A 55,928-nucleotide genomic window follows, 5' to 3' on the forward strand; every position below is an offset into this window, starting at 1 on the left:
GAGCGGAGAGCGTGGGATTCGAACCCACGAGACCGGTCACCCGGCCTAGCGGTTTTCAAGAACACTGCGAATCACACCGCTGTGTAGCCGCTCGCCTGGGCTTACGCTTCCAACTGCCGCACAGCGATAGAAGACCATCCCGCAAATATCCCGCGCAGCCTGCATCGATCGCCCTAGCTAGTCGTCCTCGCCGAAGCCGTACTGGATGTTCTCCTGCTTGCAGGACGGGCAGACGATGTAGGCGTGTGAGTTGCTGCCATCTTCATAAGGGAGGTAGATCGTTCCACCCGAGAGCGCCGACTGACACCACCGACAGGTGCGACCGCCGCCGCTCTTGCCACGGTTCGGCGGGTCAACGACCATGCCGCCTTCATCGAAGTAGACCCGCCACCCAAGTGCAACTGTCGTTGTGGCATTCGTAACGGCCCGAAAGCTCTCCTGAGGCGGCCCACAAGTCTTCCCACAGTCGGGACACGACCGCCCCGAGTCGCCGTCGATGCTGCTCAGCAACTTGCCGAAGAAGCCCATAGTTGCCCCCTAGACGCCGCTCGTGCGGCGGTTGTCGTCCTTGTATAGGGTCTTGCCAGTTGGAGACCTACGCACCTGACCTGCATAAATATGATATGCGGGTGTAGGCACACGCACATTGGCTTCCCCGTGCCCGTTCCTCTAGGTCAAAGGCGAGTTTCCGCACCGCGTTTGCCTACCAACTACGGAAGCCAGGGTTACCGACGCCGACGTCCGCTATCACCTGTACCGGCGGTAGATCGCAATCGTGATTTAGGTTCCGCTCTCGAATCTGGTCAGGTCGGCGAGGAGAGTTGCTCGTACGGCAGGCGGCACAAGAGGCAGACCAATGGTGTAGCGGGTCGCAATGACCTTCTTCATCAGCGGCTTCCCCTTCTCGATGCTGCGCAGCGCGGCCAGCACCTCGTTAAGCCGGGTGCGCCTCAGCGCGTGAAAGCTTGGACCGACCTCGAACCAGTTGAGCTCGGCCGGTCTGAGCTGAGCCACGGACAAAGCCGACCCGGGGAGCATCTCCCAAGAGGCATTCACTACTTCATCGAGTGCGGGCTTAACCGGGGCGTTCCGGTAGATTGCAGCCGACATCGCCTGGAGCGTCCGCTGGTAGATCCCGCCCTCATAGTCGGTGCGCTTGGCCACCTCCTTGGGTAGCCAAACGATGTTCGGAATGAAGCTGTAGAGGCCCGGGATCCTGCTCGCGAGGTCAGCATGGTGAACAATTCTCCAGATGTGGGCAGCTACGAAGCCCCCTCGCAGCCGCTTGCCGTGCGCCGGCCCACCAGGCGACCGGACAGTGAGGGGGCGAATCAGCCCCTTGATCATCGTGTTGTCGTCGAGGAAATGCCCGGTTCGGCCGGGACTCGACCAGATATCGGGCTTATCGCGCTTGTTGCCGCGGCAGCCAAGATCCCGAAGCGCCCAAGGAAGCATGATCGGCCACTCGTAGTAAGCCTCCCGGGGCAACCAGACGCCCACCTTCTCTAGCAGCGGCTGTGCTGGGGCGGAATGAAGATCGTGGCCAGGAAAGTGTACGCGGAGCGTCTGTTCGAGCAGGTCTTCGCCGTGAATGACACTTACAGGCATGCCCTCGGATCCCGTCTAGAGTGGTGTGGCTCGCAAGAGCGTACTGGTATTGCTGAACCATGCTCGGCAAATCCGACGCTTTCGGGACTCTTGTAGCCCAAAGCACAGCCAAGGTCCCACTGCAGCGCTGCTGCACAGCAGGGAAGTACAGCCACGGCGCCGCGCTCACCTACCAAACTGAGGTCGATCACACATCTGGGCAGGACCCACTTCCGGTCCTAGAAAAGGCTGTCCTGTGAAAGGGCAGACGCGGGTACGGGCCGGTGCTGTACGGATGCGGCGACAGCTTGCCGCACACGCCGCTCGATTTCGCTTATGGGCTCGGAATTATCGACGAGCCTCTGCGCCCAAGCCCTTCCTGGATGGAGGGTGTCCCAGGAAGACCGGGCTTGGTTGTACCGGCCGCCGCCAGGATCATTGTTGCCGAAGCCGTCGAGGACACGGTTCCAGATCGGGGTGTAGCGCTGGAGCAGTCCGTACTCGCCTAGAGGAATCCAGATGTCCTTTACCCTTAAGTAACGAACACGGAAGTCGTGAACGTTCAGCGTGGTGAGCGCCGCCTCTATTGAGCGTGAGTGTTTCTTGATCCTGCTGAACAGGGTCTTGTCCGTGGACTCCTGAAGCCGGCCGTGCCTGCTGCCACTCGCGGCGGCCTTCCCGACGTAGATGGGGATCGCGTAAGGACCAACGCCGAGGTCTGACGGAGCACTGTCCTCGCGAGCCAGCTCTGCCAATGGCGCGTAAAGCTCGAAGTCGCCGACGTAGTAGAGCGCATACAAACCCGCACCAGGGAACTGTCTCGGCGGAAGAACCTGGACAGGTTCCCGTTCCAGCGCGTCCGCCACTCCGCGGGCGAGATTCTTCTCGTCCAATGGATTGTACGGCTCGTAGTCCTCGAAGAGGCTAGTCATGCCCGGAGGCTACGCGATCACCGGGGCATTTTGGGGCATCCGCTAGGCCGAGACAGCCGCGCGCAGGCCCGGCTCACGCCAGCGCCTTCCCGGTCGGCCGCCCGTCGCGCAGGTAACGGGCCAGCGGCGCGCCGACTTCGGCTGGCAGGGGAGCCTCGTCAACGCGGTTTCCCTTGCCCGGCCCCCGGCGCCAGGCGATGTCGTCTAGTGGCTCGTCACGCAACTCGCCGGGTAACTGGTCCAGTTTCTTTGAGCTGGCAGCGAAGTTCGGCTTGGGATGGGCGCGGGCGTTGCGCCAGCGGACGTAGGCGCATGTCGCCGCGCGTTCTGCTCATCGTGGGTGCGGTGGTCGGTGCCGTTCAGGGCGTAGTACCGCAACGCGGCGAACTCCTGATTCGACGGGTAAGGACGGCGCATTGCTGCGCCGTCCTCCCCTGAGAACCGGCCGTACCCGACGTGCCGCCAACCGGCTCAAGCAAGCCCCGAGGGCTCGCGGGCGGGCAGAAGAAGTGCCAGGTTCACGCCTCCGCCGAGTCGGCGGCAGTGCGCGTGTATGAGCTGTGGTGCGGCGTGGTCGTTCGGCGTGCAGAGTCCCCCCCGCAGTGGTGATCGCGTCTTTGCGGATCGCCTTACACGTAGCTGCGAGCCATTGTTCCCACTCGTGTGGGCTTTGCGGCTCGTGGTCGGCGTGTAGCAGTCCCCGGCCGCGCTGCTGGCGTACAAGACGCCGGGCGGTGTCCATCGGGATGTGGAGCGGCGTCGCCGCTCGGTCCAGTAGCCGGTCAGGGCCGGGTCGTCGGGGGACGCCCGTCCTGCCAACCATCCGGTGCCGGTCGATCATGAGCGCGGGGCTGATCGCTCCGCCTTTAGGGACACCCTGGCTGGTCGAAGTGAACCGGTCATCCTCGATCACGCCTGCCTTCAGCTACTACCGGACCAGTCCCCGGGCGGGGAAGGTGCCCCAGCGAGGCGAGTATGTGATCACAGCTGAGCCGGTCGAATGCCGCCTCCAGATCGGCGTCGAGCACCCACAGCCGTTTTCGAACCGGGCTTCCCACTCAGGTTCCAGCGCGTACACGATGGCTCGCCGCAGGTGACTGGCTCGCTTTCGCCATGCCCTTGCTGAGTGCCTGGCCAGGGCTAAGGGCGTATCGCCCCTGCCCTTCGGGGGTGCACTTCGGCGCGGCATCGCTTCGGTGAGGCGGCCCGCAGGCCTTCTGGCGCCGGTTGTCGATGTCTTCCATAACACCTTGCGGTGGAACCTATCAGGGACATTAATCCTCGTCAATGAATTGGACACGCGGCACAGCAAGGCGGTTCTTTGCCTAAATGCGCACAATACGGCAAGCCGCTTGACGGGTTATTGAAGGAGGCCCTACTTTTTGGAAGGCTCCACTGAGGCTTGATCGCGGCGCTTGGCTGCTAGGTCGACTCCGCGAGAAAGACCCCCCATGCTCGGAGAAACTAATGTCTGATGACGAACGTGTAGAGCGATGCGTAGAAGTACTTTTCGAGGACGTTGAACGAATCGGTCCTCTCACAAGAGCGCACGTGGTGGGAGTCGCTAGCAAGCGTCAACTTGACCCCGATGAGGTTGTGAGGGTCCTAGAGATCCTCAGCCGACAGGGGGCAATGGCTGTTGCCCCCGACGAGACTTCAGTGGTCAGTTCGGATGACCACGGGTGGACCGTACCCTCGAGCGGCGCCTATTTCGTGTCCGCGATGCCTGACCGCATGGAAAACCACGTGGTTCTCACCGCGATGGACGAGGTCGGTCTGGCTCGGCGCATACAGATGGGTCTCAACGCGGAGGAGGCGATCGCCAAGGGCGATGCTAGTGAGGCACTTCTGGAGCTGGCGGACGACGGGAAAAGGGCGAAGCAGACATTAGTCGCTCACAATATCCGACTCGCCATGAGCGTGGTAAAGCACTACGTTTCCCCGGCCACGAACCGATCTTTCGTCGGAGATATGTCGTTCGAAGACCTCCTTCAAGAAGCAAGCATCGGGCTCAACCGGGCGGCGGAGAAGTTCGACCCAAGGCTTGGATACAAATTCTCCACGTATGCGGTCTGGTGGATCAGGCAATCCGTTACTCGTGCGATCGCGAACACAAGTACAACTATTCGACTTCCAGTCTACATTTGGGACGAGTGGCGGCAGGTCGACAAGTACGCGCGCGACTTTGAGAACAGAAATGGTCGGCCCCCTACCTTGCCGGAACTGGCAGAAGGAGTAGGGAAGGATCCAGGTCATGTGCGAGCCCTGCTCGATTGGACTGCGCCAATCGTTCGGTTAGATACTCCGGTAGATGGCAGCGACGGCGAGTCGAGTACACTCGGTGAATTTCTCCTCCGGTCCAACGGAATACCAGTGGACGAAACGATCGCGAACGACATGCTTCTCAACGAGGTGCGCGACCATATCAACAAGATCGCAGCGGATTACGATCCACGATTTCTGGCGATTCTCGATGGCAGATTTGGGCGCGACAAGTCAGAGCAGATGACATTGGATGAGATCGGTAAGCAATTCGGTGTGACCCGAGAGCGAATAAGGCAGCTAGAAAAGAAGATCGTCGAACTTCTTCGCAAGGACCCGATACTGATGAGACTGGCACACGACTATCTGGAGGCCGCCAATGGATCTGCCTGAGGCATGCGAACGATTCGTGGCCTGGCTGGACAACGAGGTCGTCGCCGCCGGCCGCGGCGACAATGTCATGACCTTGGACGCGAATCCCGCGAGTATCTTCTGGTTGGGCCGCCTCGCGCCGGAGGTTGATGCCGCCAACGCGGTACGGCGCGAGCGCCGCCTGGACCCATGTGCCGTCGGGGTACGCGTACGCCCGAAAGAGGAAGGATCATGGTCATTCCACGTGCGGATCGGCGCGGTCGCATGGAGCAAGCTAGACGCCGAGAAGTGGCATAAGACCAATCCGGTAGAGGTAGTCGTCCGCGTAGATTTTCCAAGCTCTGATCCGGGCCCCTTCGGTGAAACGGTGATCGCTGAAGCCTTCGAACAGGCGGGCGCAGCGGGTCTAAGCGCCCAAGTGCGGGTCACGGACGAATCGTGGAGAGGTGCGCCTGAGCTTGTGATCGAGCTCGTCAACACCACACCGGAAAGTGTGCGGCAACGAGGCGAACGTCATCTCTACGAGGTAGAGCTCGAGATACTCGGATTGGAGACAAAACCATTCGTGTTGGAGTCCCTACCTGACAGCTTTCGCTATGACCGTCGCATGCCGGCAATCGGAATCAATTGTGGCGTATCTCAGCGCGCTAACGGCCACCTACGAATCACCGATACCATAGTTGTCGATCGTCTTCGTCCGGAATACACTTTCGATGGGACTTCACCGGAAAACCTCGATCTGAAGTTCGCCAGCCTCGGAACCGACCCCGTGCCCCACGTCGCCGACTTGGTGCGGGCATATCAAGCATGGGGAGAGCTGCACTGGTCAGATGATCACCTGGAGCACCGGTACCGCTCTGAGGGCTGGAAGCCGGAGATGTTGGAGCAGGCCCGCCGAGCAGCTAGCGAGTACCAAGAAGAGGTAAGGCGCCTGCACCGCGGGCTGCAAGCGCTCGAGAAGGACGTCCAGCTGCGCAGGGCCTTCGCGCTCATGAACACCGCTATGGCACGCGCCTCTCATGGCCGTTACGACCGTTGGCGCCCATTCCAACTGGGATTCGTCGTCTCGATCCTTCCGAGCTTCGTCGACGACGGATTGGATTGGCACTTCGTGGAGACCGTGTGGTTCGCCACCGGAGGAGGCAAGACCGAGACCTACCTCGGCCTACTCGTTCTAGCGGCCTTCTACGATCGTCTTCGGGGCAAGCTCGCTGGCATCACGGCCTGGAGTCGCTTCCCCCTGCGCATGCTCTCGCTTCAGCAGACTCAACGATTCGCCGATGCCCTAGCGGCGGCTGAGCTGGTTCGCCGAGACGCGAAGGTTCCCGGAGATCCCATCGCCCTTGGCTACTTCGTCGGCGCCCGATCAACGCCGAATGACATACCGAAGGAACCCACAGACTTCAATCCGATCGATGTCGATGACGACTCCATGCCCGCCAGATACCAGGTCCTGACGACCTGTCCGTTTTGCGGCTCCGAGGATGTGTACACCAAGTTTCACCGTGGCAACTGGACACTCCGCCACCTGTGCCGGAACGAAGAATGCCCCAGCCAAGGCCAGCCGCTACCGATCTACGTGGTGGACAAGGAGATTTATAGATTCCTGCCCACTGTAGTGATCGGCACGCTAGACAAAGCATCGCTTATAGCGATGCAGGCCAGTATGCGCGGTTTCGTGCACGGCCCCGCAGGCCTCTGTACGCGTCCAGGCCACGGATACACCTACGCGAAGCGAGGCAGCCAACCGACAGGCTGCCTAGTTCCTGACTGCCAGGCTCCAGTGGAGACCATTAGCGAGTCGGATCGCGCCCGTTTCGCCCCATCCTTCCGGCTTCAGGACGAGCTGCATCTCCTGCGTGATTCGCTCGGCGCCGTAGATTCCCACTACGAGTCACTTCTCGACTCTCTGCAGGAGCAGATGACCGGAGCCCGTCCTAAGATCATCGCATCCTCGGCTACGTTAACCGGATACGAGCGCCAGGTCGACGTCCTGTATGAGCGCGAAGGCCGGGTCTTTCCGGTGCCCGGACCATCCGCCGGTGAATCCTTTTGGAGCCGGGAGACAGACAAACTCCTCCGCAGATATGTCGCGGTCTGGCCGCGGGGGGTAACACTCGAATGGGTTTCCGACCGAACGACTACGATCGTGCAGCAATCAGTGAGGCGCCTATTGACGGAGGGACATCACGTCTGCCAGGCAGCGGGAATCGACCCCAAGTTCGCGGATCAGCTACTCAACCTCTACGGGACTAACGTCGTATACGGCAACACAGTTCGCGACGTCGAGGCCGCAAGACGCTCGATGGGGACGCAGGTCCCGGTCAGCCCCCTCAACGTCGTCTCCTTGACTGGGCAGGCTGAGTTCGACGAGGTACGAGAGGCGCTGAGCCGCCTACAACGGCCCGAGGAAAAGTTCGAAGATCGAATCCACACGGTAACAGCGTCCTCAATGATGTCTCACGGCGTAGACGTCGACCGCCTCAACATCATGACAGTGCTGGGTGTTCCGTTGACCACCGCCGAATTCATTCAGGCGACCGCCCGCGTAGGGCGAACACATCCTGGGTTGGTCTATGTCATCCACAAAATTGGCAGGGAACGCGATGCGACAGTGTTCTCGCACTTCGGCCCATTCGTCCGGCAAGGCGACCGCTTCGTCGAGCCAATCCCCGTCACGCGATCAAGCCGCAGGGTCCTTGAATTGACCACGCCGGCCGCGATCGAGGCCAGGCGACTGTTCGTCCACGAACCGAAGTCCCCCGGGCAGAGACTCACCACTGTCGACCTTCTCAGGAAATACATTAATATGACCGGAGTCGGATCAGAGGAAGAAGCTGGCGAGTGCGCCGCCGCGCTTGGGATCTCAGTATCCAATCATCTCGCCTTCAAGGACATCGTTAAGCAACTCGCTGCGTACTTCGCGCGTCTCCAGGACACCGGATTTGGTGCCAGATTCCCAAACGAGCTGTTCGAGCGCGATAGAAGACCGATGCTCTCTCTACGTGACGTTGAAGCGCAGGTACCTGTGAGCGATGACTAGGTCTGGAGAAATAGAATGAGAGACCAGCGGAGCGGCTCCCAGATTCTCTACGGATTGCTGCCAGAACAGACCGCTGACCTGAAAGGCGGCATCTGGAAGACCGTTGAATGGAAGAACCCGATCACCATCGACGTCGAGGATTCACTCGTTCGCCGGCGTCTTATAGACGAGATGCAAGGCTGGGTGAATGGAGGACTTGATCCCAGTGCCGTCAATGCGCTGTTGGCGGGCGATCACATCGAAGTCGTCAGTGTAAACCGGAATCAAGGCGTGAAGGTCGAACGTTTCCCGGAGATCTGGGTCTGCCGCCTCTGCAGACGTGTGGAGACTGGCAAGCCAAAGAAGTGTAGGGGCGGCCATGACAGATGGGAGCAGCTCCATTTTGTCGGCTACCATGAATGTGGTCGACTAGAGACTCCGTTCGTCCCACGCTGCAGAGAACACAACGATGTCAGGATGCGGCACCAGTCCAGCATGGACGCGTCTCGGATCATATTCGACTGCCCAGTATGCGAGAAGGTCATCCAGCGGGGTCTGGGTAATCGCACATGCCCATGTGGGAGAGCCTATTCAGAGCACAAGAACGCGAAGCTGCTGACCTTTAACGTGCACCGCGCTGCGGTCGTCTACTCTCCACAGACCTTCATGCTGATAAATCCGCCAAGCCGCGAGAAAATGCGGAGAATTACGGAGTCCGGTGGCCCTCGTCGCGCGCTGACATGGGCGCTGGGAGGTTTCGTTGGTTCTCCCGAAATGCTGCGACCAACAGAATCGTCAATCGTCGATGATCTAGAGGCGAAGGGCATTCCACGGGAACTAGCCGAAAAGATGGCGGCGCTCGCTAGCTCGGAAGGTCACCTAGCGCCCGAAGAAGATATCGGGGAGTTGGCTCAGGCGTCGGGTCCCATGATAGAGGCGGCTCAGCGCGAAGCTGTGGATATCGCTCTCGCGACGAGTGACTCACACACACGAATTTCTGACCTAATAACTCCAGAGACACCAGAGAAGACGCGTCTCTTGTTCAGCGGCGACTATCCTGTGGCGGTTCAGAGAGCCGGTCTCGCGGCGGTTGATCTGGTGGATAGGTTCCCCGTCCTCAAGGCCGTTTATGGGTTCACGCGAGGCGGTATGGTCCCAGGTTCGGCGCGGCTCAGTCGGTTCCACGGAAAGGGCGGAGGCTATCGAGTCTATGCGGATTTGCAGCAGGCCGAGGCTCTCATGTTTCGCCTCGATCCGACGGAGGTCTACGAATGGTTGCGATACCGCGGGCATGCCTTGCCGACGGTTCACAACGAGCGAGAAACACGTGCGACGATCGCGGCGCGTGCGGGCATTCCGAGCCGGTTCGATGAGCCCACAGATAAGGCTTCGATTGGGCAAGACCTGCTCACGCTCACCCACTCATACGCTCACCGGGTCGTTAGGCAGCTCGCGGTTTTCGCCGGAGTGGACCGTGAAGGGCTCGGCGAGTACCTGGTGCCGAGGCACTGTACGTTCTTCGTGTTCGCGGCGACACGCGGGGACTTCGTACTAGGCGGCCTGCAAGCGGTATTCGAAAATGATCTTCATAGCTTCCTGTCAGCGGTGGTGACGGCGGAGTCCCGGTGCCCTCTGGACCCGGCTTGTAGCCGAAATAACGGTGCCTGTCATGCGTGTATGCATCTAGGTGAGCCAGTCTGTGACCATTTCAATCGCTATCTCGATCGTAAGGTCCTCTTCGGCCCAGATGGATTCCTCGCCGCTCAGCGCCTCAGAAGCGCGAGCTGAGGAAATGCACAGCTATGCCTAGCCTCGATCTTTCGCGCGCCCAGCAGGATAGGAGGTGACGCCGTGACATAGTGGCGGATCCTTATGTTCGTAAGCTTGTCGTCGCCTGCCGGTGGAAGTTCTTTGATCCAGATCATCGCGGCGCGGAGGTGGAGGCCGGCGAGGTAGCTCGCAGGGGCCTTGTCGGAGCGGGTGGTGATGCCTAGCCAGGCCTTCCGCTTGTTGATCAGGCGCTCGACGGTGTTCCGCTCCTTGTAGAGGCCGGCGTCGTGGCTGACGGGCCGGCCGCCCTTGGTGCCTTTCTTCTTCCGGTTGGCGGCCTGGTCCCTCTTTTCCGGGATGACTACCTTGATGCGACGTCTCCGTAGGTAGGCGCGGTTGCCGCAGGAGGAGTAGGCCTGTCGCCGGCGACCGCGCCGGGCCGGGTGCGGGGACGGCCGACGGGTCCCCGGACGCGTACTTTCTTCAGCGCGGGGATGAACTGCGGGCTGTCTGCAGCCTGTCCTGCGGTCAAGACGAACGCCAGCAGGCGGCACTTGCGGTCGGCGGTAAGGTGGATCTTGCTGGTCTGCCCGCCCCTGGAGCGTTCGAGCAGGGCAGCTTTCAGCCGGAGCCCACGCCGACGCCCGGTACGTCGCCGTTGTCCTGCTTCGGGGTCGTTTGCGGCTTGTGCTCCTGCTGTCCTTCCGGGTCGCCCCCTTTTGCCGGGCCGTCTCCTCCTCGGCGGCCTTCTCCAGCGCAGCGACAAGGTCGCTGCCCAGGTCCATCCCGGCGACATCGTGATGCGCCCGGGCGGTGGTGGAGTCCACGCTGACCAGGGACAAGTCCACCTCCCCGCGTTGGACGGCTTCCGCGATCACCCGCTCCAGCAGGGCTTCGAAGATGTCGGCATCCCTCCACTGCCGGAAACGGTTATGGACCGGTCGGCCAGGCGCCGATCATCGCGGTCGCCTCCGCCTCGATGAGCGCCTGCAGCATGCCTTGCAGCGCGTGGCGGATGACGACGTCGGCGTCGGCGGCTTTCAAAGACTCCAACAGGTCGAGCAGGGCAGACTGGTCCAGAGCCATCGTGTGGTGTCCTTCGCGAGAACCTTTGATCGGGAGCTCGCTGACCGTCACACGATGGCTCGCCCATGTCCGGGGCTTGCGTCAACAGTTTGGAGTTACACGTTGCACGAAGCCATCGTACGGCGCTGCGCCTTCGTACTGCTGGCCCCTGACTGTCGCTCCGCCTCGCTCCTACCGTGCCCGCGCAGGGACAGAAAGCTCGGTACCCTGGCGTATGGCCAACGTTCGACCAAGCGAAAGCGACCAAGGGCGTCTATGGTTGACTAACTTTGTCGCTGATGACGTGCCCGTCGCCGCGATGCTACTCGATAGCCTGACGATTTTATCGGAAGACGTTTTTCGGTCTGGGCTAGTCAGGCTGGCAACAGACGTTATCCAACAAAAAATGGATTTGGGACCCGTCGCTCTCTACCCCGTCCGGCCGGCACCGATCAGAACGGAGAGCGATGTAACGAATGAGCACGTAGAGCCGGCCATAGACCAGTCGATCGCGCCCGGCGCAGGGAGCGAGCTCATAATCGCCAACATCATAACAGAATTAACGAAGACGCTAGGTGCCAGCAATGCCCTTATGGCTAACCCCAACCTTGAGACCATGCGCTCTTATAAATACCGGAATGTGATCTTGTTGGACGACTATTCGGGCACCGGACGTAGCGTACTGTCGTACCTCGATCGCTGGATGAGCAACAGGACCATCCGCAGCTGGCATTCCTATGGATGGTTGAAATTCAACCTAGTCACGTATGCCTGGTCGCCTCGCGCGGCCCGTGCTCTGCACGGGCATCCCCTCCTTAAGGATGTACCGCACGCTGTCGCCTATGGATTCGACTTTGACAGCGCGCCCTGGAGTGAGAAAGAGCGGGCGCGTGTACGCAAGCTCTGCATCGACTATGCCATCAACAAAAACATGGCCCTTGGCTATAAACGCAGCGAGGGCACTTTAGCAATGGTGCATACTGTACCCAACAATCTTCCTCACATCTTATTCAATGGCAAGCGCTGGGACGGCAAGCGATGGCAAGGCTTCTTCCCGTCCGGGTACAGAAGGCTCTCTCCTGAACAACAGACGGAAATCGCTGGATATGAACCTTTGCCACCGAACTTCGAAGTCTTGGCGAGTACCGTTGGAGGAGCCCGGCTCGCTCAGGGCAAGATCGCAGATCTGCCGCGAATGCAGCCGTTGACGCTCGTCATGTTGGCGCTTCGCGATGGAGTACGCAACGCTGACCGCCTCTACCAGCAGCTTGCGCTTTCGTCCTTCGAAGTAACCAGACTTCTTCAAGTCGCCCTGAGACTGGGCTTCATAGACGAGCAGCTGCATCTTACCGACCGAGGCCATGCGGAACTACGACATGCTCAAACGCGCCCTCGCCGGGTCAATCTAGAACTTCAAGGTAGCGACGAGCCGTACTATCCTGGCTCGCTGAGGGGGGTCAGTGGCATCTAGATCTGGTCGAAGCCGTTGGCTTCGACACAAGGACGACGAGTCCGTTGCCGGTACCGTGGGTGCCGGCGGTGGTCAAGCGTGCGCTCGCGGCTGGAACCCGGGACGTGGCGCTTGTCCTCGGTGTCTCGGGCGTCACGCCCCGCGTACCCTGCCGGGTAGCCATTCGAAGGTAGATGAACGCTGACTCCCCTCACCTGTACCGGCTGCGCGGCGCGATACAGGGGCGGGACCAATACACGCTGCGGGCCGCCATTCAGCAGGCGGCTCGAGTGGAGGCTCGCGGTCTAGCTGCGGTATTAACCCTACGACATCTAGCGCACCGCACCGGAGCTCCATACACTTATCTACGCGAAATCGTTTCGCGCAGACGAGATGCATACCATGTATTCCAAATCCGGCGGCGCAGCGGGCGGACACCTAGGGTAATCTCTTCACCAGACCCCACGCTTATGCATGTCCAGCGATGGATGCTTGCTCATATTCTTAACCATGCGCCCGTCCATCCTGCGGCTTATGCCTATCGCCGACGCCTCTCAATCAGTCATTGCGCCGCCCGGCACTTAGGCGCAAATTGGCTAATCAAGCTCGATTTGCACAACTTCTTTCACAGCATCGACGAGCGGCAGGTATACGCGGTCTTCCTTCGACTTGGATACGCATCCCTTCCCTCATTTGAGATGGCTAGACTCTGCACTAGACAGGCAACACCAGAATTTCCAAATTTGGGCAGATTTCAGCCAAGGCCACACCGAGAACGTATTATCTCCGACTACACGACAACGATGTTGGGCTATCTTCCGCAGGGAGCGCCGACTAGCGGCGCCCTCGCCAACATCGTCGCAGAACCGATCGATGAGCGGCTGAACGCTATCGCCGATGAGCACGATCTCGTATACACAAGATACGCCGACGACATAACGTTTTCCGGGCTTAGTCCGTTCGATCGCCGCCATGCGGCGCGCATAGTTCGGCTAGCACGAACAGCAGTGCACACCACAGGCTTTGAGGTGCACGATAGAAAGACGCACATCGTTCCACCCGGAGCACGTCGAATCGTTCTCGGCCTCCTTGTCGATGGCGAACGTCTCCGATTGCCACGCGATACACGCGCGCGAATCGACGCCCACATTTATGGTGCCGAGCGTTTCGGCTTAGCCAACCATCAGACAACAAGAGGATTTGCATCTTTGCTCGGCCTCATTCGTTATGTCGATGGTCTACTTGCCTTCGCACATGACATCGATTCACAGTGGGCGTCGCCGCGGTGGCAACGATGGCGTGAGGTCATCATCGCCCAGGCTCCGGACATGGCTCCCTTCAGGTCTGTCGCCGCCCACAGATAGCTACGGCAACCGATCGATAGAGGCCTGCTCAGCACGGCTCAGGCGGCACGACGAAAATTCCCCACCCTCACTCTCTCCAGGGAGCCTCGTCGTAATGGCTTATCTGAACTGCGATATGCTCCTCAACGGCTTCGATGAGTTCCTGCCGATCATACCGCTCGTCCCCGTATGTGCGGCTACGGCCCTGATGAACGGTATCCCATTTCGTCCGCGCACTCCTACGCGTCGATGAACCCTGCTCGTTGCTACCAAAACCAGGGAGAACTGCATTCCATACAGGCAGATAGTTGACTCGAAGCGCGTTCTCTCCAAGATTTGCATGGACGTCCGGAAGTCGAAGAAGGCGGACTCCGAATTCCTCGATCGGAAGTCCTCCCTCGATGATGGACCTCTTGTGACCGCTGATCCTTTTCCATAAACGGTCCGGCGTCCGCGCACCTCTCCCCGTCGCGCTATTATGGGATTCAGCCTGACCCACATAGATGGGGATCTTATAGGGAACCAGCGGTTCGTATAATCCAACCGAGGCTCCTCTATAATAGATCGCATAGAGACCCGACCCGTTGAAGCGGGGAATTTCTGGCTCGAACATAACCAATGGCTGACGTTCCAACTCCCGGCAGATCGCCCAGGAGACGTGATCAGTCGACATCGGGTCAAAGAACTCGGGGAGGTAGCCGCCCGCCGACACGAAGAGCTCATCCATGACCAGGAGAATAGTGTCTCCCGCAGGCAATTTGGACACCGTGCGCCGCAGACGCTTGACGAGGACAGGGCCTCGGGCTGCGGGCATCGACAAAAAGCCCATTGAGGGGCATACCAGTAGCGATTTCGTGACGACGTCGCTAGGTGTGGTTCCCGAGGACATCAACCAGCGTCACAGCCTGCGCCCCTAGCATGCATCGGGCCGCGACGCCCCTCCATCCCCTCACGGGGGATCACCAATGGTGGCATCGCCGGTCATCGCAGTTGCCCTGCAGACTCGGCCGCATCCGTCACAGAAGACTGATTTGAACGATTTCGTACGGTCTGAGCGATATGTTCCGCAGCTTCGGCTGTATCTTCGTGTTCCCAGACCCTGATCACAAGCCAGCCAGCCCTTGCCAGTTTCGCGTCAGTGTCTCGATCCCTAGCCTGATTCTTCGAGATCTTGTCACTCCAGAACTTCTCATTTTGTCGAGCCGGCCTGTAGTGCTCGGAGCATCCGTGCCAGTAGCAGCCATCGACGAAAACTGCGACCTTGGCCTTCACGAAGACGAGGTCCGCCCGTCGGCGGAGTTCTGTGATCGGTGGGCTGTCTACGCGATAGCGGAGCCCAAGACTGTGGATGGCAGAGCGAAGGGCAAGCTCAGGCTTCGAGTCCCTCCCACGGTTGGCCTTCATGATCGTTCGAACGGCGGGTGAGCTGGCCCAAGAGTCCTCCACAGCCTGGGGAGTCAGTAGGAGCTGTTGTTCAAACGCCATCTGCCAGGCCACCGCGAGATTGCGCGCCCTGGTCGTCTCGGAGACCTCCCCGAGGTATACCTCGGTCGTCTTCCCGCAGTTGGACCAACGTAGATAGGCGCGGATACGCCGAGTATTGGGGAGGACTTTGAGCTCGACCGAGGCGCGAGCGGTCCGGCCATCGCCGAGATCAACGAGACGACGGTCATGGCCGCCGGCGGCACGGTCCTGTTCGGCGGTGCGGGCGAGACGATTGAGGCCAGGTCGTCCTTTCCAAGCTCGTGCTGGCGGTGGCTTATCTTTCCACCGTCCGCGCTGGTCATCGGCCGCTGCTGTCATCGCGACCGCTCAGCCTCACCGAGGACCGTGGCTACCGCGTCAGCGAAGACCTTGCCGAGTAGGACAGGTACCGCGTTTCCAAGTTGCCGCATCTTCTCACCACGAGGGCCCGACAGCTTCCAGTCATCAGGGAAGGTCATGACGCGGGCTGTCTCGCGGACGGTCATATAACGATGACTGCCGTTATCCAGCAGCATCACGGACTCGCCGCCGGGCACGCCATGAACACCGGCCTTGACCGTCTTCGCCGGACGATCAAGCTCGTTGGGCGTATGCCCCGGATAGATTCGGGCATCCGGCCAACCGATGTGGTCGGTGAACCCGCCGAGCTTATATTCCTTTCGATCAAGGCGCTCGACCGGAGGCAAGGGCGGTTGCCCGTCGATTCCCTTGATCGCGTCTCGGAGAGTGCGCCATGGAAGCGGGCGCTCGCCTGCGGACTGAACGGGCGGCCGCTGCGAAATGCCGGCCATGACTCTCTCCCGGACCTCCTTAGGCACCTCAGGGTGCCTATCCCAGTAAGCGCCGCTGACCATATCCTCGTGAAGGCTGGCCTCGGAGTAACGAGGCCTAACTAGTTCCTGAAATCTTTCCCAATCGATTCCGAGGTCGCGCCGGAAAGCGACCATGATTACCCGGTTCCTGATCTGCGGAACGCCATAGTCTGCCGCGTTGACCGCGAAGTGCATGACGTCGTAGCGCTGGCGAGGCTCAACGTTGGCTGTCTCCAGCATGTGTCGAAGGACCTCGTCGTGTTCTCTCCACGTACTGCCCTCCTGCCGCTCCTCGAATGGCAGTGAGAGTTCCCGCTTGATGTAATCAAAGTACGGCTTGAATGAAGCCCGCAATAGTCCGCGAACATTCTCACAGATGACGGCCTTGGGCTCCATCTCTCGAATGGCACGAAACATGTGCGGGAACCCGTTACGGTCATCCTCATCGCCCTTGGCTACACCGCCGAGGCTGAATGGCTGACATGGGGGGCCACCCGCAAGGAGATCGACACTCCCCTTGAGGTACTCGAAGTCCACCTTCCTGACGTCGCCCTCTATCAGTGGGGTGGGCTCTCCCGGCTTCGGGACCGGAGGATGGTCTCCGTCCACCTCGTATCTGACAGCCCCGTTGGCTACGAGCGTCTCGGAAGCCCTCTTCGCGAACTCGTTGAACAGGAGTGGCCGAAAACCAGCACGCTCGACGGCCATGGCCAGGCCACCGCCCCCAGCGAACAGTTCGACGCTGGTCCTGTCCGTCAGGGCGGGTTTCAACTGTTCAACCATGGGAGAAGCGTACCGCGGAGTTAATGATCTTGCAGCTCATGCGTAAAGGATTCTTCGAACTCTTGAGCAACTGCGTCTATCACTCGGAATCCATTGGGACAGGCTGAGGCATCACTACGCACCTGTAAGCCCGGCCGCGCCTGGCTCTGCTTCTGGGCGGTCCTCTCCTCGTCGGGCAGGCGTAGCCATGCCGGGCCGGACGCCTGGGGTCAAGCCGTCGTTCGCGTGTACATGCCTCCCGGTGACCTTCCGCGCCTACTGGTTGCCCTGGCCGCACTCGACGGCTTGACCTTGGGCGGCCGGTCTGGCGTCCCTTGGGGTGGCTGGCGAGGAGATGACCGCCTTCCACCCGCACCGTCCCGGCTCATCTCCGAGGAGGGCCGGGGGTGCAGGGGGCGGAGCCCCTTGCGGCTCGTCCCTCCGGATCGCCTCGGCGAGTTGGACCGTGTCGTCCTGGTCGTGCACAGGCCATGGGGACTTCGTTCGTCTGGAGGTGTCTGCTCTCGGTAGCTGGGAGCGCGCGGGTGGCGCCGGCCGGGACCGGCCGAAGAGCCGCAGCCCGACCGGCTGGCCGACCGGCTGGCCGACCGGCGCGCGGCGCGGGCCGCCGTAGGCGGGCCGCTTTAATGACGAGAAGATAAGTTGCTTTCAGCCGAGGCGACGGGCTCGGTCACTGGCTGCCGTCGAGCGCCTTCCCGATGGTCCAGACGCGTTCGAGGCTGGTGACGTATACGGCGGCACTGTCCTCGTCCTGGATGGTCGTGAGGTGGATGACGGGCGCTTGGGCTGCTGGTGTGGCATAGGCATGAACGTTGACGAGGAGATCGTCGTCCGCGCGGTAGATCGAGTTGTACAGCACAGTCTGGTGTAAGCGGATTTCGACGCCGTCGACCTCGGCGAGGGGTCGGTAGAGGGTGAGGGCGTTGCGAACCCGGGCGGCCATGACGTCTGCGCCGATGCCTTCCTCGGTTCCTCGGGCGGCAACTTCGGGACTGTCGGGGTTGCCGAGAAGGATGCGGACCTTCACGCCTTGGCGGGCTCGGCCGGCGAGGAGGCGGATGATGCCGGTGTCCTCGGCGAGGAACAGGCTGCTGTAGGTCAGGATTACGATTTCACGGCTGGCGGCCTGGAACAGGCGGCGCCAGACGGTCTGCGGGACGGCCCACCGGTGGGCGTAGACCGCTTGCACCTCCCGAGAAATGGTCCGCCGCGGTTGGGTGACGTCGGGTCACAGGTCGCCTTCGTCGAGCTTGAGGAGGTCGGCGATGGCCCACCGGTGGCGCGGGTAGGGGGTACGACCTTTGAGCCAGCGGTCGACGGTTTTGGGGTCGACGCCTAACGCCGCGGCGACGTCGACAGCTTGGAGTCGGGCGGTGGCGAGGGCCTGGCGGAGGGTCTCGCTCATGGGGGGCGCCTCCTGTTGTCGGCTCTGGCAGGCACGGTAGCACAAGACGTCCCCAGACGTCCCTTAGTCGTGGTGGAGAGGTTCCTTTCCTCGTCAGAAGCTCGTTCGACATGGGCGCAACGCACGCGCCGCAACCGCCGAGGCGAAGGAGCGTCGGACATGAAGCCGATGAGGCCGATTCAGGAAAAGCAGCGGGCCTACCAGGAGCAGCTCTTAACCGAGCTGCGGGAGGCGCTGGAGTCGCGCGCGATCACGGCGGTGTCGATCGTGGACGCCAGCGACCGCCCCGGTGTGGATGTAACCGACAGCCGGTTCCGGCCACGACGCATCTACGTCCATCTCGCGTTCTTATGGTTCTACTGGGGCGACCAGCCGGACGAGCGCGTTTCCTGCCTGCGGATCGATCACGCAACCGACACGATTGAGAAGGCCGCGCGGGACGGCTGGCATGAAGGCCCGCAAGGCGAACTTCACGTGGACCTGAGCAAGGTTCTCGATGCCCACCGCATGTGAGATGAGCGAGGACTGGCTGACCGGCGGGCGGATTTGGGCCGGCTCGCAGACCAGCTGCGCGAGCGCATCACCACCGGCGTCTATGCGGCAGGAGCGGCCCTGCCGTCTGAGGCGGCCCTGTCGGCGGAGTTCCGCGTCGCTCGCAACACCGTCCGTCGGGCCTGCCGCGGCTTGGAGGCCGAAGGGCTGATCGTGACCGTCCCGTCCCGGGGACGGATCGTGCTTGCCGATGGCCATGCGCCGGCCACGCTACCGTACCGGTATCAGATGATCGCGCGAGACCTGCGCAGGCGTATCGAGCAGGGCGAGTTCGGCCCTGGCATCGCGCTTCCCAGCGAGGCAGAGCTTCGCTGGTTGTACGAGGCGTCACGGAACACGGTGCGGCAGGCGTTCGCGGAACTGGAACGGGAGAGCCTGGTCGTCTCCGTGCAGGGCAAGGGACGGTTCGTCCGCCACAAGACCGAGACGTCCTAGGACGTCTTCTCATGGGGTGTAGGGTCGCGCGTACGTTGTGCCCCTATCGTCGATGGCGTGGGACACGCTGAGTGGGCGCGCGACCTGGCCCGACGTCTGCTGGAGACGCCGCTTTCCCGGCGGTGGGCACACACGCAAGGGGTCGCCGCGCGGGCGGCCTCGCTCGCGCCGATCCTCGGCGACGAGGTCGACACACTGACCGCCGCCGCCTACCTCCATGACGTCGGCTACTCCCCCGAACTGGTCGACACCGGCTTTCACCCCCTTGACGGCGCCCGCTACCTGCGAGACGTTGCGGGCGTCGACCAGCGGCTGTGCTGCCTGGTCGCCCATCACTCCTGTGCCGTCAACGAAGCGACCGAACGCGCACTGGCCGACGTGCTTCGGGTCGAGTTCACCCCCGAGCGCGAAGGCTTGACCGACGCACTGACTTACTGCGACATGACCACCGGTCCGGATGGCGGGCACCTTGATGTCACAGAGCGCTTGGCCGAGATTCACTCGCGGTATGGCCCAGAGCACCTGGTCAGCCGCTCAATTGGAGTCTCAACTCCGTGCATCCTAACGTCTGTGAGTGCGGTGAAGAAAGCTTTGCGACAAATCGGGAATGCGGCTATCCAAGGCGGCGAGACAGTTTGAGTGTACTACTGGGTAGATAGGCGTCCTTCATCGCGTGAGGTGAAAGGCCGGAGAGCGGTACACGCCTCCTGCGGGGCGCTTCCTGCAGTATTTGCAGGTTACGTGAGCGCGGACTCTATAATGTCGACAATCGCTGCGTCGCTTGTGGCAAACGCGATTCGGCGGATATCTGCCATCGCCGCCGGGCACGACGCTCTTACCATCTCCAAGGCATTCGCGAATCTCCGATCTTCGGTTAGAAAAACATCGCAGTCAATTAAGTACGCGGCGAGTTGGCCATCACGGAGGTCGCTCTGCTTTATCCTGCCCATGATTTGAGCGGTCGCAATGGCCCACCGGATCCAGTTCCGCGGCATGTTGGCGCTGTCGACATCAAATAACCAGAAGCGCGTGAAGTCTGCCCAATCACGTGTAACACGTTCCGGCCAAAGGTAGGGGTGAATCCAGTCGGCAAGCGTTGTATCGCCAGCTCCCACCTTACTGATGAGAGCCGTCGTTAGTCCCATGCGGTAGACATCCCGAGATTCGACGCGCCATGGTTCAACCGGCTGCCGTTCTTCCCAGCCGAGCACATAATCGTCCGGCGCCTCGTCGGTGGGCGTCGCAACCATGCCCTTTAGAGGGCCAGCGTGAAAGTTTTGAGTGATACGGCTATCCCTGTTGGCCTTCAGTCCCTGATAAACTGCTTGCTCAAGGCGCTCGCTGGATTCCATCATCGACTGTCGCTGTGCTACATAACGGGCGGGGTTGCGAGCCACTGCTCGCCAGATCTGGTGGGTCCAAAACGTGCGTAGGGCCGCCGGCTCCCCAGGCAACGGAATCTGTCGGACCCATCTAGGGCGTACTCGCTTGGCCTCTGCCACCATCTCCGCGCATTCCATATCCGCCTCGGTACGAAGCCGTACCCATTGCTTGGAAGTCAGTGCCGAGACGTTGGCAGTGAGGCGTTCCAGATTGGAATCCCGAAGCATCTCAAGGAGAGTCGCTGGCGGAGTACAGACCTTCCAGCCACGGGCGGCCGACCAGCGCTCGAGGGCAGTCTTGCTGCCGGTCCTGGCGATTGCTGCCCACACGTTGTTATCCATGATCAATCGCACAGAGACTCCTCTTGTATCTGAGCCACACGCCGACCTGGCACCCCCAAAACGCGGGATAGTGCTCGGACCGCGAGCCGTATGCTCCATTCTGAGCCAAGGCGCCTGTGAGAGAAGTTTTATCCCAAGTTGGGGATCGGACGCTTCCTCCGTACGAAGGGAAGAGAGCGATTCCACTAACCGATGTATGGCTGGGCGGTGCCGGTGAGGTAGTGCCCGATCCGTAGGGCCATTGAGCGGTCCATCGGCAGGGCCTCGACCTGGTCGCGGGGTACCCAGCGAACTTCGGTCGACTCGCTGCTCGGGGTCGGTTCGCCGCTGACGGCGCGAGCGGTCAGGACGATGGAGAACTCCTGCCGGGCCTCGCCGTTCGAGGTGTAGAGGATCACATGCTTGGGGTCGGTGTACGAGCCGACCAGGCCGGTGATCTCACAGGTGATGCCGGTCTCTTCGAGGGTCTCGCGTACGGCGGCCTGGGGGAGGGACTCGCCGAGGTCGATCGCACCGCCGGGGACAGCCCAATTATCGTTGTCGCTGCGGCGGATCATGAGGATGTCCCCAGTGTCGTTGGTGACGACGACATTGACCGACGGGACCAGGCTGTTGGGCGCGGGGGCGTCAGGGTCGTCGTAGAAGTCGATCCGGCGAGACACGGTCAGGACTCTACCGGCGTGGCTTCCTCCCAGACCCGTTCGAAGCTGTCCACGTACGTCGTGACCATGTCCCCGCCGACGACCTTGCGCAGCTGCAGGACGGGGGCGTTGCCCGCGGGTGTGCGGTACACGTGGGTGTTGACGAGAAGCTGGTTGTCTCCCCGGTAGATCGAGTTGTACAGAACGGTTGTGTGGAAGCGGATCTCCACCCCTTCGAGGCTGCGGATCGGCTTGTACAGCACGAGGACGTTGCGGATCTTGGCGGCCATGCCGTCGTCAATGCCTTCGTCCGCGCCGCGCTGGGCAACCTCTGGGCTGTCGGGGTCGCCAAGCAGGATCCGCACCCGGACTCCGGCGCCGGCCTTCTCGCCGAGCATGCGCATGATGCCCGCGTCGTCGGCGAGGAACAGGCCGCTGTAGACGAGGATGCCGATCTCGTTTTGCGCCTGGGCAAACAGACGTCCCCAGGCGTCCCGGGGGACGGCCCAGCGGTGCGGGTAGACGGTGACGATCTCGCTCTCGGATGCGGAGGCGACCTGTTCTCGGGTCAGGGCCTCGGGCCACAGGTAGCCCTCGTCCATGCCGAGGTGGGTGGCGACGGCGTACCTGTGCTTTCGGTACGGTGCGCGGCCTTTGGTGATCCACCGCTCGACCGTCTTGGGGTCCACGGCGATGGCTTCCGCCAGGTCGGCGATGCTCACTCCCCGTTCTAATAGGGCCGCGCGTAGTCGCTCGTTGGCCATTTCACCTGCCGCATCGGGACGTCCAGGGACGTGGCAATCGTAGACGGGACGTCTTGAACATGTCCCGTCGTGTAGTGATTTCGTCCTGTCCTTCTCCCGCAATCTCGGTGTCACAAGGCACCACGACCTGCGGCGAAAGGAGAAGAGACCATGACACACACCACGATCACTCCCAGTGAGGAGGCCCCGGACTGCGACTGCGGGGCGCTGCTGAAGCAGGGGCAGACCCGCTGTAGCAAGTGCCTGGCCCGTGACCGCTGGGCCCGGGGCGATAAGGCCCGGCGCCATGCCGCCAAGCGCCGCGCCCTGCCCCGGCGTCTCTCGCGCGTCCCGCTGAGCGCCGCCGCGAGCAGGGTGAGCTGGTCATGAGCACGGTGCCCCTGATCATCGCCCTGGCGCTCAGCGCGGTCATCGCCGTCGGCTTCGTAACGGTCTCTGTCGGTATGAAGCGGGAGGACAAGGCCATGTTCCGCGGCGCCGCCTGTGGTGACCCTTCGGCGCGCCTGGCCCGGCACGTCACCGGGTTATACGCCCGGAACGGCGGGCCTACGTCTCGGATCGCTGAGACAACGTCGCTTCGACCCGTGCCAGGCGTTCGGCCAGGTCCTGGACGGCGGTGCGTAGCTCGATGACCTCACTCGCCAAGTCCGCCGCCGCGTGCGCCGCATCCGGGACGTCTTCCCGGACGAACACGCCCTTGCCCTGCTGGCCGATGACCAGGCCCTCGTTCCGCAAGATCCCGACCGCGAGTTTCACGACACTGAGCGAGGCGTCGTACCGGGTCGCGAGCTGGGCGGTCGACGGCAACGGCGCGCCCGGCGGCAGAGATCCGCTGCGGATCTGCTCGCGCAGATCGTCGGCGATCTGGAGGTAACCGGGCCGTCCCGTCTTCTTGACCATCGCCCTTATCTCAGCACAGCAGCACGACCAAGCCAACCACGAGAACATTGACAACCAGGTCAACCTAGTTAACTATGTTGGCCACGAGGCTAAGGAGGTCCAACACATGCGCACCATCCCGATCCCCGTCGACGTCACCAAGCTCCAGTTCGTCTGCGTCCGCGCACCCCGCCCCCGCGTCCTCAACCAGGACACCGGCGAGATCAAGACCGACAAGAACGGCAACACCGGCTACGAGATCGTCCTGTCGGTGGAGGACGAGTTCAGCCGGATCGAACTCGTCAAGGTCGGCACCTCCGGCGAACCGCAGGTCACCGCCGGGCAGGACGTGACCCCGGTCGGCCTGGTCGGCTATGTCTGGGAGATGTCCCGGGGCGGCGAGGCCCGCTGGGGCATCAGCTACCGGGCCACCTCGATCCTCCCCGCCGAGATGGCCGCCCGTGCGTGACGCCCTGATGCCGCTGCTCGCAGGCTTGGCCGCTCTTGCGGCCGGCCTGTGGGCCTGGCGGCGCTTCCACTACCGGTCCTACTGGCCGCTCGTCGGCTTCCCGCTGATGGCCGTCACGATCTGGGCGACCTGGCGCAAGGTCGCCCTCGGCTGCGGCCTGACGAAGAAGCGGCAACGCTGGTGGTTCACCACCGTCCCCGGCGCGATCGCCTCAACCGGGCTCGTCAAGGTGCGGCGGCGCTTCCAGCGGGTCGCGGTCGACACCAAGCCCTTCATGGGGGTGCCGTTGCCGACCCGGCACGGCTGGCGCGTCACCGTCCACACCCTGGAAGGACAGATCCCCGCCGACTACGCCCAGGCCGCCGAGCGGCTCGCGCACTCGTGGGGTGTCCACGCCGTACGGGTCTCTTCCCCGCGGCCCGGCCGCGTGGTCCTGGCCGCCACTGTGCGGGACCCGCTCATCCGGCTCGACCACCTCCCGGCCTCGGGCGAGCTCCTCACCGTCCACGTCGGTCGGCTGGAGACCGGCGGTCTGTGGACGCTCGACTTCCGCACGGTGCCGCACTGGATCAACGCGGGCGCCACCCAGTCGGGCAAGTCCAACCTCGCGAACGCCCTGCTGGTCGGGCTGGCGCCGCAACCGGTCGCGCTGGTCGGCATCGACCTCAAAGGCGGCGTCGAGTTCATCCCGTACGCGCCACGCCTGTCCGCGCTGGCGACCACGCGGGCCGAGAGCGTGAGCCTGCTGGATGACCTGGTGGCGTTGATGGTCGACCGGATGGGGCTGTGCCGTACGGCCGGCGCCCGCAACATCTGGCAACTGCCGCCCGGCGTGCGCCCGGTCCCGGTCGTGGTGCTGGTTGACGAGCTGGCCGAGCTGTACCTGATGGCCGACAAGTCCGAGAAAGACGAGATCGCCCACACCTCGACCGCGCTGCTGCGGGTGGCCCAGCTCGGGCGGGCGTTCGGCATCTACCTGTTCTGCTCCGGCCAGCGGATCGGCTCCGACCTCGGCCCCGGCGTCACCGCCCTGCGCGCCCAGTGCTCCGGGCGGATCTGCCACCGAGTCAACGACCCCGAGACCGCGACCATGACCCTCGGCGACCTCGACCCCGCCGCCCTGGTCTCCGCCCGCGCAATCCCCGCCGAAACCCCTGGCGTCGCAATCGTCGCTAGCCAGGACGGCCAGTGGTACCGCGCCCGCTCCTTCTATGTCGCCGAACAGATCGCCGAACACGCCGCCCGCACCTACGCCCACATCACCCCCGACTGGGCCGACATCGTCCGGCCCTCCCGGGACGGGGCCGACCTGCCCGACCTGCTGTCCGCCTGACCGAGAAAGGGGGTAACGATGCGATGATGTTGCCCCGGTCTTGTGGACACCTGAGTGCTTGGGACGATATGTCCCGGGAGGAGTTCACAAGTGCCGATGTCACGTCCGCCGTACCCGCCGGAGTTCCGGCGGCAGATGGTGGAGCTGGTCCGTGCCGGCCGGACGCCGGAGGAACTGGCCAAGGAGTTCGAGCCGACCGGGCAGTCCATTCGTAACTGGGTGGTCCAGGCTGAGCGCGATGAGGGCCGGCGCGAGGACGGTCTGACCAGCGCGGAGAAGCAGGAGCTGGCCCGGCTGCGGCGGGAGGTCCGTCAGCTGCGGGAAGAGCGGGAGATCCTCAAGAGGGCCGCGGTTTTCTTCGCTCGGGAGACGGATCGGCCGAGATGAAGTACCGGCTGATCGACGCGGAGAAGACACGCTACGGCGTCTCCTTGCTGGCCCGGGTGCTGGGTGTGTCGCGCCAGGGCTACTACGTCTGGAAGAACCGCGGCCCCTCCGCGCGGGCCAGGCAGGACGAGGCCTTGACGGACACGATCACGAAGATCCACACCCGATCGCGGGGAACCTATGGTTCTCCGCGTGTGCATGCCGAGCTGCGCCATGAGTTCGGAGTGCGTATCGGGCGCAAGCGGGTGGCCCGGCTGATGCGCGCCGCCCGGCTTGAGGGGGTGCATCGGCGCCGCCGGCGCGGGCTGACCCGCCGTGACCCCGCGGCGAGTCCGGCTGAGGATCTGGTGAAGCGGGACTTTACCGCGGCGGCGCCGAACCGGACCTGGACGGCCGACATCACCTACGTGCCGACCGGCGAGGGGTGGCTGTATCTGGCCGTCGTGCTGGATGTGTTCTCCCGGCGGATCGTCGGGTGGGCGATGGCCGATCACATGCGCACCGAGTTGGTCATCGACGCCCCGGAGATGGCGATCTGGAACCGTCGGCCCGCTCCCGGGCTGATCCATCATAGCGATCAAGGAAGTCAATACACGTCGCTGTCGTTCAGCCAGCGATGCAGGTCAGCGAGCATTCGCACGTCGACCGGGACGGTCGCCGACTGCTTCGACAACGCCGTCACCGAGAGCTTCTTCGCGACGTTGGAGACCGAGTTGCTCGACCGGCATCACTTCGCCACCCGCGCCCACGCCAAGGCCGCCTGCTTCGACTTCATCGAAGGGTTCTACAACCCCCGCCGCCGCCATTCGACCCTGGGCATGCTCAGCCCTGCCGAGTACGAACGCCGGCACGACGCCGAACAAGACCGTTACGCTGCCGCATAGCCGCAAACCCCGACCTGTCCACACAACCGGGGCAACTTCAGTCAAGCTCTGGGAAGTCCGGCGGAATCAGTCCAGCAAGACTGCCCCCTACGAGGTTCGCTGGAAGGTCGGCGGCCGCCAGAAGTCGAAAACGCTGAGGACGAAGGCCCTGGCCGAAAGCTTCCTGTCCGACCTCCGGCAGGCGGCCAAGCGAGGTGAGGCGTTCGATACGGAGACCGGGCTACCCGCGTCCATGTCGAAGGCGAAGAACGCCATCACCTGGCTCACTCTCGTCTTGGCCTACATCGACATGAAGTGGCCTCACGCTGCGGCGAAGACGCGCGACAGTCTTACCGACGCTCTCGCCACGGTGACCCCGGCACTCGTCGACGAAAACACACCCGGTAAGCCGGACGAGCTGGTCCTCAGGGAAGCACTACGCCAATACGTCCTTCCTCCGGCATCTCGGCAACAGCCTCGTCCGGTTGGCATCGCAGCTGCCGTGACGTGGCTTGAGCGTCACTCACTTTCTGTAGCCGACCTAGCCAAGGTTCGGAACGTACGACTCGGCCTGGACGCGCTGACGACTCGGCTCGACGGCGGGGCGGCTGCGGCCACGACGATCGCCCGGAAGCGCTCGGTCTTCTACAACGTCTTGCAGTACGCCGTAGACCTCGAAGAGCTGCCCTCCAACCCGATCGACAAGGTGAAGGCGTGGAAGCCGCCCAAAGTCCGCGAGGTTGTGGACCGGCGGGTCGTAGTGAACCCGGCCCAGGCACGGGAGCTGCTCGCCGCGGTGACCTATGCAGGCCGCCTCGACCGTGGCCGGCACCTCAGTGCCTTCTTCGCCTGCCTCTACTTCGGTGGCCTCCGGCCCGCTGAAGCGCTCGGCCTCCGTATCCAGGACTGCCACCTTCCCGAGTCTGGATGGGGCCGCCTGGTCCTCTCGAAGTCCAAGCCCCAGGCGAACAAGCGATGGACGGACAGCGGAGAGGCGCACGACGATCGCGGCCTGAAGCACCGTGCACAGGACGAGGGCCGTCCCGTGCCGATCCCCCCGGAATTGGTGACCATCCTCCGAGAGCACATCGACGAGTTCGGCGTCCACGATGACGGGCGCCTCTTCCGAACGTCCCGAGGCGGTGTGATCTCCATCGGGACCTACTGTGAGGCGTGGCAGAAGGCCCGGACTCTGGCGCTGATCCCGGAACAGGTCGCATCGCCGTTGGCGGCTCGCCCGTACGACCTGCGCCACGCTGCGGTTTCGCTCTGGCTCAATGCCGGCGTGGCCGCTCCGGAGGTCGCCGTACGCGCGGGGCACGGGGTAGATGTGCTGCTCAGGGTCTATGCCAAGTGCATAGACGGCGGTGCAGAGATCGCAAACACAAGGATCGGTGAGGCACTGGGGTAGAGCCAGGGGGGCGACATCCTCTCCGCGCGAGTTGTTCCACGCGGCACCGCATCCAGGCCGAGCATCAGCCCCGTTCTGACGGTAAGCAGCCTTTCAGCGCTGTCACCACATGCGATGCACGACCGTCGCTTGACACCACATACGGTGACGGTATGCTAGAGTGAGTACGAGGAGTAACGTTAGGCGCCGTATATGGTGCCGCATCACACTAGTTGGTAAGTTTGTGATTAAGAGGCGTGGATGTGCCCAGAATGCGCTGAAGCGCGCCGCCGACTGCTCTACATCCGTCGCAATCGGCGCGCTAACAGTCCAGACGATCTCGCCGATGCGTGCCGAGCGTGCGGATATGAGATCGATAAGAATCGAGGAAAGGGATCGCATTGGTGCGCGCTTAGGCCCGGCCAACGTCCAATAACTATTCCTACCGGTCGCAATCCGGTAGGGCCACGATTAACGACACAAATTTTGACGATCTTGGAGGAAGTGCTCGACCTTGGCTGCCCACATCGGGACTAGGTCCCTCTCACTTGACGAGCTTTGCTCGCTTCCATGGACCCGTGAGATCGTCCCCGACGGGGACGGCTTCTTCGGCCGTATTCAGGAATTGGAGGGATGCATCAGTGAAGGCTCGACGGCAGAAGAGGTTCTAGAAAACCTTCAAGATGCACTTCGATGCTGGCTCGAGGTAGCCATCGAACAAGGAACTCCGATTCCAGTACCAAGGTCCGACCTTGAGGACTTCAGCGGACGCTTCTCTGTCCGTGTGCCTCGTACACTTCATCGTGCATTGGCTACTCGGGCCGAGCGCGAAGGTGTTTCTTTGAACCAGCTCATCACATTGCTGCTCGGCACCTCTACAGCCAAGGCCGATGACGGTCTTAGCAATACACGCTCCCACGAAGACATGCCCGTTACAGATGTCCACGAAGAAATCGCTGCCGACGCGGTGCGGGAAGACTCGCAAGGAATCGGTGCACTTAAAGGAATCGCAACCTGGCTTCGTAACCGTGGAGATATCAACCTTGCCAGCGTCCTGTACGCGCTCGCCGGCGATCGAGCCGCCGCACTCACCGGTGATCAGCATGCCGCAGCCTCCGATTTCGGCATGGCAGGCGCGCTGGCTCGTCGCCACCGTCGCATGCGTCTTGCTGAGGCGCTTTGGCGTGAAAGCATCTCGCGTGACCCCACAAACATTCGCTCAAGGTCAGCACTCGGACAACTCCTTCAACGCCAGGGGCGCTTTACGGAATCGATCGAGCTTCTAGAGTCTGTTGCAGACGTCGACAACTACGCTCAGCTTTCTCTAGGCTGGAGCCTGCTGCACCAAGGCCTGGCTACTGAGAATGACGAAAGCACAGACAAGGGGTTGGCGCATTTTGTAACTGCAATGCGCCGCTGGTGCGCCTATGCAAATCGAGCACAGCTCTCACCCTGGCTTCGACAGCTCGCACGGCTCAACGCAATGGGTCCACGATTCTCCAACGAGGTTGATCACCTGCTCTCGTTCGCGAATTCCAATGCTAATTGGGGGAAGGTAGTCCGGGGCAACTTGGATGCCGTAAGCCTTGGAGACGAGGCGAGTGAGGACGCGTACGAACAGGAAGCTTTGCAGGGCATAACTTGAAGCTTTCAGCACGGCAGCGGCGCTTGATCAATCTCTGGGCGGCACTATTTCCCAATCGTCTCGGCAAAGGTGATCAGCACCGCCCGCGTGAGGTGGCGTAGGCCACAAAGACGCCGATCTCGCAGATGGTGTTTTTGCCTGGCGGTGCCGGTGTACTGCCGCCGCACCATACAGAGGAACGTCGTCCTCTCGAGTCGGTGTCGTCACCGACCAGCACCACGTTCAGCGTGTGCTTTCTGGCGCACGTCGCCGGTGTCCAGCGGTCCTGTGACGCGTTATGGATCGCAGCGTCGTCCATCCCGCGAATATCCCGCGGGCAGCGGCCGAGAGCTGCTCTTGGTGGCTTACGGCTGCGCACGGCTGGAACGATCAACGGCGTCTGGACCGAGCGAATTCGCTGGTCGGACGCCGTTTTGGCTGGTTGAGCGGAGAGCGTGGGATTCGAACCCACGAGACCGGTCACCCGGCCTAGCGGTTTTCAAGACCGCCGCCATCGTCCACTAGGCGAGCTCTCCCGGACGCCTCGTCGGCGCCACGTGCAGCTTAGTCTCTCACCGCCCCGGGCGTACCCGGGACGGTGATCGAACGCGCTGCGGAACGGGGCTACAGGTGATCGGGGATCTCCGAGAAGCGGCGCTCCGTCAGGGCCTGGGGGCCGGCGAAGGCGTCGCCGACGGAGGCGGCCAGGCGGAGGTACGCGTCCCGGGTGGCCTCCTGGAGCCGGTCGAGGTCGATCTCCGCGCCCTCCTCCAGGTGGGGGTCGTACGGCACGCGGACGACGGCGCGGCAGCGGGCGGCGAAGTGGGCCTCCAGCCTGTCGAGGTCCACGGTCGACTTCGACCGCGGCCGGACACTGCACAGCACGACCGTGGCGGCGCGGACGAGGTCGCCGTAGTGGTGGGCCTCCAGCCAGTCGAGGGTCGCCGAAGCGGCCCGGGCGCCGTCCACGGACGGTGAGCTGACCAGCACGATCTGGTCGGCCATGCCCAGAACGCCCGACATGGCCGAGTGCAGCAGACCGGTGCCGCAGTCGGTGATGCAGATGGAGTAGAAGTTCTCCAGCACCTGGGCCACCGCGTGATAGTCCTTGGCGCTGAACGCCTCCGACACCGACGGGTCGCGGTCGGAGGCCAGGATCTCCAGGCGGGACGGCGCCTGGGAGGTGAAGGCCCGGATGTCGACGTACCGCTTGATCTGCCCGCGCTCGTTCAGCAGGTCGCGGACGGTCGCGGAGGTCTCCAGCTCGACCTTGTCGGAGAGCGTTCCACGGTCGGGGTTGGCGTCGACGGCGATGACGCGGTCGCCGCGGACCTGGGCGAGCGTCGCGCCGAGGCCGACCGTGGTGGTGGTCTTGCCGACGCCGCCCTTCAGGCTCAGGACGGCCACACGGTGGTGCCCGCTGGCGACCGGCGTACGGGCGCGGTTGACCAGCTCACGACGGCGCCGCACCTCCGGCGGCTCACCCGGCTTGATCAGCCCGGCGGAGGCCTTGTAGACGATCCGCCGCCAACCCGCGGCGGGAGCGTTCCTGCGGCCCTTCAGAAGGGTGACCGGGTCGAGGCTGTCGGCGTTCGGCTTGCCGCTCGTTGAACGCGAGGGCGCGCTGAACGCCGCGGCCGGCGGCGCCTGCCGCCTGCGCGGCTGGTACGGCTCCCGCTCGTCGGCGACTCCGCGGTCCCGCTCCGCCGCCGGTCCACGATCATGCTTGACGGCCGGCCCGTGGTCCCGGTCGACGACCGGGCCGCGATCGCTCGCGTCCCGACCACGATCCATGCCGCCGCTGTGATCGCTGCCCCGGTCGGTGTCGAACGGCCGGCGCTCGGCCTGTGGGGCGCCGACGCCGGCACCCTGGTCGTACGGCTTGCGCTCGTCGGCCGCCAGGTCCTCTCGCAGGGACCCGGCGAAGGCGTTCTCGCTCCGCGGAGCGACCGCGAACGGAGGCTCCACAGGCCCGAACGACGACTCCGCAGACCCGAACGACGTCTCCGCAGGTGCAAAAGACGTCTCCGCGAACGGCGTCTCGGCCGGCCCGAACGACTGCTCCGCAGACCCGAACGGCGTCTCGGCGGGCGTGAATGGCTCCGGCTTGTCGGCCGCAGGCGCGGACTCCCGCGGGTACGCGGGCTCCGCCCTGGCCGACTCCACGGGGACGGCCGGCTCCAGCCAGCCGCGCAGCGACCGCTCTTGCGAGGCCGCCTCGTCCGCGTCGCCGTAGGGGTTGGCGCGGGCGTCCCCGTCCCCGAACGCGCCGACGTTGTACGCGTCGGTGTCCCCCGGGGACTCGCCGAACGCGCCGCGCGACCGCTCACCCCCAGACGGGTCCGCGAACGGCGCCTTGCCCAGGGCCCCGGGCGGCGAGGTGGGGTAGTCGTCCTCCTCGGGCTCGTCCGCCCTCCGGGACTCCTCGGCCCTCTCCTCGGCCGTGCCCGCGGCCTCTGTGGCCTCCGCGCCCTCGAACGGCTCGCGCCGGGCGGCGTCGCCGTCGGACGGCTCCCGTCCGGACTCGTCGTCCGTCCCGGCGCCAGACGCGTTCGCGCCGCCTCGCGGATCGGACTCGCCGCCCCGCTCCGAGCCGCCCCGCTCAGGGCCGCCCCGCTCAGGGCCGCCCCGCTCAGGGCCGCCGCGCGACTCCAGGCCGCCGAGCGGCTCGCGCCCGCCGAAACCCGGCTCGTCGCGGAAGGCCTTCTCGCCGCCGAACGCGTCGCGGCGCGGGTCGCGATTGCCGAAAGCGGGCTCGTCGTGGAAAGCGGTCGTGGCGCCGAACGGATCCGGCGTGCCGTACACGGTCTCACCCCCGGCGGAATCCGGCTGACCGAAAGCGGTATCCCGGCCGAATCCCTTGTCGGAGCCGAAGCCGTACGGGGAGTCCTGGCCGCCGCCGAACGCCGTCTCCCGGGACGGGCCGTAGCCGGCGTCCGCGAGGCGTCCGCGCCCCTCGGAGGTGTCCGTGTCGCCCTCCGCCACGGGGGAGCCGTACACCGACTCGACCGCGCCGCGGAACAGGCCGCCGGACGCCGGCTCGGACGGTACGAGGCTCCAGGGGTCCTTCGGATACGGCGAGGCGATCTCGGGCTCGGCGGGCGCGGGAGGGGGCGGAGGGGATGCCAAAGAGGCGGACGTCACCGCGCTGACCGCGATCTCCACCTCGTCGGGCATCTCCTTGATCGCGTCGAGCCACGCGAGCTGATCCTCGAGAGAATGGGGATCCTCACGATCATGTCTCGCCACCGTGTACCCCCTTGGGACGGGCTAATGGGGCAGCAAACACAATGCAGATTAGCGCCACGTAATACGGTGAATGCGGGCAACCGCCGAGTTCTCCGCCACGATACTTTAGGTCACATGCGTGCGATCGTGATTTCGGAACCGGGCGGACCTGGGGTTTTGGTCTGGCAGGAAGTCCCGGATCCCCGTCCCGCCAGGGGTGAGGTCGTCATCGATGTGGCCGCGTCGGCGGTCAACCGGGCGGACCTCCTCCAGCGGCAGGGCTTCTACCCGCCGCCTCCGGGGGCGTCCGAGATCCCCGGGCTGGAGTGCTCCGGCGTGATCAGCGAGATCGGGGAGAACGTCGAGGGCCTCCGCGTGGGCGACCAGGTGTGCGCCCTGCTGGCCGGCGGCGGGTACGCCGAGAAGGTCGCCGTACCGTGGCAGCAGGTGATGCCGGTGCCGGACGGCGTCCCGCTCGCCGAGGCGGCCGCGCTGCCGGAGGTCGCCTGCACGGTCTGGTCGATGGTGTTCATGGCCGCCCGGCTCCGCAAGGGCGAGACCCTGCTCGTCCACGGCGGCGCGAGCGGCATCGGCACGATGGCGATCCAGTTGGCCAAGGCGTTCGGCTCCAGCGTGCTCGTGACGGCCGGGTCGGCGGAGAAGGTCCAGCGGTGCCTGGACCTCGGGGCCGACGAGGGCGTCAACTACCGCGAGGAGGACTTCGCGGAGCGGTTCAGGGGCCGGGCCGACGTGATCCTCGACATCATCGGCGCCAAGTACCTCGCCGGGAACCTCGACGCGCTCGCCATCGGCGGACGGCTGACGGTGATCGGCATGCAGGGCGGCACCCGCGGCGAGCTTGACCTCGGCACGCTGATGGCCAAGCGGGGCACCGTCCACGGCGCCGGGCTGCGCACCCGCCCGGTCGACGACAAGGGCGTCATCTGCCGCGGCGTGACCGAGAACGTGTGGCCGCTGGTCGCCGCCGGGGCCGTCCGGCCGGTCGTGCACGCCACGGTGCCGATGGAGGACGCCGCGCAGGCCCACCGCCTGCTCGAACAGGGCGAACACATCGGAAAGATCCTGCTGACGCGGTGAGCTAGGTTGGATCCGGTGAGCACGCGGTGACCCACCGGATCCCGGAATCAGGAGTTGTCAACCATCCATGAACGCAGACGAGAGCACCCCACAGATCGTGGTCGTGGGGCCCCAGGGCCTCTCGGTCTCGGGCACGAACGGCAAGAAGGGGGAGCAGGAGGAGCGATCCGTCGCCGAGCTGGTCGAGCAGCCGGCGAAGGTGATGCGCATCGGCAGCATGATCCGCCAGTTGCTCGAAGAGGTTCGCGCGGCCCCTCTCGACGAGGCCAGCCGGCTGCGGCTCAGGGAGATCCACAAGAGCTCGATCAAGGAGCTGGAGGAGGGGCTCGCCCCCGAGCTGGTCGAAGAGCTGGAACGGCTCTCGCTGCCGTTCAGCGACGACAACGGCGCCGCCCCCAGTGACGCCGAGCTGCGAGTGGCCCACGCCCAGCTGGTCGGCTGGCTGGAGGGGCTGTTCCACGGCATCCAGACCACGCTGTTCGCCCAGCAGATGGCCGCCCGCGCCCAGCTGGAGCAGATGCGGCGCGCCCTCCCCGGCGGCGTCGCGCAGGGTCCGGACGACCAGGGGCACCGGGGCGCCGGCGGGCCCTACCTGTAGAGCGCACAAGGACCGGGTGCTCAGAAGGCCTCAGAAGAGCGTCTCGAGCACCCGGGCCACCCCGTCGTCGTTGTTGGCCGCCGTCACGTGATCGACGGCGGCCATCACGTCGGGATGGGCGTTCGCGACCGCGTACGACGTGCCGGCCCAGGTCAGCATGGGCAGATCGTTCGGCATGTCGCCGAACGCCACCACCTCGGCCGGCTTGATCCCCCGCTCCTCGGCCAGCGCGGCCAGCGCCGACGCCTTCGTCACGCCGTACGCGCTCATCTCGATCAGCGCCCGGCCGCTGGAGTGGGTGGGGGTGACGATGTCGCCGACCAGTTCGAGTGCCCGCAGGTGCAGCTCGTCGGGGTTCATCGACGGGTGCTGGGCGAGCAGCTTGGCGCAGGGCCGCGAGGTGAGCGTGGCCGCCCCCACCTTCCGGCCGGAGACCTCGTGGGAGTCCCAGCCGCCGAGGGCGAAGTCGGACTCATGGGCGAAGCCGCCCTCGTACTCCACGGAGAACCTCAGGCCCGGCACGCGGTCGCGCAGCCGCCGCACGGACTCCTCCAGGATGTCGGGGGCGATCAGGTGCGCCTCGACGATCTCCTCGGTGTGCAGGTCGTAGACGAGCGCCCCGTTGGCGCAGATGGCCAGCCCCCGGTGCCGTACGGCTCCCGCGACGGTGTGCATCCAGCGGGGCGGGCGGCCGGTCACGAACACGAGCGTCCCTCCGGCGCGCTCCACGCGCGCGAAGGCGGCGGCCGTTCGAGGGGAGATCGTTCCGTCGGTGCGCAGAGCTGTGCCGTCGAGGTCCGTGGCGACGAGGCGGGGGCAGGTCATGACAGGTTCCAGTGTGCACCGTGACGGCGCCGGTCACCGACTCGGACGTCCACAGGTCGAGAAATCTCGGCCTTACGTGGAACACCAACGGGCTACATAGTGTTAGATGTGAAGGCGTTGTATTAGCTGTTCCCGTAGCGAAAACCAGTTTGACTGTATGAGCCACCCGGGGAGCTGTGCGACACACCCGGGGTTCACGAGGTGTGGACCCCAAGATTCACTTCCTTAGGGAGAGCAGTAATGGCTCAGGGAACCGTCAAGTGGTTCAACGCTGAGAAGGGCTTCGGCTTCATCGCACCGGACGGCGGCGAGCCCGACGTGTTCGTGCACTTCTCCGCGATCACCGGTAGCGGCTACCGCAATCTGGAGGACGGCCAGCGGGTCGAGTTCGAGGTCATCGCGGGCCCGAAGGGTCCGCAGGCGTCCAACGTCCGGGGTATCTGACCTGACTTGACGAAGGGCGGGGTCCGCGCGGCGGGTCCCGCCCTTCGCACGTCCGGACGGTCCAGTGGGGCCCCTCACAAGGGTTCCTGCGAGCCCCTCGCGGACGCGCACGAGGTGCCCCGCGTGCCCCTCAGGGCCCGCACAACGGCCCCTGGACGGCGAACGGCCGGCGCCCCCTCCCCGGGGTGCCGGCCGTCGCCACAGGCACGGGCTAGCGCGAGACGGGCTCCAGGACGTCGAGCCCCACGTACGGCCGCAGGGCCTTGGGGACGACGACGGAGCCGTCGGCCTGCTGGTGGTTCTCCAGGATGGCCACGATCCACCGGGTGGTCGCGAGCGTGCCGTTCAGGGTCGCCACGTGCTGGGGACGGCCCTCGGCGTCCCGGTAGCGCACCCGCAGCCGCCGCGCCTGGAAGTCGGTGCAGTTGGACGTCGAGGTGAGCTCCCGGTAGCGGCCCTGCGAGGGGATCCACGCCTCGCAGTCGAACTTCCTGGCCGCCGAGGTGCCGAGGTCGCCCGCCGCCGTGTCGATGATCCGGTACGGCAGCTCGACCTTCTCGAGCATCTCCTTCTCCCAGGCCAGCAGCCGCTGGTGCTCCTCGTGGGAGTCCTCCACGCGGCAGTAGGAGAACATCTCGACCTTGTCGAACTGGTGGACGCGGATGATGCCCCGGGTGTCCTTGCCGTACGAGCCGGCCTCGCGGCGGAAGCAGGACGACCACCCGGCGTACCGCATGGGCAGCGCGCGTGAGTCGAGGATCTCGTCGGCGTGGTAGGCCGCCAGCGGCACCTCAGAGGTGCCCACGAGGTAGAGGTCGTCCTCGGGGAGGCGGTAGATCTCCTTGTCGTGGGCGACGTGGAAGCCGGTGCCCTGCATCGACTCCGGCTTCACCAGCACCGGGGTGATCATGGGCGTGAAGCCGGCCTCGACGGCCTGCTGCATCGCCATGTTCAGCAGCCCGAGCTGGAGCCGCGCCCCGACGCCCTTCAGGAAGAAGAAGCGGGCGCCCGACACCTTCGCGCCGCGCTCGATGTCGATGGCGTCGAGCAGCTCGCCCAGCTCCACGTGGTCGCGCGGCTCGAAGTCGAACGACGGCTTCTCGCCGATCTCCTCGAGGACGACGTAATCGTCCTCGCCGCCGGAAGGGGCGCCCTCCTCGACGATGTTCGGCACCGACAGCAGCAGCTCGTCGAGCTCGCCGGCCAGCCGGTCGGCCTCCGCCTCCGCGACCTTGACCTGCGCCGCCAGGTCCTTCGCCCGGTCGAGCAGCGCCTGGCGCTCGTCCCCGGACGCGCGGGACACCGACTTGCCGATGCTCTTCTGCTCGGCGCGCAGAGACTCGAAGCCGTTCAGCGCGGAGCGACGGCGCTCGTCGAGGCCGAGCAGCCTGTCCACGACCGAGTCGTCCTCACCACGGGCGCGCTGCGACGCCCGGAGCCGGTCGGGGTCCTCACGAAGGGTTCGCAGGTCAATCACGGATCAAAGGCTACCGGAGCCGGTACGGCTCCCGCCCATCACAACGAGCCCGGCGCGGTGCTCAGGCCTGACCGTTCCTGATCCGCTCCAGCCAGCCGGCCGCCTCGGTGAAGTCGTCGTCTGCCGTACCGGCCCTGATCTGCGTGGCGACCCGGTCGGCCCGTGGATAGCTGCCCAGGAAACGCAGATCGGCGCAGAGCCGCCGGAGGCCCGAGATCGCCTCGCCCACCCGAGCGTCGGCGACGTGGCCCTCACAGTCGAAGTGGAAGAAGTAGCGGCCGATGCCGTCGCCGGTCGGCCGCGACTCGATCCGGGTCAGGTTGACCCCGCGCACGGAGAACTCGCTCAGCATCTCCAGCAGCGCGCCCGGGTGGTCGTCGCGCAGGAAGGCGACGAGTGAGGTGCGGTCGGCCCCGGTCGGCTCGGGCAGCGGGCCCGGCGGGCTCACCCGGACGAACCGGGTCACCGTGTCGGAGCGGTCGCCGATCCCGGACGCGAACTCGTCCAGGCCGTAGTACTCGGCCGCGATGGCCGGACTGATCGCCGCGTCGTACGGCGAGCCGGGGGCGGCCACCTCCTGCGCCGCGCCCGCCGTGGACGGCCACGCCATCACGAGGGCGTCCGGCATCTCGCGCTCGAGGTATCCCCGGCACTGCGTGATCGCCGCCGGGTGGGAGATGATCCGCTTGATCTGCGGCAGCTCCGTGCCGGGCCGTACGAGCAGGGAGAACTCGACGGGCAGCAGCAGCTCGCCGGTGATGAGGAGCGGGCCGCCCCAGGCCAGCTCGTCGAGGGTCTGGGTGATCGCCCCCTCGACCGAGTTCTCCAGCGGGACGACGGCCCCGTCGGCCTCGCCGGTGCGGGCGGCGTGGAGCGCGGCCCCCACGTTCGCGGCGGGGAGCCGCTCGGCGTCGGGCGCGAGCCTCCGCAGGGCGGCCTCGCAGAAGGTCCCCTGAGGGCCGAGGTACGCGAGCTTGGGCATGTCATCCAGGGTAACCGCCGTCGACGCCCCTCACGTGCCGGAACATGCACACCTCGGCACGCCGCCCGCTCGCCGAACGCCTCAGCGCCGCCTGCCTGGGGAACGCCTCAGCGGCGGACGCGATGCGGCTCGACCTCGGGCCCGATGCCGAGCCGGGCGGCCCGCACGGCGTGCTCCTCCTCGGGCGACAGCGGCTGCAGGCCCTTGCCGCCGCACACCGGCCGGACGTACGTCCGGGTCTCGGTCCGCCCGTTGATCGAGGTGAGCACGATGCCGTCGCCGAAGCCGTTGATGAGCGCGACCGAGAACGACAGCCTCCCGGTCATCTCCTCCAGCGCGTCGTAGCGGTAGACGGCGACGTCACGGATCGCCTTGCTGTCCACGGCGCCGTCGAAGGCCTTGCGGCGGGAGAGGGCCTCCAGGCACTCCTCCACCGACGATCTGGCGGTGCGCAGCATGAGGATGCCGATGGACACGCCGGTCACTCCCGACAGAACCCCGGCCATGACCAGAACGGTGACCAGCACGACACCGAGGGTAACCAGACGGTCACGCGGACGTCTCCCGAACGGCGGATGAGGGCTCCACCGTCCGGCGCCGGGGCAGCCAGGAGCCGAGGACCCAGACGAGCGCGACGGCGCCGAGCCCGAAGGCGTCCTGCACGATCTTGCCCACGACCGGGCTCAGGACGGGGATCTCCAGAGCCTTGATCGACACTCCCCACCAGGGGATGGGCAGCACGTAGAAGAGCCACACCCCTGCCGCCACCAGCAGCCGGGTGCGGTCGCGGCCCGTCCCGGCGATCGCGGCGACCACCACGACCACCCAGGCGATGTGGTGGATCCACGCGACCGGGGACAGCAGCACCGCCATCAGCCCGGTCAGCGCGACCGCCGTCATCGGGTCGCCGTCCAGGTGGGCCCGCCGGGCTCGGCTGAAGCCGTACCAGCCGACGGCGGCGACGGCGGCGAGCCAGATCAGCGAGGTGGCGGCGTCGGACAGGTAGAGCCGGAGCAGCATGCCGCGCAGCGACTGGTTGGTGGTCGCGGCGTTCGCGCCGAGCCGTTCGGAGTCGAGCAGGGCCGAGAACCAGTAGCCCCGGGCGTCCTCGGGGATCACGAGGAACGGCACGACCGTGAGGAGGGCGGCGGTGAAGGCCGCCATGAAGAAGGCCCGCCGCTGCTCCCGGTCGCCGCCGCGCGGGGGGAACCCGGTGACGGCCAGGTAGACGAGGAAGACGCCGGGCGTGAGCTTCACGGCCGTCGCCAGGCCGATCAGCATCCCGCGCGGCCACCTCGGCCTGCGGGCGGCGCAGTCGAGCAGGCACAGCGCGACCAGGAAGAGGTCCACCTGGCCGAAGCGGATCTGGTCCCTGATCGGCATGAGATACACGCACGCCGCCGCGAGCACGGCGAACACCATGGGGACGGCGAGGGGCGACCGGGCGAGCCGCGTGCGGGTTCCGGCATCCCGAACGGCGTCCGCGTCAGGCCCGGCGGCCGGCATCGCTCCCGGCCCGGCGTTCCTCACGGCGTCCGGCCGCGCGTGAGGCCGGGCCTTCCTCGCGGCCTTCCTCGCGGCCTTCCTCGCGGCGCCGAGCGGCGGCCCGTCGAGCAGCGGTCCGTCGAGCAGCGGTCCGTCGAGCAGCGGGCGGAACGCGAACCGGACGACGACCGCGAGGGCGACCACGATCCCGGCCGTCCACACCCACTGGGCCGCCGGCCAGGACATCTCCGCGAGCGGGACGGCCAGCATCGCGGCGACGGGCGGGTACGTGAAGGGCAGGAGCTGCGGCGCGGGCGTGATCACCCCGTACACGGGAAGGCCGAGCAGGAGGGCCCAGCCGCCCGTACGGTAGACGTCCAGATCGACGAGCCGCTGGTCGGCCGGGTTGGTCAGCCAGTAGGCGATCAGCGGGGCCGCCGCCGCGGCGACGACCACGAGGGCCAGGGCCCACGCCCACAGCGGTCCCCTGCCCGCGGTCGTCCGGCCAGTCGTCACGAGCAGGCAGGTTACCGTGGACGCTGTCCCGACCGTTTCCGCTCTCGAGCCGAGGAGCCGCGCAGCCGTGCCAGCCGACGGTGGTCCCCGACCCCTGCCAGGCGTCCCGCCGGTCCCGCCCCTGCCTTCCCGGCACGCGGCGGCAGGGGCCGGCGTGAGGCCGGGCGGAATGCGGCGAGCTCTCGGGCGGGGGATCCGAGTCGTCCTGGCGGCGGTGGTCCTCTGCGTCGCCGCGCTGGCCTCGTGGCCGTCCCCGGCGGCAGCGTCGGCGGCAGCGGCAGCGTCGGCGGCAGCGGCAGCGTCGGCGGCAGCGGCAGCGGCGCCGTCAACGTCGGCGTCGTCGGCGGCGTCCGCGTCGGAAGCGGCGGCGGGATCGGCGGCGGCCTCCGCGGCCGGCCGCCGGGTGGTCGTGATCGGCGTGCCCGGGCTGCAGTGGGACGACCTCGACCCGGTTCGCACGCCCGCCCTCTGGCGTCTCGCCGGCACCGGCGCCACGGCGTCCCTCTCGACGCGGGCGGTGCCGCCGGAGGGGCTGCCGGTCACCTGTCCGATCGCCGGATGGCTCACGCTCTCCGCGGGCCAGCGCGCCGCGGCGCCCGGCTCGGCGTGCGCGGCTCCCCCGGCCCCCGCCGTCGCCGCCGACGGGTCGGCCACGATCCCCGGATGGGCGGAGCTGGTGAGTCTCCAGCGGTCGAGCCCCTTCCAGGCCACCGTGGGGCTTCTCGGGCGCACGGTCACCGCGGCGGGCGGCACGGTGGCCGCCATCGGACCGGGCGCCGCCCTCGCCGCCGCCGACCAGTCCGGAAAAGTCGGGAAATATGCCGCGAGCGTGGCCGAGTTGCCCGACCTCACGCCGTACACGCTCGTCGTCGCCGAGGCCGGACAGATCGACCAGGCGTGGACCGCCTCCGGGCAGGAGAGCACGGGCACGGCGACCGGCACCGCCGGCGCTCCCACGGCCGGATCGACCGGGCAGGACGGCGCGGGCCCGATCGCGACGACCGGCGCTCCCGCCGACGCACGGACCGGGCCGGCCGGGTCGGGCGTGCGGGATCTGAGCCCGGAGGCGCGCAGGGCCGCGGTGGCGGCCGCGGATCGGACGGTGGGCGAGATCCTCGCTCATGTGCCCGCCGGATCGACCGTGCTGGTCGCGGGCCTGTCCGACTCCGGCTCGGCCGCGCACCTCCACATCGCCGTCGCCACCGGCCCCAGCGGTGCGGCCGCGACCACCGCCGCCACCACGACAGCGACCACCCCGGCGACATCCGCACGACCCGAGACCGGCGACGACGCGGCAGAGGCGTACCGGAAGGGGTGGCTGACGGCGACCTCCACGCGGCAGGAGGCGCTGGTCACGCTCACCGACCTGACCGCGACCGTCACGCACGTGCTCGGGCTCGGCACACCGGACGGCGTGGTCGGCAGGGCGTGGCAGAACGGCGGCGAGGGCCCGGCGTCGGCCCGGGAGACGGCTGCCCGGCTGGCCGACGCCGATCTCGCCAGCCAGGTGCTCCGGCAGGTCAGGGAGCCGTTCTTCATCGTGCTCGTGACGGCGCAGGTGCTCTTCTACGTCCTGGCGTCGATCGTGATCCGCCGCGCCCGCCGGATGCTCGGGGTGACGCGGGTGGTGGCGACGATCAGCGGCGCGGTCCCGGTGTCGGTCTTCCTGGCCCAGCTCGTGCCGTGGTGGGGCTTCGCCCATCCGATGCCCGCCCTCCTCGCGACGATCCTCGGCATGGCGGTGGTCGTCGCGGCCGCCGGCTTCGCGGGGCCGTGGCGGTCGCACGTCCTCGGCCCGCTGACGGCCGTCGCGGGCGTGAGCTCGGCCGCCCTCCTCCTCGACGTGGTGACGGGCTCCCGGCTGCAGGTGAACGCGGTCGCGGGCTACGAGCCGGTCACCGGCGGCCGGTTCTACGGCTTCGGCAACATGGCGTTCGCCGTCTACTCGACCGGCACGATCCTGCTCCTCGCCGGGGTCGCGCACGCGCTGCGCCGCAGGCCGCGGCTCGCCGCCCTCGTCTGCCTGGCGTACGGCCTGGTGGCGGTCGTCGCCGACGGCTGGCCCGCCTGGGGGGCCGACTTCGGCGGCGTGCCGTCGTTCGTCGTGGGCGTGGCGGTGTTCCTGCTCATGGTCACCGGGCGGCGGGTCTCGGTGGTCCGGCTCGGGCTCGTCGGGCTGGCGGGCGTCGCGCTCGTCGCGCTGATCGCGGTCGCCGACTGGCTGCGGCCGCCCGACCGGCGCACCCACCTCGGCGGCTTCGTGCAGCAGGTCGTCAGCGGGGAGGGCGGCTCGGTGATCGGACGCAAGCTGGGCGCCATGCTCCACACGCTGGGCAACCTGCCGCTGACGCTGCTGTCGCTGGTCGCGCTGGCGTTCCTGTTCCTCGTTCTGTACCGGCCGTCCCGGTGGGGGGCGTCCGCGCTGAGCCTGGTCTACGAGCGCGCTCCGGAGCTGCGGGCCGGGCTGTTCGGGGCGCTGGCCGCCGCCCTGGTCGGGTTCCTGATCAACGACTCGGGGATCGCGATCCCGGCCATGGCCCTCACGGTGGCCGTCCCGCTCACGCTCGCGGCGTCGGTACGCGCGCTGCGGGACGAGCCCGCCACGCCCACCATGCCAGCGCGACCGTCAGCGCCAGCAGGAACGCCGGCACCGCCTGCGCCCTGACCACGCTCACCAGCCAGCCGAGGTCCGGGGGCTGGCCCGCCTGCCGGGCCGGCAAATACGCCAGGGAGAGGGCGGCCAGCCGGGCGACCAGGAAGGCGTCCAGGCCCGACGCGGGGACCAGTGCGAGCAGCCCGAAGGCGAGCCCGTCGTACCAGGGCAGCGCGTACGGCGTGGCGAACAGCCAGGCGACGGCGAACGCGAGGGCGACCGGGGGCGCCTCGGCGCCGTCCCTCAGCAGGCCGTCCGCGGACATGCGGCGCAGGAGCAGCGCGGCGAGCCCGGCCAGCACCACCAGCGACCCGAGCTGGATCTCCAGGTGGTACGCCCCGGACCCGAAGACGGCCTGCGCCGCCGTCTTCACCAGCTTCCAGGGGGTCGCCAGCGACACCGTCCTGCTCGCGTTCAGGACCTGGTCGAGCGCGTGCGGCCCGGCCAGCCAGTACAGCACGAGCACGACGACCGCCGCCGACGCGGCCACCGCGGCCAGCCGCCGGGGCCGCCTGCGCAGCTCCCAGGCCACCCCGAGGGCGACCAGGCCGGAGGTGACCTTCACGGCGACCCCCAGGCCGAGCGGCAGCCCCCGGCGGTACACCACGCCGGCGACGACGAGCGCGGTGGCGATCGTGTCGAGGTGCATCCCGGCCGCGAGCTGGTAGACGACGAGCGGGTTGGCCGCCCACAGAAGCGCCGCGCGGCGCTGCCGTACGGGGTCGTCCCGGGTGGCCCGGTGGAGCACGACGGCCAGGGCGACGAACGCGGCCGCGTTGGCCGCCTCCATCGCGAAGACGGTGAGCCGGAGCGAGTCGCCGCCGATGTGGGCCGCGACGGCCTGCACGAACGTCGCCACCGGCCCGTACACACTGGGCGTGGTGCGCCACTCCTCCACCCGGCCGATCACCGGGTCGCCGGGGAGGTCGGCCGGCACGGTCGCGTACGGGTCGTGGCCGAGCGCCGCCATCCGGCCGTACGCGGCGTAGTTGAGATGGTCGGAGGAGCCCGACGGCGGGAGGAACGCCAGCGCGACGGCGGCCAGGCACCCCGCCAGGACCGTCCAGTGGGCCGGGGGCATTTGTTCGGCGGCCCGCAGCCCGGCGGCCAGCCCGGCCGCGCCCAGGAGGATCGCCGCCGCCCCCAGCGCCACGACGAGGTGGCCGCCCGGGTCGAGGCCCAGGGAGTACGGCGGCTGCCAGGGCCGGCCGGGCAGGGCGGGGACCATGGCCGACGGCCCGAGGAGGCCGATCGCGATCGTGCAGAGGACGGACAGGGGAGAGGCGGCGAGCGCGACGAGCCGTGCCCGCGCGTGGCCCGGGAAGGCGGATAACGGCACGCGTTCCCGGAGGGTCACGGCCGGGGGCGGGGGCGGATCGCGTCCCTGCCCTGCTGGACGGCGGGCTCCCGGGCGGCGAGGGCCAGGCCGACGTCGCGGAGCTGCCGGGCCCGGTGCATCTGGGAGCGCCAGTCGGTGCCGGTGGCCCGGTGGGCCATGTCGACCTCCACCTCGGCCACCCGGAAACCCTTGCGGAGCAGGTCGATCGTCATGCCGGTCTCGACGCCGAAGCCGTGGGCGAGGGGCCGCGCCGCCTCGAAGGCGGCCCGGGTAAGGCAACGCTGGCCGTTGAGCGGCTGGGTCGCCTCCCATCCGGTCAGCCGCCTGATGCCGTCGCGGGCGAGGCGCACGACCATGCCGTGGCCGCCCAGCTTCACGCGGGCGGCGAACGCGGCGATCGTCATGTCGGCCTCGCCGGTGCGCACCGGCACGATCAGCGGCAGCGCCGCCCCGGCGGTCTCGCCGAGGTCCGCGTCGAGGAACAGCAGGTGCCGTGGCTCGTCCTCGTCGAGGAGGCGCACGGCCTCGGCCCCGCTCTCCATCGCGGCCGCCTTGCCCCTGTTGCGGCTGTGCCGTACGACACGGGCGCCCGCCCCCCTGGCCGCCCGGCCGGTCTCGTCGGTCGAGCCGTCGTCGACCACGACGACGAGATCCACGCCGGGCAGCTTCAGGGCGGCGGTCACGGTGGCGCCGATGCGGTCGGCCTCGTCCTTGGCCGGGATCACCACGGCGGTGTCCGGCCCAGGGACCACGAGGTCACCCATTCGGCTAGCCCTGGTGCTCGGCCGTGAGCAGGTCGTCCGGCAGGGTCTCGTGGACCGTGAAGACCGAGTCGAGCCCGGTCACCTGCAGGATCTTCCGTACGGCCGGCCTGGGTGCCGCCACTTCGAGCCTGCCGCCGCGCTCGCGCAGCCGCTTGAGCGCGGACAGCAGCACGTTCATGCCGGTGGAGTCGCAGAACTCCACCCCGGACATGTCGATGACCACTCGATCCGGCCCGGTCTCGAGCAGGCGGGTGAACTCCGCCTGCAGCCGGGGAGCGGTGTACAGATCGATTTCGCCGGCGACGGCCATGACGGCCTGACCGGCGTGGGATTGCGTCGCGACTTTGAGCTCCACGAGGCGCACACTAGCGCCGTCCCGGCCCCGGGTCACGTTCCAGCGGAATCGTCGAAGAGTCGTCCGCCCTTTGTCCCCGATTCCGCTCGCACGCAAACGGTGAGTGCGCGAAGCTTGACGCTATGCGACGCCGGCTTTCGCCGGATGGAGGGCCCGGAACCTCCGCGTCTTGGTCGTCACTTCGTGAAGGAGGGCGGGCGCCGAGCACAGTGGGCCCGAAAGCATGATGAACAATGACTTTCCTGAGGATCCGCAACGCCGGAGGCTACGGGAGCGGCTGGAGGTCATCCTGGTCCGCACCGAGAAGGCCTCGTCGTGGCGGGACGCCACCGAGCCGCTGCGCGGCCTGGTCAACCGGGAGGGGTTCGTCCCGGTCAGCGCCCGGCTCGCGGCCGAGGACCTCGACTTCCTCGCCGAGGCGAGAGAGGAGTTGCTGAGCTTCTCCGAGCTCGGCATCCGGCTGCTCGACCTGCACCAGCCCAGGGACGCCGGGGGCATCTCCAGCGATGCCTCCCACCCCATCCTGCGATGTCGCAGTTGCATGTGGCGCTGGCCGTGCCCGACGTTCCGCGCCATGGCCGAGGCGTTCACCGTACGAGATCGGGACGCCCTCCGTGAGCCGGACGGGGAGATCCCGGCCTGGCGCGGGCAGCTCGAGCACCAGGGAGAGCGGTAGCCGGAAACGGGTGCCACGGCGGTCGTACGCTCCGGGCGAAGGGGACGCGAACGACGCCGAGCAGGCATCAGGCCCGCCACGAGAGGGCCGCGGGGCTCCGGCATCCGGCGACGGGACGAAGGGCACGCGACGGCGGACGCCGGTCCGTACGACGCCAGGCGGACGCGACGCCGGCCGAACACCAAGGCGGGCGAACACGAGGGCAGGCGACGGCGACGGCCGGCGGGCGGGTGACGTCCACGGCGTGGTGGGACGAGGGCGGCGGCGCGGCGGTCAGGCGCTCCCGGCGAGGGGGATGCGGATGTCGAAGCGGCAGCCGGGGCCCTCGTTGACCACGCCGATCTCGCCCTCGTGGGCCTCGACGATGCCCCTGGCGATCGCGAGGCCCAGTCCGGCTCCGCCGCCCTGGCCCGGCGTCCGGGCGGCCTCCCCGCGGAAGGCCACCTCGAAGACCCGCGGCAGGTCCTCCTCGGGGATCCCGCCGCAGCAGTCGAGCACCGACACCGTGGCCGTCTCGCCGTCCGCCGTCGCGCGGACCGAGACGGTCCCGTCGGCGGGTGTGTGGCGGATCGCGTTCACCACCAGGTTCCGTACGGCTCGGGCGAGCTCGTCGGCGTCGACGTCGACCGGCAGGCCCGGGTCCGCCTCGCCGAGCAGGCGCACCCGCTTGGCCCTGGCCAGTGGCTCGACCCCGGCCAGCGCGTCGGCGAGGAGGTCGCCGAGCCCGACCCGGCCCCGGCTGAGCTTCAGCGACCCGGCGTGGATCCGGGACAGCTCGAAGAGGTCGTCGACCATCCCGGAGAGGCGGTCGACCTCCAGCCTCATCTGTGCGTGGTAGCGCCGGACGGTGCCGGGGTCGTCCACCACGCCGTCCTCCAGGGCCTCGGTCATCGCCCGCAGCCCGGCCAGCGGGGTGCGCAGGTCGTGGCTGACCCAGGCGACCAGCTCGCGGCGGGCGCTCTCCAGGGCCCGCTCGCGCTCCCGCCCGAGGCGCAGCCGCTCGTACGCCTGCTCCAGAGCGTTGGCGATCGTGCGCAGCTCCGCCGGGAGCGGGTCCTCCGGCGGGGTGAACCGTCCCGATGGCGGCACCTCGTCCAGGGCCTGGACGAGCCGCCTGCTGGCGAGCACCACCCGCCTCGCGTTGATGAGCGCCACGGCGAGGCCCACGAGCCCGCCGATCGCCACGACCGTGAGGACGATGTTCTTCGGCCGCCCGTCGATCACCATCTCGAGCGTGATCGCCACCACGCCCGCCAGCGTCGCGGCCACCGTGACGACCGCCACGACGGCGAGCATCACGCCGATCGACCGGCGCCGCAGCGCCCGCAGCAGCGCGAGGCCGAGGGCCGCGATGGCGACGCCGAGCCCCGCGGTGACCGCGACGATCTGGAGGATCATCGCAGCGGCTCGTACCGGTAGCCGACGCCCCAGACCGTGACGATCCGCCGCGGCTCGGTCGGGTCGGGCTCGATCTTCTCCCGCAGCCGCCGCACGTGCACGGTCACGGTGGAGGAGTCGCCGAACGACCAGCCCCACACCTGGTCGAGGAGCGCGGCCCGGCTGAACGCCTGGCGGGGGTTGCGCAGCAGGTAGACGAGCAGGTCGAACTCGCGGGCCGTCAGGGTGATCTTCTCACCCGCCAGCCGCACCTCGTGGGCGCCCACGTCCACCACGAGGTCGCCGTCGCGCAGCACCCCGGTGCCGGTGGGGACGAGCGCCCCACGGGCCCGGCGGAGCACCGACTGCACCCGCAATGCCAGCTCGCGCGGGCTGAACGGCTTGGTCACGTAGTCGTCCGCGCCGGTCTCCAGGCCGACGACCCGGTCGATCTCCTCGCCGAGCGCGGTCAGCATGATCACCGGTACGGGCCACCGCTCGCGCAGCTTCCGGCAGACCTGCAGGCCGTCCATCTTGGGCAGCATGAGGTCGAGCACGAGCAGGTCGGGAGGGTCGGCGAGGGCGCGCCTGAGGGCCTCGGCGCCGTCGCCGACGCACTCGACCTCGTGACCGTCGCGCTCCAGGTACCGCGCCACGACCTCGGCCACGGTGGGGTCGTCGTCGACCACCAGGACGCGGGATGCGGGGGTGCCGGTCATCGGACTCCTCGGGACGCCATCCCCCCACGGTAGGCCCGCTCCGCCGCCTCTCCGCCCATGTGTCACCGGACCGTAAGACCCGCATCGCCGGACGACCGGAGTCTCATACCGAACGGGCATGATTCACGTGAAACCCCAGGCATGATCCCCATTGCGCTGCGGCGCCGCCCATAGGACGGCGACGGCCGTACGGGGGGCCGCGGCACGTCCCGGCGATCAGTTGTGGATCAAGCTCGCGGTTGTCGGTGCCACCGCGTACCTTGTGGCTATGGCCCGTACCGCACTGACCGTTCTGGGGATCATCCTGGCCGTCTGGCTGGTGTTCGGATTCGTGATCCCCGCGCTGTTCGCGACGTTGAAGTTCCTCTTCGTCATCGCCGTCATCGCGTTCCTCGTCGTCGCGGCGATCACCGTCGTCGGGAAGCTGTCGCGCTGAGGTGAACGTGCTCCAGGCCGCCCTCGGATCGCCGGCGTGGCTGCTGGCCGAGGTGCTCGCCGGGTCTCCCGGACTCGGCGTGGCGACCGCGCTCGGGCTGACCGGCGTCGCGGTCCTGGTGCTCGCCTGGATGATGCTCGCCGGTCCGGCCCGGACGTCGGCCGTCGAGCCGCCCTCCGCGCGCCGGACGGGCCGTGGCGCGCCCGTCTTCGTCCGGCTGTGCGATCCGGACACCGCGGGGCGACCTCGCCCCCGAGCGCCGTCGGGAAGCCCGGCGCCCGCCTGATCACCGAGTGATCGCGGGCGCCTTCGTCATGCCCTCTTTCTTCCGCAGACGAAAGGCTTTCCCGTGTTCGACGTCGTGCTCGTCCCCGTCTACCACCTCTTCACCGGTCTCAGCGGTCTCGTCGGCCCCGCGTTCGCGATCGTCGTCTTCACCCTGGCCGTACGGCTGGCGCTGCTCCCGCTGAGCGTGCGCGTCGCCCGGGTCCAGCGGATCCGGCTACGGCTCCAGCCGGAGGCCGAGAAGCTGCGCGCCCGCTGGAAGTCCGACCCGCAGCGGCTGCTGCGTGAGACCAACGCCCTCTACGCCAAGGAAGGCGTCTCCCCGCTGTCCGGTTACCTGCCGGCGTTCGCGCAGTCGCCGTTCTTCATGGTCACCTACCGGCTGTTCACCTCGGTCGCCATCGCGGGGCACCCCAACCTGCTGCTCGCCCAGGGCCTGCTGGGTGTGCCGCTCGGGGAGCACTTCGGCGCCGTGCTGGCGGGCGCGGGCCTGGTCAGCGGCCCGGGCGCCGTCTTCCTCGTGGTGCTGGCCCTGCTCGCGGCGGTCGCCTGGGTCGCCGCCCGGCGGGTCGAGCCCGGCACCCCGATGCGGCGGCTGCTGATGGCGATGCCGTTCTGGACGGTCGCGGTCGCGACCGTGCTCCCGCTGGCTGCGGGGGTCTACCTGCTGGTGAGCTCCGCCTGGACGATCGCCGAGCGGATCGTGCTCTACCCGCGCGCCGCGCGCCTCGCCTGACGGTCCGTCGCCGCACCGGCCGTCCGAGGTGCTCGCGCCCGGGCGGCGGTGTGGACGCTCAGCCGACCTCACGGAGGGCCGGGGTTGCGGTCATGCCGTTGTGACCGTTTCGGGCGGGCCAGGAAGCGGCGACGACGGCCCACACCGTGGTGGCCTCCTCGTCGTGGCGGACCCCCCAGCGTTCGGCCAGGTACTCGACGATGCCGAGCCCGCGTCCTCCGAGAGAGGAGAGCGTGGGGCGGCCGGCCCTCGGCTCGGTGTGCGCGCCGCCGTCGCTGACGGCCACCTCGATCTGGCTGTCGGAGCACATCCAGGCCACTTTGAGCTGGCCGGACGGCAGGGGATGCGCGTGCCGCAGGGCGTTGCTCAGCAGTTCGCTCATGACGAGGACGACGTCGTCGACGGAGGAGGAGACCAGCCCCGCGGCTGCCAGTTCGGCACTGAGGCGCTGGCGTGCGACGGCGACGCTCGACGGTGCGTACGGCAACATCACGACGCTCGACGCACTCACCTCCCCGATTCCCTTCCCCCCGCGGAGTCCAGCTCCACGACCGAAATGCCCCGTTCACTCGTCCGGGAAACCGTGCTCCGATCACAGCTTGTGCACAATGGACAATAGATCAGCTCTTGGGTGGTGACACCGTTACCGGTCCGGTGTGTCGGACCACGCGGACCAGCCCGCGGCCTTCAGGACGACCCGCATGCGCGTCCCGCCGTCCGGCCGGGGGAGCGCGGAGACGTCGCCGCCCTGGGCCCGGGCGAGGCTGCGCACGATGTACAGCCCGAGGCCGACCCCCCCGAACCTCCGCCGGTCGCCGCTGTCCGCCTGGACGAACCGTTCGAAGACCCGCTCCCGGTCGGCTGGGGCGATGCCGATCCCCTCGTCGTCGACGACGAGGACCACGCTGTCGTCCTCCCGCCGCGCCTCGACCCGGATCAGGCCGCCGTCCGGGGAGTACTTGAACGCGTTCTCCAGGAGCTGGCCGAGCAGGATGTCGGTGGCCAGGGAGTCGCCGTACACGGGTGGGAGGTCGGGCGGGATGTCCACCTCGACCCGATGCCGGGCGGACAGGACGGGCAGCCCGAGGGTCGCCGCCCGGACGCGCTCGGCGAGGTCGAACACCTCCACCTCGACCTTGAGCTCGTCGGCGCCCGCCCGCGCGCCGAGCAGCAGGTGGTCCATGAGCCGCCCGAGCGAGCGGGCCCGCTCGGCGATCGTGTGCACGGCCGACCTGCGCTCCTCGTCCGACAGGTGCTCCCAGCGCGAGTCGAGCGTGCTGGCGAAGCCGCGGACGATCGTGATCGGCGTGCGCAGCTCGTGGCTGGTGGTGGCGAGGAACAGGTCCTTGGCCTCCTCCAGCTCCTTGGCCCTGGTCACGTCGCGGAAGTCGACGACGATCTCCCCCGTCTCCCGGATCTCGGCGCGCAGGACGTCGAGCCACCGGCCGGACGGGAGCTGGATGGTGAGCTTCTCCCCCGGCTCCGGCAGCGGGAACGGCGGCGGCCCGCCGATCGCCTTCTCCCCGGGCAGGCCGGTGAGGCGGGCCGCGGCCGGGTTCCACCGGACGACGGAGCCCGTGCCGTCGAGCACGGCGATGCCGTCCGCGCTGGCGTCGAAGACGGCCCGCTCGTGGGCCCGCTGCCGTACGGCGTCCTGGTAGGCCATCGCGTTGCCCACGGCGATGCCGGCGTGGCCCGCGAGCAGTTCGAGGAGCTCCAGCTCCAGATGGCCGGCCTTGCGCCGGGCGAACAGGGCGTAGAGCGCTCCATACGGACGGCCGCCGACGGCGGCGATCCCCACGGCGATCGTGTGCAGCCCGGGCAGACGCGCCCAGATGAGGTCCTGGAAGCCGTCGGGCCCGGTCTCCAGCAGGACGGTCTTGCCGGTGCGCAGCAGCTTGCCGACGAGGCTGGTGTGCAGGCCGGCCGTGACGCCGCGCATGGCCTCGGGCAGCTCGTGCAGCCCGACCAGCCGCAGCTCCTCCCCCTCGATCGACACGAAGCCGCCCGCGTCGGCCCCGGTCAGCTCGGCGAGGCTGGCGGCGATCCGGTCCAGGACGACGGGCAGGTCGAGCTCGGCGTTGATGTCCCCCACGACGTCGGTCAGCCGCCGGACGAGCCGGGCCCGCCGGGCCGCCCGCCCCTGGGCGGCGTCGTCGTCCTCGGCCGGGTGGTAGACGCTGACGTACCCGAGCAGCGCGCCGTTCTCGGAACACAGGGCGCTGGTGTCGACGCGCAGGTCGAGCAGCCGCCCGTCGCGGTCGAACCGCTTGGTGCGCAGGGACACGGTGCCGCCGTTGCGCACCCGTTCCAGGACCGCGTTGTGCTCGGCCATCAGCTCGTCGGGGACGATGGGCGCGCGCCTGCCGAGCAGCTCGGCGGCGGGCCAGCCGAACAGCCGCTCCGCCGCGCCGTTCCACGTCAGCACCGTCAGGTCGCGGTCGAGGGCGACGACGGCGTCCGGCGAGCTGGCGACGACGGCGCGGGCGAGGCCGTCCTCGTCCCCCTCGTCGATATTGGAGTCACCCACGTCCCCATCGTGCCGTCTTTCGCCAACCGATCTTGGGCTTTTCCACCGGCTCACGGCGGCTCCGATACGCTTCGACCACGCAGTGAGAGGAAGTGGGGCGGCCAATGTCCACAGGGGACCTCGAAGCCCTGCTACGGGTGACCGCCCCCGGCTACGTCGGCGAGTCCCCGCCGGACGTGGCGTTCGGCACCACCGACACCCCCGTCGGCCGTCTGGTCCTCGCGGTGACCGCCCGCGGCGTGGCCGCCTGCAGCTACGACGACGAGCACGCGGTCTTCGCCCGGGTGTACCGGTCGATCGGCTCGTTCATCGGCCCCGACCCCCGCCGCCTCGACCCCGTACGGCGGGAGCTGGACGCCTACTTCGAGGGCAGGCTCAGGGCGTTCTCCCTGCCCGTGGACCTCCAGCTCGCCACGGCCTTCGCCAGGACCGTGGTGCAGATGACGCTGTCGGTGCCGTACGGCAGCGTCACCACCCATGGGGAGCTGGCCGGGCGGATCGGGCGGCCGCAGGCGCTGCACGCCGTGGCCAACGCCCTGACCGCCAACCCCGTCTGCGTCATCGTCCCGTGCCACCGGGCGGTGGAGTCGCCCGGCGTGCTCGGCGGCTACGCCGGCGGACCGGCCGCCAAGGAGCACCTCCTCCGCCTCGAGGGCGCCGTCACCTGACCGGCCCGCCGGGGGCGCGGTGCCGGGAGCGGAAGGCGGCGGCCTTCTCCCGGTTGCCGCACTCGCGCATGTCGCACCAGCGGCGCGAGCCGCCGCGGGAGGTGTCCACGTAGAGGCGGGTGCAGACCGTCCGCTCGCACTGCCGGATCCGCGCGGCGTCCGGCCCGCCGAACAGCTCGGCCGCCGACCGCGCGATCGTGGCGAGGACGGCGTCCAGGTCCCCCGTACGGCTCACGCGCAGGCCAGCGGCGTGCGGAACGAGCCGCGGGGCCACCGGGGGCTCGGCGGCGAGCGCGTTCACCAGGTCGACGTCGGCCTCCGCCGGCCGCCGGCCGCGCAGGGGGCCCACACCGAGGCGGTAGACCGCCTCCCGGAGTCGTACGGCCCGGTCGCGGCCCTCGGCGTCGACGGCGGGGGGCTCGTCCAGGAGCCCGGCGGCCACGGCCCACGCGGCGAGCAGATCGGGCGTGCCGATCATCTCCACCGGCTCGGTCTCCCGGTGGCCGACCGTGCCGGCGAAGTCGAGCGCGAGGTTGCCGCTCCAGAACGTGAACATCCCTCCATCGTAACCGGCTTGACAGGTTATCGGCGGCTCCGTCATCGTGATAACCACTCTGGGTGGTTACGGGAGGCCGGGATGACGGGGAGAAGGGTCGCGGAGGCGGCCGTGCCGGGGGCGTTCGTCGTCCTGTGGAGCAGCGCGTTCGTCGCGGGGTCGATCGGGCTCGGCGCGGCGCCGCCCCTGCTGCTGACGCTGGCGCGCTTCGCGCTCGCCGGGGTGCTGCTGGCCGTGGTCGCGCTGGCCGCGCGGGCCCCCTGGCCGCGCGGCCGGGCCCTCGGGCACGTGGTGGTCGCCGGGCTGCTCCTGCAGGCCGTGCAGTTCGGCGCGTTCTACACGGCGATGGCGCTCGGGGTGAGCGGGGCGATCGCGGCGCTCGTCCAGGGGCTCCACCCGGTGCTCACCGCGCTGCTGGCCGTGCCGCTGCTCGGCGAGCGGGTGAGCGCGCGGCAGTGGGCGGGCTTCGCGCTCGGGGCCGCCGGGGTGACGCTGGCCGTGGCGGAGCGCGTCTCGTCGGCGGCGGCCGCGGTCCTGCTCTGCGGCGCCGGGCTGCTCGGGCTCAGCCTCGGCACGCTCTACCAGAAGCGGTTCTGCCCGCGGATGGACCTGCGCAGCGGCCAGGCCGTGCAGCTTCTCGCCGCCGTGCCGGTCATCGGCCTGCTCACGGTCACCCTGGAACATCCGCGGGTCACGGCCTGGGCGCCGTTCACGGGCGCCGTGCTGTGGCTCGCGCTGGTGAACTCGATCGGCGCGTTCACCCTGCTCTACCTGCTGCTGCGCCGGTCGCAGGCGAGCCGGGCGAGCAGCCTGTTCTTCCTCACGCCGTCCGTCACGGCCGTCATGGCGTGGGCGCTGCTCCACCAGCCGCTGAGCGCGCTCGCGGTCGCCGGCCTGGTGCTCAGTGGCGCCGGCGTCGCCCTGGCCACCCGGGCGCCCCGCGCCGAGGCGGGCTCCGCGCCGGTCAGACCGCCCGCCGGCGTCTCCCGAGAGCGGTCGGCAGCGTGAGCAGCGCGGCCACGAGGAACGCGGCGAGCGCGGCGTTCATCCACGGCTGGCGCTCGAACCCGACGGCGGACCGGACGTCCGCCCAGATCCCGTCCCACCAGCCCACGGTCGGGGTCGCGGTGACGACCCAGTAGGCCGCGAACCCCAGCAGCCACGGCACGACCATGAACCAGCGCGAGGGGGCGTCCTCGGCCGTGTTCCACCGGGAGGCGCCCCCGAGCAGGAAGTAGTCCACCACCAGCACGGCGAACATCGGCACGAAGACCGCCCCGATGACGCTGAGGAACGCGGCATAGGAGTTCACATTGGCGTACAGCGCGATCACGGTGGTGACGACGCCGATGGCCGCGGAGATCACCCGGCGGTCGACGCGGGGGGCCAGGTTCTGGATCGACACCGTCGTCGAGTAGACGTTGGCGAACGACTGGTCGACCTCGCGCAGCACCAGGATGCCGAAGAACAGCGCCCCGAGCGGCGCGGCCACGAACGGGTCCCAGACCTTGTCCATGTCGTTGCCCACGAGCGCCAGCGCCGCGATCCCGAGAGCCAGGCAGGCGACCTGGGCGATCGTGTAGCCGCCCACCACGCCGGCGAAGGCCGAGCCGCTCGTCCGGGAGTGCCGGGCATAGTCGGCCGCCATCGGCACCCACGAGACCGACAACGCGATCACGTAGTCGACGGCCGGGGCGAAGGCGTCCCACGAGCCCCCGCCCAGCGACGGACCCCGGGCGAACAGGGCGACCGACAGCCAGACCATCGCGATCACCACGCCGGCCGTCACGTAGCGGCGCAGCAGCCGCACCGACCCGAGCGGCCGGATCGTGAGCGCGATCGTCACCGCCCCCGCCACGACGGCCCACACGCCGTACGGCACCGCGCCGCCGAACACGGCCCGCGCCCCGCTCGCGATGACCCACAGCTCGTACGCCCCCCAGCCGATCATCTGCACGATGTTCAGCACGGTCGGGACGTACGACAGGCGTGCCCCGAACAGGCCGCGCAGCAGGACCATGGCCGGGCGGCCGGTGCGGACGCCGGGGATCGCGGCCAGGCCCACCATGGCCGTGCCGATCAGGCTGCCCACGACGGCGGCCAGGACGGCCCCGGCGAACGGGAGCGGGTGCCCGCCCAGCGGGTCGAGCAGGAACAGCGCCCCCGCGAACCCAAGGAGGCTCACCCCGAGGTTGGCCCAGAACGCGCTCTGGTCGAGGAGCCCGAGGGTGCGGGGGGCCTCCTCGTCGAGGGTCAGGGGCACTTCCGCCCGAGTGGGGTCGACGACGGCCGATGTCATCACACGCTCCCTACGCCGGCATTATCCGGACAGGTTCATGCGGTCGGCGGCACGTCTCGTCGGAGAATCCGCCCTCTCAGCCCGGTCTCGCCCGAGCTCCCGCGCTATTTCGGATGTCGTCGTGATTATGCCATCCGTTTACCTACGCCACGAAGGGGGGCTCCCCGCTCTCGCTGACCATCGGCAGCCCGGCGGCGGCCCACGACTGCATGCCCCCGCCCACGTTCACGGCGTCCCTGCCGACGTGGTTGAGCCACAGCGTGGCGTGCGCCGACCGCCCGCCGACCCGGCACACCACGTACACCGGGCGGTCGGCCGGCACCTCGTCGACCCGCTGCTGCAGGTCGCCCAGCGGGATGTGCGCGGCCTCGGGCGCGTGCCCCGCGCGCCACTCCTCGATCTCGCGGACGTCCAGCAGGTAGGCGCCCTTGGGTACGGCGTCGGGGGCGATTTCCGGCATCGTCATGGGCCCATTGTCGCGCCCCGGCGCCCGTGCTCGGTCCGGCTTCCAAGCTGGTGCTCCCCCTGCGGGG

52 protein-coding genes, 2 tRNA genes, 3 pseudogenes and 1 riboswitch are annotated in these 55,928 nt (G+C 67.5%); of the genes and pseudogenes, 24 read left to right on the top strand and 33 right to left on the bottom strand.

The window, feature by feature from the left end; all coding sequences use genetic code 11:
* Positions 1-3: 3 nt before the first annotated feature.
* The 4 genes from Mco01_RS32055 to Mco01_RS32070 form a co-directional block, all read right to left on the bottom strand.
* Positions 4-111, bottom strand: a tRNA-Ser gene (locus Mco01_RS32055).
* A 66-nt stretch (positions 112-177) separates the two neighbouring features.
* Complete coding sequence (locus Mco01_RS32060) at positions 178-528, bottom strand: hypothetical protein (RefSeq protein ID WP_204060594.1); 351 nt, start codon at positions 526-528, stop codon at positions 178-180.
* Positions 529-780: 252 nt separating this feature from the next.
* On the bottom strand, positions 781-1,608 hold the full coding sequence (locus Mco01_RS32065; RefSeq protein WP_204060595.1) for a hypothetical protein: 828 nt from the start codon (positions 1,606-1,608) through the stop codon (positions 781-783).
* Between the two features lie 218 nt (positions 1,609-1,826).
* A complete protein-coding gene (locus Mco01_RS32070; protein ID WP_204060596.1) occupies positions 1,827-2,519 on the bottom strand; it encodes an Eco29kI family restriction endonuclease in 693 nt (230 codons plus the stop codon).
* A 1,722-nt stretch (positions 2,520-4,241) separates the two neighbouring features.
* On the opposite strand from Mco01_RS32070, the gene Mco01_RS32075 reads away from it, so the two are divergent.
* From Mco01_RS32075 to Mco01_RS32085, 3 genes are read left to right on the top strand one after another with little or no spacing between them, the layout of a single operon-like run.
* Positions 4,242-5,174: a sigma-70 family RNA polymerase sigma factor gene (locus Mco01_RS32075; protein WP_204060597.1), complete on the top strand. Its 933-nt coding sequence runs from the start codon at positions 4,242-4,244 to the stop codon at positions 5,172-5,174.
* Entirely contained in the window at positions 5,161-8,196 is a 3,036-nt protein-coding gene (locus Mco01_RS32080; RefSeq protein ID WP_204060598.1) for a helicase-related protein, read from the top strand. The genes Mco01_RS32075 and Mco01_RS32080 overlap by 14 nt, the downstream gene beginning before the upstream one ends.
* Positions 8,197-8,211: 15 nt before the next feature.
* The gene (locus tag Mco01_RS32085) at positions 8,212-9,963 is read left to right on the top strand and encodes a DUF8724 domain-containing protein (RefSeq protein WP_204060599.1); all 1,752 of its coding nucleotides are present in this window, start codon (positions 8,212-8,214) and stop codon (positions 9,961-9,963) included.
* Positions 9,964-10,079: 116 nt separating this feature from the next.
* Here the strand turns inward: Mco01_RS32085 and Mco01_RS40335 are convergent.
* From Mco01_RS40335 to Mco01_RS32095, 3 pseudogenes are all read right to left on the bottom strand, one after another.
* Positions 10,080-10,588 (bottom strand): annotated as a pseudogene (locus Mco01_RS40335) (IS5 family transposase); the annotation flags it as partial.
* A 65-nt stretch (positions 10,589-10,653) separates the two neighbouring features.
* Positions 10,654-10,883, bottom strand: a pseudogene (locus Mco01_RS40340) (hypothetical protein); the annotation flags it as partial.
* A gap of 4 nt (positions 10,884-10,887) precedes the next feature.
* Positions 10,888-11,031, bottom strand: a pseudogene (locus Mco01_RS32095) (IS256 family transposase); the annotation flags it as partial.
* Positions 11,032-11,245: 214 nt separating this feature from the next.
* On the opposite strand from Mco01_RS32095, the gene Mco01_RS32100 reads away from it, so the two are divergent.
* Positions 11,246-12,481 (top strand): phosphoribosyltransferase-like protein, encoded by a 1,236-nt coding sequence (locus tag Mco01_RS32100; RefSeq protein ID WP_204060601.1) that lies wholly within the window; start codon positions 11,246-11,248, stop codon positions 12,479-12,481.
* A gap of 173 nt (positions 12,482-12,654) precedes the next feature.
* Entirely contained in the window at positions 12,655-13,824 is a 1,170-nt protein-coding gene (locus Mco01_RS40345; RefSeq protein WP_372445002.1) for a reverse transcriptase family protein, read from the top strand.
* A 67-nt stretch (positions 13,825-13,891) separates the two neighbouring features.
* Here Mco01_RS40345 and Mco01_RS32110 read toward each other — a convergent pair whose 3' ends face one another.
* From Mco01_RS32110 to Mco01_RS39390, 5 genes are all read right to left on the bottom strand, one after another.
* A complete protein-coding gene (locus Mco01_RS32110) occupies positions 13,892-14,530 on the bottom strand; it encodes an Eco29kI family restriction endonuclease (RefSeq protein WP_204060603.1) in 639 nt (212 codons plus the stop codon).
* A 254-nt stretch (positions 14,531-14,784) separates the two neighbouring features.
* On the bottom strand, positions 14,785-15,606 hold the full coding sequence (locus Mco01_RS40095; RefSeq protein WP_307825712.1) for a very short patch repair endonuclease: 822 nt from the start codon (positions 15,604-15,606) through the stop codon (positions 14,785-14,787).
* Positions 15,603-16,883, bottom strand: coding sequence for a DNA cytosine methyltransferase (locus tag Mco01_RS32120; protein ID WP_204060604.1), 1,281 nt, complete (start codon positions 16,881-16,883; stop codon positions 15,603-15,605). The genes Mco01_RS40095 and Mco01_RS32120 overlap by 4 nt, the downstream gene beginning before the upstream one ends.
* Before the next feature lie 670 nt (positions 16,884-17,553).
* The gene (locus tag Mco01_RS32125; protein ID WP_239104062.1) at positions 17,554-18,072 is read right to left on the bottom strand and encodes a phospholipase D-like domain-containing protein; all 519 of its coding nucleotides are present in this window, start codon (positions 18,070-18,072) and stop codon (positions 17,554-17,556) included.
* A gap of 39 nt (positions 18,073-18,111) precedes the next feature.
* The gene (locus tag Mco01_RS39390) at positions 18,112-18,288 is read right to left on the bottom strand and encodes a helix-turn-helix domain-containing protein (RefSeq protein ID WP_239104063.1); all 177 of its coding nucleotides are present in this window, start codon (positions 18,286-18,288) and stop codon (positions 18,112-18,114) included.
* A gap of 159 nt (positions 18,289-18,447) precedes the next feature.
* Between Mco01_RS39390 and Mco01_RS32130 the strand changes: the two genes are divergently transcribed.
* Genes Mco01_RS32130 through Mco01_RS32140 form a run of 3 tightly spaced genes read left to right on the top strand, consistent with a single transcriptional unit; the run spans position 18,448 to position 19,914 of the window.
* The gene (locus Mco01_RS32130) at positions 18,448-18,801 is read left to right on the top strand and encodes a hypothetical protein (RefSeq protein ID WP_204060605.1); all 354 of its coding nucleotides are present in this window, start codon (positions 18,448-18,450) and stop codon (positions 18,799-18,801) included.
* A 33-nt stretch (positions 18,802-18,834) separates the two neighbouring features.
* Positions 18,835-19,275 (top strand): GntR family transcriptional regulator, encoded by a 441-nt coding sequence (locus tag Mco01_RS40535; protein WP_344056811.1) that lies wholly within the window; start codon positions 18,835-18,837, stop codon positions 19,273-19,275.
* Positions 19,276-19,332: 57 nt separating this feature from the next.
* Complete coding sequence (locus Mco01_RS32140; protein ID WP_275410636.1) at positions 19,333-19,914, top strand: HD domain-containing protein; 582 nt, start codon at positions 19,333-19,335, stop codon at positions 19,912-19,914.
* Positions 19,915-20,012: 98 nt separating this feature from the next.
* Here the strand turns inward: Mco01_RS32140 and Mco01_RS32145 are convergent, their stop codons facing one another.
* The 3 genes from Mco01_RS32145 to Mco01_RS32155 all read right to left on the bottom strand — a co-directional run bounded on the left by Mco01_RS32145 (position 20,013) and on the right by Mco01_RS32155 (position 22,404).
* Positions 20,013-21,011, bottom strand: coding sequence for a hypothetical protein (locus Mco01_RS32145; protein WP_204060606.1), 999 nt, complete (start codon positions 21,009-21,011; stop codon positions 20,013-20,015).
* Between the two features lie 173 nt (positions 21,012-21,184).
* A complete protein-coding gene (locus Mco01_RS32150) occupies positions 21,185-21,661 on the bottom strand; it encodes an NUDIX hydrolase (RefSeq protein ID WP_204060607.1) in 477 nt (158 codons plus the stop codon).
* A gap of 2 nt (positions 21,662-21,663) precedes the next feature.
* Entirely contained in the window at positions 21,664-22,404 is a 741-nt protein-coding gene (locus tag Mco01_RS32155; RefSeq protein ID WP_204060608.1) for a helix-turn-helix domain-containing protein, read from the bottom strand.
* A gap of 150 nt (positions 22,405-22,554) precedes the next feature.
* On the opposite strand from Mco01_RS32155, the gene Mco01_RS32160 reads away from it, so the two are divergent.
* On the top strand, positions 22,555-22,773 hold the full coding sequence (locus Mco01_RS32160; RefSeq protein WP_204060609.1) for a hypothetical protein: 219 nt from the start codon (positions 22,555-22,557) through the stop codon (positions 22,771-22,773).
* A 177-nt stretch (positions 22,774-22,950) separates the two neighbouring features.
* Here the strand turns inward: Mco01_RS32160 and Mco01_RS32165 are convergent, their stop codons facing one another.
* A complete protein-coding gene (locus tag Mco01_RS32165; RefSeq protein WP_204060610.1) occupies positions 22,951-23,304 on the bottom strand; it encodes a GntR family transcriptional regulator in 354 nt (117 codons plus the stop codon).
* A 106-nt stretch (positions 23,305-23,410) separates the two neighbouring features.
* Between Mco01_RS32165 and Mco01_RS32170 the strand changes: the two genes are divergently transcribed.
* From Mco01_RS32170 to Mco01_RS32190, 5 genes are all read left to right on the top strand, one after another.
* Positions 23,411-23,752 (top strand): SCO3933 family regulatory protein, encoded by a 342-nt coding sequence (locus tag Mco01_RS32170; RefSeq protein WP_204060611.1) that lies wholly within the window; start codon positions 23,411-23,413, stop codon positions 23,750-23,752.
* 7 nt (positions 23,753-23,759) lie between these two features.
* On the top strand, positions 23,760-25,085 hold the full coding sequence (locus Mco01_RS32175) for an FtsK/SpoIIIE domain-containing protein (RefSeq protein ID WP_204060651.1): 1,326 nt from the start codon (positions 23,760-23,762) through the stop codon (positions 25,083-25,085).
* A gap of 90 nt (positions 25,086-25,175) precedes the next feature.
* A protein-coding gene (locus Mco01_RS32180) for an IS3 family transposase (RefSeq protein ID WP_372445003.1) occupies positions 25,176-26,356 on the top strand; the annotation gives its coding sequence in 2 pieces (ribosomal slippage) (positions 25,176-25,425 and positions 25,425-26,356; 1,182 coding nt in all).
* 232 nt (positions 26,357-26,588) lie between these two features.
* A complete protein-coding gene (locus Mco01_RS32185; protein WP_239104064.1) occupies positions 26,589-27,746 on the top strand; it encodes a tyrosine-type recombinase/integrase in 1,158 nt (385 codons plus the stop codon).
* A 493-nt stretch (positions 27,747-28,239) separates the two neighbouring features.
* Complete coding sequence (locus Mco01_RS32190; RefSeq protein ID WP_239104065.1) at positions 28,240-29,370, top strand: toxin-antitoxin system HicB family antitoxin; 1,131 nt, start codon at positions 28,240-28,242, stop codon at positions 29,368-29,370.
* A gap of 426 nt (positions 29,371-29,796) precedes the next feature.
* Here Mco01_RS32190 and Mco01_RS32195 read toward each other — a convergent pair.
* Positions 29,797-29,885 (bottom strand) — tRNA-Ser (locus Mco01_RS32195).
* Between the two features lie 88 nt (positions 29,886-29,973).
* Positions 29,974-32,598 carry a nucleotide-binding protein gene (locus Mco01_RS32200; protein ID WP_239104066.1) on the bottom strand — a complete coding sequence of 875 codons (2,625 nt, stop codon included), beginning with the start codon at positions 32,596-32,598 and terminating at the stop codon, positions 29,974-29,976.
* A 114-nt stretch (positions 32,599-32,712) separates the two neighbouring features.
* Here Mco01_RS32200 and Mco01_RS32205 point away from each other — a divergent pair, with 114 nt between their 5' ends.
* Both Mco01_RS32205 and Mco01_RS32210 read left to right on the top strand, forming a co-directional pair.
* On the top strand, positions 32,713-33,675 hold the full coding sequence (locus Mco01_RS32205; RefSeq protein WP_204060613.1) for an NAD(P)H-quinone oxidoreductase: 963 nt from the start codon (positions 32,713-32,715) through the stop codon (positions 33,673-33,675).
* Positions 33,676-33,742: 67 nt separating this feature from the next.
* A complete protein-coding gene (locus tag Mco01_RS32210; protein WP_036324951.1) occupies positions 33,743-34,273 on the top strand; it encodes a bacterial proteasome activator family protein in 531 nt (176 codons plus the stop codon).
* 30 nt (positions 34,274-34,303) lie between these two features.
* Here the strand turns inward: Mco01_RS32210 and Mco01_RS32215 are convergent, their stop codons facing one another.
* On the bottom strand, positions 34,304-35,098 hold the full coding sequence (locus Mco01_RS32215) for an HAD family hydrolase (protein WP_204060614.1): 795 nt from the start codon (positions 35,096-35,098) through the stop codon (positions 34,304-34,306).
* 240 nt (positions 35,099-35,338) lie between these two features.
* Here Mco01_RS32215 and Mco01_RS32220 point away from each other — a divergent pair, with 240 nt between their 5' ends.
* On the top strand, positions 35,339-35,542 hold the full coding sequence (locus Mco01_RS32220) for a cold-shock protein (protein WP_030511000.1): 204 nt from the start codon (positions 35,339-35,341) through the stop codon (positions 35,540-35,542).
* A gap of 211 nt (positions 35,543-35,753) precedes the next feature.
* On the opposite strand, the gene serS is transcribed toward Mco01_RS32220, so the two are convergent.
* The 4 genes from serS to Mco01_RS32240 all read right to left on the bottom strand — a co-directional run bounded on the left by serS (position 35,754) and on the right by Mco01_RS32240 (position 40,002).
* A complete protein-coding gene (gene serS, locus Mco01_RS32225; RefSeq protein WP_204060615.1) occupies positions 35,754-37,019 on the bottom strand; it encodes a serine--tRNA ligase in 1,266 nt (421 codons plus the stop codon).
* Positions 37,020-37,080: 61 nt separating this feature from the next.
* On the bottom strand, positions 37,081-38,001 hold the full coding sequence (gene pheA, locus Mco01_RS32230; RefSeq protein ID WP_204060616.1) for a prephenate dehydratase: 921 nt from the start codon (positions 37,999-38,001) through the stop codon (positions 37,081-37,083).
* A gap of 107 nt (positions 38,002-38,108) precedes the next feature.
* On the bottom strand, positions 38,109-38,528 hold the full coding sequence (locus Mco01_RS32235; RefSeq protein ID WP_204060617.1) for a DUF4446 family protein: 420 nt from the start codon (positions 38,526-38,528) through the stop codon (positions 38,109-38,111).
* A gap of 22 nt (positions 38,529-38,550) precedes the next feature.
* On the bottom strand, positions 38,551-40,002 hold the full coding sequence (locus tag Mco01_RS32240) for a glycosyltransferase 87 family protein (RefSeq protein WP_239104067.1): 1,452 nt from the start codon (positions 40,000-40,002) through the stop codon (positions 38,551-38,553).
* A 409-nt stretch (positions 40,003-40,411) separates the two neighbouring features.
* Here Mco01_RS32240 and Mco01_RS32245 point away from each other — a divergent pair, with 409 nt between their 5' ends.
* A complete protein-coding gene (locus Mco01_RS32245; protein WP_204060618.1) occupies positions 40,412-42,667 on the top strand; it encodes a hypothetical protein in 2,256 nt (751 codons plus the stop codon).
* On the opposite strand, the gene mptB is transcribed toward Mco01_RS32245, so the two are convergent.
* The 3 genes from mptB to Mco01_RS32260 are packed head-to-tail and all read right to left on the bottom strand — an operon-like array spanning position 42,561 to position 45,113.
* On the bottom strand, positions 42,561-43,994 hold the full coding sequence (gene mptB / locus Mco01_RS32250; RefSeq protein ID WP_239104068.1) for a polyprenol phosphomannose-dependent alpha 1,6 mannosyltransferase MptB: 1,434 nt from the start codon (positions 43,992-43,994) through the stop codon (positions 42,561-42,563). The genes Mco01_RS32245 and mptB overlap by 107 nt on opposite strands.
* 14 nt (positions 43,995-44,008) lie before the next feature.
* Entirely contained in the window at positions 44,009-44,758 is a 750-nt protein-coding gene (locus Mco01_RS32255) for a glycosyltransferase (protein WP_204060619.1), read from the bottom strand.
* A gap of 4 nt (positions 44,759-44,762) precedes the next feature.
* Complete coding sequence (locus Mco01_RS32260; protein WP_084369861.1) at positions 44,763-45,113, bottom strand: STAS domain-containing protein; 351 nt, start codon at positions 45,111-45,113, stop codon at positions 44,763-44,765.
* 223 nt (positions 45,114-45,336) lie between these two features.
* On the opposite strand from Mco01_RS32260, the gene Mco01_RS32265 reads away from it, so the two are divergent.
* Complete coding sequence (locus Mco01_RS32265; RefSeq protein ID WP_239104069.1) at positions 45,337-45,789, top strand: hypothetical protein; 453 nt, start codon at positions 45,337-45,339, stop codon at positions 45,787-45,789.
* A 273-nt stretch (positions 45,790-46,062) separates the two neighbouring features.
* Here the strand turns inward: Mco01_RS32265 and Mco01_RS32270 are convergent, their stop codons facing one another.
* Together Mco01_RS32270 and Mco01_RS32275 are read right to left on the bottom strand one after the other, a co-directional pair.
* The gene (locus Mco01_RS32270; RefSeq protein WP_204060620.1) at positions 46,063-47,187 is read right to left on the bottom strand and encodes a sensor histidine kinase; all 1,125 of its coding nucleotides are present in this window, start codon (positions 47,185-47,187) and stop codon (positions 46,063-46,065) included.
* Positions 47,184-47,885 carry a response regulator transcription factor gene (locus tag Mco01_RS32275; RefSeq protein WP_204060621.1) on the bottom strand — a complete coding sequence of 234 codons (702 nt, stop codon included), beginning with the start codon at positions 47,883-47,885 and terminating at the stop codon, positions 47,184-47,186. The genes Mco01_RS32270 and Mco01_RS32275 overlap by 4 nt, the downstream gene beginning before the upstream one ends.
* A 268-nt stretch (positions 47,886-48,153) precedes the next feature.
* Here Mco01_RS32275 and Mco01_RS32280 point away from each other — a divergent pair, with 268 nt between their 5' ends.
* The 3 genes from Mco01_RS32280 (at position 48,154) to Mco01_RS32290 (ending at position 49,342) form a co-directional block, all read left to right on the top strand.
* Complete coding sequence (locus tag Mco01_RS32280; RefSeq protein ID WP_198167189.1) at positions 48,154-48,321, top strand: hypothetical protein; 168 nt, start codon at positions 48,154-48,156, stop codon at positions 48,319-48,321.
* 1 nt (position 48,322) lies between these two features.
* Positions 48,323-48,607, top strand: coding sequence for a DUF6412 domain-containing protein (locus Mco01_RS32285; RefSeq protein WP_204060622.1), 285 nt, complete (start codon positions 48,323-48,325; stop codon positions 48,605-48,607).
* A gap of 63 nt (positions 48,608-48,670) precedes the next feature.
* Entirely contained in the window at positions 48,671-49,342 is a 672-nt protein-coding gene (locus Mco01_RS32290; RefSeq protein ID WP_204060623.1) for a YidC/Oxa1 family membrane protein insertase, read from the top strand.
* A gap of 58 nt (positions 49,343-49,400) precedes the next feature.
* On the opposite strand, the gene Mco01_RS32295 is transcribed toward Mco01_RS32290, so the two are convergent.
* Together Mco01_RS32295 and Mco01_RS32300 are read right to left on the bottom strand one after the other, a co-directional pair.
* The gene (locus Mco01_RS32295; RefSeq protein ID WP_307825715.1) at positions 49,401-49,853 is read right to left on the bottom strand and encodes an ATP-binding protein; all 453 of its coding nucleotides are present in this window, start codon (positions 49,851-49,853) and stop codon (positions 49,401-49,403) included.
* Positions 49,854-49,985: 132 nt separating this feature from the next.
* Entirely contained in the window at positions 49,986-51,872 is a 1,887-nt protein-coding gene (locus Mco01_RS32300) for an ATP-binding protein (RefSeq protein WP_239104070.1), read from the bottom strand.
* Positions 51,873-51,976: 104 nt separating this feature from the next.
* Here Mco01_RS32300 and Mco01_RS32305 point away from each other — a divergent pair, with 104 nt between their 5' ends.
* Positions 51,977-52,540: a methylated-DNA--[protein]-cysteine S-methyltransferase gene (locus Mco01_RS32305; protein ID WP_204060624.1), complete on the top strand. Its 564-nt coding sequence runs from the start codon at positions 51,977-51,979 to the stop codon at positions 52,538-52,540.
* Here Mco01_RS32305 and Mco01_RS32310 read toward each other — a convergent pair.
* A complete protein-coding gene (locus tag Mco01_RS32310; protein ID WP_204060625.1) occupies positions 52,533-53,096 on the bottom strand; it encodes a CGNR zinc finger domain-containing protein in 564 nt (187 codons plus the stop codon). The two genes, Mco01_RS32305 and Mco01_RS32310, sit on opposite strands and share 8 nt — an antisense overlap.
* An 81-nt stretch (positions 53,097-53,177) precedes the next feature.
* On the opposite strand from Mco01_RS32310, the gene Mco01_RS32315 reads away from it, so the two are divergent.
* The gene (locus Mco01_RS32315) at positions 53,178-54,104 is read left to right on the top strand and encodes a DMT family transporter (protein WP_204060626.1); all 927 of its coding nucleotides are present in this window, start codon (positions 53,178-53,180) and stop codon (positions 54,102-54,104) included.
* On the opposite strand, the gene Mco01_RS32320 is transcribed toward Mco01_RS32315, so the two are convergent.
* Both Mco01_RS32320 and Mco01_RS32325 read right to left on the bottom strand, forming a co-directional pair.
* Positions 54,061-55,395: a purine-cytosine permease family protein gene (locus tag Mco01_RS32320; RefSeq protein ID WP_204060627.1), complete on the bottom strand. Its 1,335-nt coding sequence runs from the start codon at positions 55,393-55,395 to the stop codon at positions 54,061-54,063. The genes Mco01_RS32315 and Mco01_RS32320 overlap by 44 nt on opposite strands.
* Positions 55,386-55,508: riboswitch (TPP riboswitch) on the bottom strand. Its footprint overlaps the gene before it by 10 nt.
* A gap of 29 nt (positions 55,509-55,537) precedes the next feature.
* Positions 55,538-55,861, bottom strand: coding sequence for a rhodanese-like domain-containing protein (locus Mco01_RS32325; RefSeq protein ID WP_204060628.1), 324 nt, complete (start codon positions 55,859-55,861; stop codon positions 55,538-55,540).
* Positions 55,862-55,928: the final 67 nt, after the last annotated feature.

The sequence above is a fragment of the Microbispora corallina genome, from assembly GCF_016863035.1.
GTDB lineage: Bacteria > Actinomycetota > Actinomycetes > Streptosporangiales > Streptosporangiaceae > Microbispora > Microbispora corallina.

Excerpts from the sequence above, each read along its gene's own strand:
- Mco01_RS32060 (WP_204060594.1), bottom strand. The coding sequence starts at position 528 with ATGGGCTTCTTCGGCAAGTTGCTGAGCAGCATCGACGGCGACTCGGGG.
- Mco01_RS32065 (WP_204060595.1), bottom strand. The coding sequence starts at position 1,608 with ATGCCTGTAAGTGTCATTCACGGCGAAGACCTGCTCGAACAGACGCTC.
- Mco01_RS32070 (WP_204060596.1), bottom strand. The coding sequence starts at position 2,519 with ATGACTAGCCTCTTCGAGGACTACGAGCCGTACAATCCATTGGACGAG.
- Mco01_RS32075 (WP_204060597.1), top strand. The coding sequence starts at position 4,242 with ATGCCTGACCGCATGGAAAACCACGTGGTTCTCACCGCGATGGACGAG.
- Mco01_RS32080 (WP_204060598.1), top strand. The coding sequence starts at position 5,161 with ATGGATCTGCCTGAGGCATGCGAACGATTCGTGGCCTGGCTGGACAAC.
- Mco01_RS32085 (WP_204060599.1), top strand. The coding sequence starts at position 8,212 with ATGAGAGACCAGCGGAGCGGCTCCCAGATTCTCTACGGATTGCTGCCA.
- Mco01_RS32100 (WP_204060601.1), top strand. The coding sequence starts at position 11,246 with ATGGCCAACGTTCGACCAAGCGAAAGCGACCAAGGGCGTCTATGGTTG.
- Mco01_RS40345 (WP_372445002.1), top strand. The coding sequence starts at position 12,655 with ATGAACGCTGACTCCCCTCACCTGTACCGGCTGCGCGGCGCGATACAG.
- Mco01_RS32110 (WP_204060603.1), bottom strand. The coding sequence starts at position 14,530 with ATGGATGAGCTCTTCGTGTCGGCGGGCGGCTACCTCCCCGAGTTCTTT.
- Mco01_RS40095 (WP_307825712.1), bottom strand. The coding sequence starts at position 15,606 with ATGACAGCAGCGGCCGATGACCAGCGCGGACGGTGGAAAGATAAGCCA.
- Mco01_RS32120 (WP_204060604.1), bottom strand. The coding sequence starts at position 16,883 with ATGGTTGAACAGTTGAAACCCGCCCTGACGGACAGGACCAGCGTCGAA.
- Mco01_RS39390 (WP_239104063.1), bottom strand. The coding sequence starts at position 18,288 with ATGAGCGAGACCCTCCGCCAGGCCCTCGCCACCGCCCGACTCCAAGCT.
- Mco01_RS32130 (WP_204060605.1), top strand. The coding sequence starts at position 18,448 with ATGAAGCCGATGAGGCCGATTCAGGAAAAGCAGCGGGCCTACCAGGAG.
- Mco01_RS32155 (WP_204060608.1), bottom strand. The coding sequence starts at position 22,404 with ATGGCCAACGAGCGACTACGCGCGGCCCTATTAGAACGGGGAGTGAGC.
- Mco01_RS32160 (WP_204060609.1), top strand. The coding sequence starts at position 22,555 with ATGACACACACCACGATCACTCCCAGTGAGGAGGCCCCGGACTGCGAC.
- Mco01_RS32165 (WP_204060610.1), bottom strand. The coding sequence starts at position 23,304 with ATGGTCAAGAAGACGGGACGGCCCGGTTACCTCCAGATCGCCGACGAT.
- Mco01_RS32170 (WP_204060611.1), top strand. The coding sequence starts at position 23,411 with ATGCGCACCATCCCGATCCCCGTCGACGTCACCAAGCTCCAGTTCGTC.
- Mco01_RS32175 (WP_204060651.1), top strand. The coding sequence starts at position 23,760 with ATGCCGCTGCTCGCAGGCTTGGCCGCTCTTGCGGCCGGCCTGTGGGCC.
- Mco01_RS32185 (WP_239104064.1), top strand. The coding sequence starts at position 26,589 with ATGTCGAAGGCGAAGAACGCCATCACCTGGCTCACTCTCGTCTTGGCC.
- Mco01_RS32205 (WP_204060613.1), top strand. The coding sequence starts at position 32,713 with ATGCGTGCGATCGTGATTTCGGAACCGGGCGGACCTGGGGTTTTGGTC.
- Mco01_RS32210 (WP_036324951.1), top strand. The coding sequence starts at position 33,743 with ATGAACGCAGACGAGAGCACCCCACAGATCGTGGTCGTGGGGCCCCAG.
- Mco01_RS32215 (WP_204060614.1), bottom strand. The coding sequence starts at position 35,098 with ATGACCTGCCCCCGCCTCGTCGCCACGGACCTCGACGGCACAGCTCTG.
- Mco01_RS32220 (WP_030511000.1), top strand. The coding sequence starts at position 35,339 with ATGGCTCAGGGAACCGTCAAGTGGTTCAACGCTGAGAAGGGCTTCGGC.
- pheA (WP_204060616.1), bottom strand. The coding sequence starts at position 38,001 with ATGCCCAAGCTCGCGTACCTCGGCCCTCAGGGGACCTTCTGCGAGGCC.
- Mco01_RS32255 (WP_204060619.1), bottom strand. The coding sequence starts at position 44,758 with ATGGGTGACCTCGTGGTCCCTGGGCCGGACACCGCCGTGGTGATCCCG.
- Mco01_RS32265 (WP_239104069.1), top strand. The coding sequence starts at position 45,337 with ATGATGAACAATGACTTTCCTGAGGATCCGCAACGCCGGAGGCTACGG.
- Mco01_RS32270 (WP_204060620.1), bottom strand. The coding sequence starts at position 47,187 with ATGATCCTCCAGATCGTCGCGGTCACCGCGGGGCTCGGCGTCGCCATC.
- Mco01_RS32275 (WP_204060621.1), bottom strand. The coding sequence starts at position 47,885 with ATGACCGGCACCCCCGCATCCCGCGTCCTGGTGGTCGACGACGACCCC.
- Mco01_RS32280 (WP_198167189.1), top strand. The coding sequence starts at position 48,154 with ATGGCCCGTACCGCACTGACCGTTCTGGGGATCATCCTGGCCGTCTGG.
- Mco01_RS32305 (WP_204060624.1), top strand. The coding sequence starts at position 51,977 with ATGTCCACAGGGGACCTCGAAGCCCTGCTACGGGTGACCGCCCCCGGC.
- Mco01_RS32310 (WP_204060625.1), bottom strand. The coding sequence starts at position 53,096 with ATGTTCACGTTCTGGAGCGGCAACCTCGCGCTCGACTTCGCCGGCACG.
- Mco01_RS32315 (WP_204060626.1), top strand. The coding sequence starts at position 53,178 with ATGACGGGGAGAAGGGTCGCGGAGGCGGCCGTGCCGGGGGCGTTCGTC.
- Mco01_RS32320 (WP_204060627.1), bottom strand. The coding sequence starts at position 55,395 with ATGACATCGGCCGTCGTCGACCCCACTCGGGCGGAAGTGCCCCTGACC.
- Mco01_RS32325 (WP_204060628.1), bottom strand. The coding sequence starts at position 55,861 with ATGACGATGCCGGAAATCGCCCCCGACGCCGTACCCAAGGGCGCCTAC.